This is a genomic window from Micromonospora sp. DT31 (assembly GCF_049841795.1).
GTDB lineage: Bacteria > Actinomycetota > Actinomycetes > Mycobacteriales > Micromonosporaceae > Micromonospora.
Genome location: NZ_JBNCKZ010000011.1, coordinates 114,623 through 169,542 on the forward strand (window position 1 = coordinate 114,623; position 54,920 = coordinate 169,542).

Annotated in this window: 56 protein-coding genes and 1 tRNA gene (2 of these 57 running past the window's edge); 31 read left to right on the forward strand and 26 right to left on the reverse strand. The window is 72.4% G+C overall.

All coding sequences use genetic code 11. From position 1 onward, the window contains the following. The 4 genes from ACLQ2X_RS19450 to ACLQ2X_RS19465 all read left to right on the forward strand — a co-directional run. A protein-coding gene (locus ACLQ2X_RS19450) for an acyl-CoA thioesterase (protein ID WP_425682468.1) crosses the window boundary here: on the forward strand, positions 1–181 show its end. 689 nt of this gene lie to the left of the window's left edge; 181 of the gene's 870 nt are visible here — the last part of the coding sequence; its start codon lies off the left edge, out of view; the stop codon is at positions 179–181. 69 nt (positions 182–250) lie between these two features. After that, a complete protein-coding gene (locus ACLQ2X_RS19455) occupies positions 251–721 on the forward strand; it encodes an RrF2 family transcriptional regulator (protein WP_425682469.1) in 471 nt (156 codons plus the stop codon). A gap of 135 nt (positions 722–856) precedes the next feature. Beyond that, positions 857–1,837, forward strand: coding sequence for a sulfite exporter TauE/SafE family protein (locus ACLQ2X_RS19460; RefSeq protein ID WP_425682529.1), 981 nt, complete (start codon positions 857–859; stop codon positions 1,835–1,837). Between the two features lie 255 nt (positions 1,838–2,092). Then, the gene (locus ACLQ2X_RS19465) at positions 2,093–4,387 is read left to right on the forward strand and encodes a cellulose binding domain-containing protein (protein WP_425682470.1); all 2,295 of its coding nucleotides are present in this window, start codon (positions 2,093–2,095) and stop codon (positions 4,385–4,387) included. 167 nt (positions 4,388–4,554) lie between these two features. Here ACLQ2X_RS19465 and ACLQ2X_RS19470 read toward each other — a convergent pair whose 3' ends face one another. Further along, the gene (locus ACLQ2X_RS19470) at positions 4,555–5,550 is read right to left on the reverse strand and encodes an LLM class flavin-dependent oxidoreductase (RefSeq protein WP_425682471.1); all 996 of its coding nucleotides are present in this window, start codon (positions 5,548–5,550) and stop codon (positions 4,555–4,557) included. A gap of 58 nt (positions 5,551–5,608) precedes the next feature. Then, complete coding sequence (locus ACLQ2X_RS19475; protein WP_425682472.1) at positions 5,609–6,088, reverse strand: Lrp/AsnC family transcriptional regulator; 480 nt, start codon at positions 6,086–6,088, stop codon at positions 5,609–5,611. Between the two features lie 83 nt (positions 6,089–6,171). On the opposite strand from ACLQ2X_RS19475, the gene ACLQ2X_RS19480 reads away from it, so the two are divergent. Further along, on the forward strand, positions 6,172–7,347 hold the full coding sequence (locus tag ACLQ2X_RS19480; RefSeq protein ID WP_425682473.1) for a trans-sulfuration enzyme family protein: 1,176 nt from the start codon (positions 6,172–6,174) through the stop codon (positions 7,345–7,347). Positions 7,348–7,383: 36 nt separating this feature from the next. Here ACLQ2X_RS19480 and ACLQ2X_RS19485 read toward each other — a convergent pair whose 3' ends face one another. Together ACLQ2X_RS19485 and ACLQ2X_RS19490 are read right to left on the reverse strand one after the other, a co-directional pair. After that, on the reverse strand, positions 7,384–8,193 hold the full coding sequence (locus tag ACLQ2X_RS19485) for a terminase gpP N-terminus-related DNA-binding protein (RefSeq protein ID WP_425682474.1): 810 nt from the start codon (positions 8,191–8,193) through the stop codon (positions 7,384–7,386). Next, positions 8,166–8,242, reverse strand: a tRNA-Leu gene (locus ACLQ2X_RS19490). The genes ACLQ2X_RS19485 and ACLQ2X_RS19490 overlap by 28 nt, the downstream gene beginning before the upstream one ends. A 104-nt stretch (positions 8,243–8,346) precedes the next feature. Here ACLQ2X_RS19490 and ACLQ2X_RS19495 point away from each other — a divergent pair. From ACLQ2X_RS19495 to ACLQ2X_RS19525, 7 genes are all read left to right on the forward strand, one after another. Then, on the forward strand, positions 8,347–8,967 hold the full coding sequence (locus ACLQ2X_RS19495; RefSeq protein WP_425682475.1) for an ANTAR domain-containing response regulator: 621 nt from the start codon (positions 8,347–8,349) through the stop codon (positions 8,965–8,967). 57 nt (positions 8,968–9,024) lie between these two features. Beyond that, on the forward strand, positions 9,025–10,200 hold the full coding sequence (locus ACLQ2X_RS19500) for a hypothetical protein (RefSeq protein ID WP_425682476.1): 1,176 nt from the start codon (positions 9,025–9,027) through the stop codon (positions 10,198–10,200). Between the two features lie 225 nt (positions 10,201–10,425). Then, positions 10,426–11,586, forward strand: a complete 1,161-nt coding sequence (locus ACLQ2X_RS19505; protein WP_425682477.1) for a branched-chain amino acid ABC transporter substrate-binding protein — start codon at positions 10,426–10,428, stop codon at positions 11,584–11,586. 70 nt (positions 11,587–11,656) lie between these two features. Then, complete coding sequence (locus ACLQ2X_RS19510) at positions 11,657–12,598, forward strand: branched-chain amino acid ABC transporter permease (RefSeq protein WP_425682478.1); 942 nt, start codon at positions 11,657–11,659, stop codon at positions 12,596–12,598. Positions 12,599–12,648: 50 nt separating this feature from the next. Further along, complete coding sequence (locus tag ACLQ2X_RS19515) at positions 12,649–13,740, forward strand: branched-chain amino acid ABC transporter permease (protein ID WP_425682530.1); 1,092 nt, start codon at positions 12,649–12,651, stop codon at positions 13,738–13,740. An 85-nt stretch (positions 13,741–13,825) separates the two neighbouring features. After that, positions 13,826–14,731: an ABC transporter ATP-binding protein gene (locus ACLQ2X_RS19520; RefSeq protein ID WP_425682531.1), complete on the forward strand. Its 906-nt coding sequence runs from the start codon at positions 13,826–13,828 to the stop codon at positions 14,729–14,731. Further along, complete coding sequence (locus ACLQ2X_RS19525) at positions 14,721–15,431, forward strand: ABC transporter ATP-binding protein (protein ID WP_425682479.1); 711 nt, start codon at positions 14,721–14,723, stop codon at positions 15,429–15,431. The genes ACLQ2X_RS19520 and ACLQ2X_RS19525 overlap by 11 nt, the downstream gene beginning before the upstream one ends. Before the next feature lie 13 nt (positions 15,432–15,444). Here ACLQ2X_RS19525 and ACLQ2X_RS19530 read toward each other — a convergent pair whose 3' ends face one another. The 8 genes from ACLQ2X_RS19530 to ACLQ2X_RS19565 all read right to left on the reverse strand — a co-directional run bounded on the left by ACLQ2X_RS19530 (position 15,445) and on the right by ACLQ2X_RS19565 (position 19,620). Continuing rightward, on the reverse strand, positions 15,445–15,930 hold the full coding sequence (locus tag ACLQ2X_RS19530; protein WP_425682480.1) for a S26 family signal peptidase: 486 nt from the start codon (positions 15,928–15,930) through the stop codon (positions 15,445–15,447). Positions 15,931–16,002: 72 nt separating this feature from the next. Continuing rightward, positions 16,003–16,542, reverse strand: coding sequence for a TlpA disulfide reductase family protein (locus tag ACLQ2X_RS19535; RefSeq protein ID WP_425682481.1), 540 nt, complete (start codon positions 16,540–16,542; stop codon positions 16,003–16,005). Positions 16,543–16,754: 212 nt separating this feature from the next. Further along, positions 16,755–16,955 (reverse strand): hypothetical protein, encoded by a 201-nt coding sequence (locus ACLQ2X_RS19540; protein WP_425682482.1) that lies wholly within the window; start codon positions 16,953–16,955, stop codon positions 16,755–16,757. 92 nt (positions 16,956–17,047) lie between these two features. Further along, entirely contained in the window at positions 17,048–17,242 is a 195-nt protein-coding gene (locus tag ACLQ2X_RS19545; RefSeq protein WP_425682483.1) for a hypothetical protein, read from the reverse strand. An 81-nt stretch (positions 17,243–17,323) separates the two neighbouring features. Next, positions 17,324–17,515, reverse strand: coding sequence for a hypothetical protein (locus ACLQ2X_RS19550; protein ID WP_425682484.1), 192 nt, complete (start codon positions 17,513–17,515; stop codon positions 17,324–17,326). 86 nt (positions 17,516–17,601) lie between these two features. After that, the gene (locus tag ACLQ2X_RS19555; protein WP_425682485.1) at positions 17,602–18,141 is read right to left on the reverse strand and encodes a TlpA disulfide reductase family protein; all 540 of its coding nucleotides are present in this window, start codon (positions 18,139–18,141) and stop codon (positions 17,602–17,604) included. A gap of 434 nt (positions 18,142–18,575) precedes the next feature. Next, positions 18,576–19,331: a MauE/DoxX family redox-associated membrane protein gene (locus ACLQ2X_RS19560; RefSeq protein ID WP_425682532.1), complete on the reverse strand. Its 756-nt coding sequence runs from the start codon at positions 19,329–19,331 to the stop codon at positions 18,576–18,578. Positions 19,332–19,428: 97 nt separating this feature from the next. After that, positions 19,429–19,620 (reverse strand): hypothetical protein, encoded by a 192-nt coding sequence (locus ACLQ2X_RS19565; RefSeq protein WP_425682486.1) that lies wholly within the window; start codon positions 19,618–19,620, stop codon positions 19,429–19,431. Positions 19,621–19,705: 85 nt separating this feature from the next. On the opposite strand from ACLQ2X_RS19565, the gene ACLQ2X_RS19570 reads away from it, so the two are divergent. Continuing rightward, positions 19,706–21,364 carry a BTAD domain-containing putative transcriptional regulator gene (locus ACLQ2X_RS19570; RefSeq protein ID WP_425682487.1) on the forward strand — a complete coding sequence of 553 codons (1,659 nt, stop codon included), beginning with the start codon at positions 19,706–19,708 and terminating at the stop codon, positions 21,362–21,364. A 65-nt stretch (positions 21,365–21,429) separates the two neighbouring features. Further along, a complete protein-coding gene (gene polA / locus ACLQ2X_RS19575) occupies positions 21,430–24,129 on the forward strand; it encodes a DNA polymerase I (RefSeq protein WP_425682488.1) in 2,700 nt (899 codons plus the stop codon). Positions 24,130–24,211: 82 nt separating this feature from the next. On the opposite strand, the gene ACLQ2X_RS19580 is transcribed toward polA, so the two are convergent. Genes ACLQ2X_RS19580 through ACLQ2X_RS19600 form a run of 5 tightly spaced genes read right to left on the reverse strand, consistent with a single transcriptional unit; the run spans position 24,212 to position 26,947 of the window. Continuing rightward, positions 24,212–24,547, reverse strand: a complete 336-nt coding sequence (locus ACLQ2X_RS19580; RefSeq protein WP_425682489.1) for a hypothetical protein — start codon at positions 24,545–24,547, stop codon at positions 24,212–24,214. Positions 24,548–24,594: 47 nt separating this feature from the next. Next, positions 24,595–25,461 (reverse strand): CPBP family intramembrane glutamic endopeptidase, encoded by an 867-nt coding sequence (locus tag ACLQ2X_RS19585; protein ID WP_425682490.1) that lies wholly within the window; start codon positions 25,459–25,461, stop codon positions 24,595–24,597. Between the two features lie 40 nt (positions 25,462–25,501). Beyond that, positions 25,502–25,849 (reverse strand): DUF3140 domain-containing protein, encoded by a 348-nt coding sequence (locus tag ACLQ2X_RS19590; protein ID WP_425682491.1) that lies wholly within the window; start codon positions 25,847–25,849, stop codon positions 25,502–25,504. Then, positions 25,836–26,246: a DUF2945 domain-containing protein gene (locus ACLQ2X_RS19595; protein WP_425682492.1), complete on the reverse strand. Its 411-nt coding sequence runs from the start codon at positions 26,244–26,246 to the stop codon at positions 25,836–25,838. Before ACLQ2X_RS19595 ends, ACLQ2X_RS19590 begins: the two co-directional genes overlap by 14 nt. Beyond that, positions 26,144–26,947 (reverse strand): class I SAM-dependent methyltransferase, encoded by an 804-nt coding sequence (locus tag ACLQ2X_RS19600; RefSeq protein ID WP_425682493.1) that lies wholly within the window; start codon positions 26,945–26,947, stop codon positions 26,144–26,146. Before ACLQ2X_RS19600 ends, ACLQ2X_RS19595 begins: the two co-directional genes overlap by 103 nt. A 360-nt stretch (positions 26,948–27,307) precedes the next feature. Between ACLQ2X_RS19600 and rpsA the strand changes: the two genes are divergently transcribed. The 6 genes from rpsA (at position 27,308) to ACLQ2X_RS19630 (ending at position 34,840) form a co-directional block, all read left to right on the forward strand. Next, complete coding sequence (rpsA, locus tag ACLQ2X_RS19605; protein WP_425682494.1) at positions 27,308–28,801, forward strand: 30S ribosomal protein S1; 1,494 nt, start codon at positions 27,308–27,310, stop codon at positions 28,799–28,801. Between the two features lie 174 nt (positions 28,802–28,975). Beyond that, the gene (gene coaE / locus ACLQ2X_RS19610) at positions 28,976–30,154 is read left to right on the forward strand and encodes a dephospho-CoA kinase (protein WP_425682533.1); all 1,179 of its coding nucleotides are present in this window, start codon (positions 28,976–28,978) and stop codon (positions 30,152–30,154) included. A gap of 343 nt (positions 30,155–30,497) precedes the next feature. Continuing rightward, on the forward strand, positions 30,498–32,609 hold the full coding sequence (uvrB, locus tag ACLQ2X_RS19615) for an excinuclease ABC subunit UvrB (protein ID WP_425682495.1): 2,112 nt from the start codon (positions 30,498–30,500) through the stop codon (positions 32,607–32,609). Between the two features lie 25 nt (positions 32,610–32,634). After that, positions 32,635–33,459: a helix-turn-helix domain-containing protein gene (locus tag ACLQ2X_RS19620; protein ID WP_425682496.1), complete on the forward strand. Its 825-nt coding sequence runs from the start codon at positions 32,635–32,637 to the stop codon at positions 33,457–33,459. Positions 33,460–33,483: 24 nt separating this feature from the next. Continuing rightward, on the forward strand, positions 33,484–33,852 hold the full coding sequence (locus ACLQ2X_RS19625) for a VOC family protein (RefSeq protein ID WP_425682497.1): 369 nt from the start codon (positions 33,484–33,486) through the stop codon (positions 33,850–33,852). An 88-nt stretch (positions 33,853–33,940) separates the two neighbouring features. Further along, positions 33,941–34,840 carry a DUF5753 domain-containing protein gene (locus tag ACLQ2X_RS19630; RefSeq protein ID WP_425682498.1) on the forward strand — a complete coding sequence of 300 codons (900 nt, stop codon included), beginning with the start codon at positions 33,941–33,943 and terminating at the stop codon, positions 34,838–34,840. A gap of 85 nt (positions 34,841–34,925) precedes the next feature. Here ACLQ2X_RS19630 and ACLQ2X_RS19635 read toward each other — a convergent pair whose 3' ends face one another. After that, positions 34,926–35,219 (reverse strand): antibiotic biosynthesis monooxygenase family protein, encoded by a 294-nt coding sequence (locus ACLQ2X_RS19635; RefSeq protein ID WP_425682499.1) that lies wholly within the window; start codon positions 35,217–35,219, stop codon positions 34,926–34,928. A 379-nt stretch (positions 35,220–35,598) separates the two neighbouring features. On the opposite strand from ACLQ2X_RS19635, the gene ACLQ2X_RS19640 reads away from it, so the two are divergent. Next, the gene (locus ACLQ2X_RS19640; RefSeq protein ID WP_425682500.1) at positions 35,599–36,597 is read left to right on the forward strand and encodes a TerC family protein; all 999 of its coding nucleotides are present in this window, start codon (positions 35,599–35,601) and stop codon (positions 36,595–36,597) included. Between the two features lie 53 nt (positions 36,598–36,650). Here the strand turns inward: ACLQ2X_RS19640 and ACLQ2X_RS19645 are convergent, their stop codons facing one another. Both ACLQ2X_RS19645 and ACLQ2X_RS19650 read right to left on the reverse strand, forming a co-directional pair. Next, positions 36,651–37,604: an NlpC/P60 family protein gene (locus ACLQ2X_RS19645; RefSeq protein ID WP_425682501.1), complete on the reverse strand. Its 954-nt coding sequence runs from the start codon at positions 37,602–37,604 to the stop codon at positions 36,651–36,653. A gap of 59 nt (positions 37,605–37,663) precedes the next feature. Then, entirely contained in the window at positions 37,664–38,761 is a 1,098-nt protein-coding gene (locus ACLQ2X_RS19650) for a mandelate racemase/muconate lactonizing enzyme family protein (protein ID WP_425682502.1), read from the reverse strand. Between the two features lie 44 nt (positions 38,762–38,805). Here ACLQ2X_RS19650 and ACLQ2X_RS19655 point away from each other — a divergent pair, with 44 nt between their 5' ends. Next, positions 38,806–39,603, forward strand: coding sequence for a tyrosine-protein phosphatase (locus tag ACLQ2X_RS19655; protein WP_425682503.1), 798 nt, complete (start codon positions 38,806–38,808; stop codon positions 39,601–39,603). 6 nt (positions 39,604–39,609) lie between these two features. Here ACLQ2X_RS19655 and ACLQ2X_RS19660 read toward each other — a convergent pair whose 3' ends face one another. Further along, a complete protein-coding gene (locus tag ACLQ2X_RS19660; protein WP_425682504.1) occupies positions 39,610–40,476 on the reverse strand; it encodes a serine hydrolase in 867 nt (288 codons plus the stop codon). 103 nt (positions 40,477–40,579) lie between these two features. Between ACLQ2X_RS19660 and ACLQ2X_RS19665 the strand changes: the two genes are divergently transcribed. Further along, positions 40,580–41,017, forward strand: coding sequence for a class I SAM-dependent methyltransferase (locus tag ACLQ2X_RS19665; protein ID WP_425682505.1), 438 nt, complete (start codon positions 40,580–40,582; stop codon positions 41,015–41,017). 179 nt (positions 41,018–41,196) lie between these two features. Here ACLQ2X_RS19665 and typA read toward each other — a convergent pair whose 3' ends face one another. Continuing rightward, positions 41,197–43,062, reverse strand: a complete 1,866-nt coding sequence (gene typA / locus ACLQ2X_RS19670; RefSeq protein WP_425682506.1) for a translational GTPase TypA — start codon at positions 43,060–43,062, stop codon at positions 41,197–41,199. 128 nt (positions 43,063–43,190) lie between these two features. Here typA and ACLQ2X_RS19675 point away from each other — a divergent pair, with 128 nt between their 5' ends. Together ACLQ2X_RS19675 and ACLQ2X_RS19680 are read left to right on the forward strand one after the other, a co-directional pair. Then, positions 43,191–44,636, forward strand: coding sequence for a DedA family protein (locus ACLQ2X_RS19675; RefSeq protein ID WP_425682507.1), 1,446 nt, complete (start codon positions 43,191–43,193; stop codon positions 44,634–44,636). Between the two features lie 31 nt (positions 44,637–44,667). Then, complete coding sequence (locus tag ACLQ2X_RS19680; protein ID WP_425682508.1) at positions 44,668–45,540, forward strand: transglycosylase SLT domain-containing protein; 873 nt, start codon at positions 44,668–44,670, stop codon at positions 45,538–45,540. 54 nt (positions 45,541–45,594) lie between these two features. On the opposite strand, the gene ACLQ2X_RS19685 is transcribed toward ACLQ2X_RS19680, so the two are convergent. Beyond that, positions 45,595–47,712, reverse strand: coding sequence for an MMPL family transporter (locus ACLQ2X_RS19685; RefSeq protein ID WP_425682509.1), 2,118 nt, complete (start codon positions 47,710–47,712; stop codon positions 45,595–45,597). A gap of 134 nt (positions 47,713–47,846) precedes the next feature. Between ACLQ2X_RS19685 and ACLQ2X_RS19690 the strand changes: the two genes are divergently transcribed. The 4 genes from ACLQ2X_RS19690 (at position 47,847) to ACLQ2X_RS19705 (ending at position 51,973) form a co-directional block, all read left to right on the forward strand. Beyond that, positions 47,847–48,371 (forward strand): MarR family winged helix-turn-helix transcriptional regulator, encoded by a 525-nt coding sequence (locus ACLQ2X_RS19690; RefSeq protein WP_425682534.1) that lies wholly within the window; start codon positions 47,847–47,849, stop codon positions 48,369–48,371. Positions 48,372–48,373: 2 nt separating this feature from the next. Beyond that, entirely contained in the window at positions 48,374–50,026 is a 1,653-nt protein-coding gene (locus tag ACLQ2X_RS19695; protein ID WP_425682510.1) for a CocE/NonD family hydrolase, read from the forward strand. Positions 50,027–50,126: 100 nt separating this feature from the next. Next, positions 50,127–50,702, forward strand: a complete 576-nt coding sequence (locus ACLQ2X_RS19700) for an ArsR/SmtB family transcription factor (protein WP_425682511.1) — start codon at positions 50,127–50,129, stop codon at positions 50,700–50,702. After that, positions 50,699–51,973 (forward strand): MFS transporter, encoded by a 1,275-nt coding sequence (locus ACLQ2X_RS19705; RefSeq protein ID WP_425682512.1) that lies wholly within the window; start codon positions 50,699–50,701, stop codon positions 51,971–51,973. Before ACLQ2X_RS19700 ends, ACLQ2X_RS19705 begins: the two co-directional genes overlap by 4 nt. A 75-nt stretch (positions 51,974–52,048) precedes the next feature. Here the strand turns inward: ACLQ2X_RS19705 and ACLQ2X_RS19710 are convergent, their stop codons facing one another. Then, the gene (locus tag ACLQ2X_RS19710; RefSeq protein ID WP_091059998.1) at positions 52,049–52,252 is read right to left on the reverse strand and encodes a cold-shock protein; all 204 of its coding nucleotides are present in this window, start codon (positions 52,250–52,252) and stop codon (positions 52,049–52,051) included. Between the two features lie 182 nt (positions 52,253–52,434). On the opposite strand from ACLQ2X_RS19710, the gene ACLQ2X_RS19715 reads away from it, so the two are divergent. After that, positions 52,435–53,109 (forward strand): class I SAM-dependent methyltransferase, encoded by a 675-nt coding sequence (locus tag ACLQ2X_RS19715; protein WP_425682513.1) that lies wholly within the window; start codon positions 52,435–52,437, stop codon positions 53,107–53,109. 86 nt (positions 53,110–53,195) lie between these two features. Beyond that, on the forward strand, positions 53,196–53,807 hold the full coding sequence (locus ACLQ2X_RS19720; protein ID WP_425682514.1) for a DedA family protein: 612 nt from the start codon (positions 53,196–53,198) through the stop codon (positions 53,805–53,807). A gap of 46 nt (positions 53,808–53,853) precedes the next feature. On the opposite strand, the gene ACLQ2X_RS19725 is transcribed toward ACLQ2X_RS19720, so the two are convergent. Further along, positions 53,854–54,507 (reverse strand): MBL fold metallo-hydrolase, encoded by a 654-nt coding sequence (locus ACLQ2X_RS19725; protein WP_425682515.1) that lies wholly within the window; start codon positions 54,505–54,507, stop codon positions 53,854–53,856. An 8-nt stretch (positions 54,508–54,515) separates the two neighbouring features. Beyond that, positions 54,516–54,920: the 3' portion of a maleylpyruvate isomerase family mycothiol-dependent enzyme gene (locus tag ACLQ2X_RS19730; RefSeq protein ID WP_425682516.1), read on the reverse strand. The gene runs 312 nt beyond the window's last position; 405 of the gene's 717 nt are visible here — the last part of the coding sequence; its start codon lies off the right edge, out of view; its stop codon occupies positions 54,516–54,518.

The following is a 54,920-nucleotide window of genomic DNA, read 5'->3' on the forward strand; positions in this document are numbered from 1 at the left end:
CCTGGACCACGCGTTGTGGTTCCACAGGTCGTTCCGCGCCGACGAGTGGTTCCTCTACGACTGCTGGAGCCCGTCGGCGTCGGGCGCCCGGGGCCTGGCCACCGGCCGGATGTTCACCACCGACGGCCGGCACATCGCCAGCGCCGTGCAGGAAGGGCTGCTGCGCCGGGTCGGCGACTGACCGGGCAACCGGGACCGTACCGCCGAGGGGCGGGGGTCGCTGGGGCGGCCCGACGACTAACCTGACCGCATGCGTCTTTCCGCCCGGGTCGACTATGCCCTCCGCGCGGCTGCCGAGCTGGCCTCGGTCGGCGACGGGGGGAAGTCCGGGCGGAGCCGACCGGTCACCGCCGAGCAGATCGCCCGTGCCCAGGACATCCCACCGAAATTCCTGGAGAGCATCCTGCTGCAACTGCGCCGGGGTGGCATCGTGCACGCCCAGCGTGGCCCGGAGGGCGGCTACTGGCTGGCCCGCCCGGCCACGGAGATCTCCCTGGCCGAGGTGATCCGGGTGATCGACGGGCCGTTGGCCCACATCCGTGGCCACCGCCCGGAACAGCTCGGCTACCAGGGCGCGGCGCGCGCCCTGCAGGATGTCTGGATCGCGTTGCGGGCCAGTGAGCGGGAGATCCTCGATCTGGTCACCATCGCCGACGTGGCCACCGGTGTCCTGCCCGGACGGGTCACCGAGTTGGCCGCCGACCCGCGCGCCTGGAGCTGACCGCCGCCGTCGCGGCCCTGCCGCGCGCGCCGTCCGGCGTGTCCCGCCAACCGGATGGAGGACTTGACCCGGAGCGCCTCCGTACCGCATTGTCGACCAAGTTGATAGGAGATGCCGAAAAGTCAGGGGGCGCTTGTGCGCAAGCTGCTGGTCCTCGCCCTCGTCGGGCTCGTCGCGCAACTTGTCGACGGCGCGCTCGGCATGGCGTACGGGTTGACCTCCTCGACGCTGCTCCTGTTCGCCGGGGTCGCCCCGGCCGCCGCCTCCGCCTCGGTGCACCTGTCCGAGATCGGCACCACGCTCGCCTCCGGCGTCTCGCACTGGCGCTTCGGCAACGTCGACTGGCGGGTCGTCGGCCGGATCGCACTGCCCGGGGCTATCGGCGCGTTCGCCGGCGCGACGTTCCTCAGCGCCATCTCCACCGAGGCGGCGGCACCCTGGATGGCCGCCATCCTGTTCACCCTCGGCGCGTACCTGCTGGTGCGGTTCTCCCGCCCGCTGCGGACCAACCGCGCCGCCGGAAACCTGCGCAGTCGCTTCCTCGCCCCGCTCGGCCTGGTCGCCGGGTTCGTCGACGCCACCGGCGGCGGTGGCTGGGGTCCGGTGGCCACCCCGGCGCTGCTGGTCTCCGGCCGGATGGAACCGCGCAAGGTGATCGGCTCGGTGGACACCTCCGAGTTCGTGGTCGCCAGCGCGGCCAGCATCGGCTTCCTCATCGGTCTGGGCTCCGAGGGCTTCCTGCTGCCCACCGTGGCCGCGCTCCTGGTCGGTGGCCTGATCGCCGCCCCGATCGCCGCCTGGCTGGTCCGCATCGTCCCGGCCCAGTTGCTCGGCGCCGTGATCGGCGGGGTGATCGTGCTGACCAACGCCCGCACCCTGCTGCGCGCCGGTGAGCTGGGCGGCCCGGTGCCGGGCCTGGTCTACGCGCTGCTCGGCGTGGCCTGGGTGGTCGCCGTGGCGTTCGCGGTACGCGCGCTGCGCCGCACCCGCCGCGCCCGGGCGACCGTCGCCGCGGCCCTCGCCTCGGACCCGTCCGCCGGTTCCCCGGAGCCCGCGGACTCCGGCGAGGCGGGGGAGTCCGGGGAGTCCCGGCGGCTCGCCGCCATCGACGGCTGAGCCGCTCCGCCGACCACTGCTGCACCGCCCCGCCCCGCGCCGTCCGGCCCGGGCGGGCCGCGGTCGAGGTTCTGCTCCGCCCGACGGCGTCGACGCTTGTGGCGGTGCGCGTGCGCTGGCTAGGCTGTCCGAGCGCGGAGCCAAATCACCGACGTCGATGTCTGGCGTCGCCCCTCGCGTCAGCGCACGTGCCTTTCCCGCCGGCCCGGGCAGGCCGGTGCCGCCGCGTGCCTGACCTCCGCGAAAGGCATCCCTGTGCACCCCACCACCTCCCGCCGCCGCATCGCGCTGCTCGCCGCCGCCTCGGCGGCCACGCTCGCCGCCGGCGTACTCACCACGGTGACCGCCTCGGCGGCGGCCGCCGCCTGCCGGGTCGACTACCGGATCACCAACCAGTGGGGCGACGGCTTCGGCGCCGACGTCACCGTCACCAACCTGGGCGACCCGGTCAACGGCTGGACGCTGGGCTGGAGCTTCACCGCCGGCCAGCAGGTCGCCCAGGCCTGGAACGCGACGGTCAGCCAGTCCGGCGTCCAGGTGACCGCCCGCGACGCCGGCTACAACGCGGTTATCGGCACCGGCGGCACCGCGAACTTCGGGTTCAACGGCTCGTGGAACAACGCAAGCAACCCGGCGCCCAGCGCGTTCACCCTCAACGGCACGACCTGCACCGGCGCGCCGCCCGCCACCACAGCGCCACCCACGACCCCGCCGCCGACCACAGCCCCGCCGCCGACCACAGCGCCACCGCCGACCACGCCGCCGCCGACCACAGCGCCGCCGCCGACCACGCCGCCGGCCGGCGCGAAGCAGATGGAGGACCTCGACCGAGGGCTGGTCAGCGTGCGCTCCGGCAGCGGCAACCTCGTCTCCTGGCGACTGCTCGGCACCGAGACCACGGGCGTGGCGTTCAACCTCTACCGCGGCGGCACCAAGGTCAACGCCAGTCCGATCACCGGCGCCACCAACTACCTCGACGGCGGCGCGGCGGCCGGGTCCGCGTACACCGTGCGGGCCGTGGTGAACGGCGCCGAGCAGGCGGCCTCGGCCCCGGCGCTACAGTTCGCCAACGGCTACCTGGACGTGCCGATCCAGCCGCCACCGGGCGGCAGCACCCCCTCCGGCGAGGCGTACAGCTACGTGGCGAACGACGCGAGCGTGGGCGACCTCGACGGCGACGGGCGCTACGAGTTCGTGCTCAGGTGGGACCCGTCCAACGCCAAGGACAACTCGCAGTCCGGCTACACAGGCAACGTCTACGTCGACGCGTACACCCTCAGCGGCACCCGGCTGTGGCGCATCGACCTCGGCCGTAACATCCGCGCCGGCGCCCACTACACCCAGTTCCAGGTGTACGACTACGACGGCGACGGGGATGCCGAGGTGGCCATGAAGACCGCCGACGGCACCCGCTCCGGCACCGGCCAGGTGATCGGATCCGGCTCGGCGGACCACCGCAACTCCAGCGGCTACGTGCTGGCCGGCCCGGAGTACCTGACCATGTTCGACGGTCGCACCGGCGCGGCGCTGTCCACAGTCGACTACGACCCGCCCCGCGGTACCGTCTCGTCCTGGGGTGACTCGTACGGCAACCGGGTGGACCGGTTCCTCGCCGGCACCGCGTACCTGGACGGGCAGCGCCCCTCGCTGATCATGGCGCGCGGCTACTACACGCGGGCGGTCGTCGCGGCCTGGGACTTCCGCGACGGCACGCTGCGCAGGCGGTGGACGTTCGACTCGAACGCCTCCGGCAACGGCGCCGCCGCCGGCCAGGGCAACCACCAACTCTCGGTGGCCGACGTGGACAACGACGGCCGTCAGGAGATCGTGTACGGCGCGGCCACCATCGACGACAACGGCCGGCTGCTGTACTCCACCGGCAACGGACACGGCGACGCCCTGCACGTGGGCGACCTCGACCCGGCCCGCGCCGGCCTGGAGGTCTTCAAGGTCGACGAGGACGGCAGCAAGCCCAGCTCGTGGATGGCCGACGCGCGGACCGGGCAGATCATCTGGCAGACCGCGCCCAGCGGCGACAACGGCCGGGGTGTCTCCGCCGACGTGTGGGCCGGCAGCCCCGGCGCGGAGTCCTGGTCCTCGGCGGTCGACGGGCTGCTCAACACCCGGGGTCAGAACGTCGGCCGCAAGCCGTCGTCGGCGAACTTCCTGATCTGGTGGGACGGTGACCCGGTCCGGGAGCTGCTCGACGCCACGAAGATCGACAAGTACGGCACCGGCGGTGAGACCCGGCTGCTCACCGGCAGCGGTGTGGCGTCCAACAACGGCACCAAGTCCACCCCGGCGCTCTCCGGGGACATCCTCGGCGACTGGCGGGAGGAGGTGGTCTGGCGCACCGCCGACAGCACCGCGCTGCGGATCTACAGCACGCCCGTGGCGACCGGCCTGCGCCTGCCGACGCTGATGCACGACCCGCAGTACCGGGTGGCCGTGGCCTGGCAGAACACGGCCTACAACCAGCCGCCGCACCCCGGGTTCTTCCTCGGCGACGGCATGAGCACCCCGCCCGCGCCGAACATCTACCTGCGCTGAAACGGCAGGCACCGGGTCGCCGGCCGCGGAATCCGCTCGGCCGGCGACCCGGTGCACCACACCGCAGCATTCCCAACCCGTCCCGATCGGGAATGCCGTACCACCACCGGGGACAAAGCTATGCGTCCCGCGCGACGGTGCGGTGACGTGGCTATGAAGAGCGTGTTTCAGGCGTCCCGGCGCAGGCCCCCGGCCACCTTCTCGGCGATCAGCTCGAACGAGCGGACCCGGTCGGCCACGTCGTAGACCATCGAGGTCAGCATCAGCTCGTCCGCCCCGGTGCGCTCCAGCAGCGTGCCGAGCTGGCGGGCCACCGTCTCCGGCGAGCCGGTGGCCTGGCCGTCGCGGCGCTGGGCCACGAACTCCCGCTCGAACTCCGAGTACGGGTAGGCGGCCGCCTCCTCCGGCGTGACGAGCGGCTCCGGCCGCCCCGAGCGCAGCTTCAGGAACGACAGCCCGGCCGGCCCGGCCAGCCACTCGGCCCGCTCGTCGCTCTCCGCGCAGACCGCGTTGACCGCCACCATCGCGTACGGCCGCTCCAGCCACTGCGACGGCCGGAAGTTCTGCCGGTAGAGCTGCAACGCCGGGATGGTGTTCTGCGCGCTGAAGTGGTGCGCGAACGAGAACGGCAACCCGAGCAGGCCGGCGAGCTGCGCGCTGAACCCGCTGGACCCGAGCAGCCACACCTGCGGCGACTGTCCCCGGCCCGGGGTGGCGGTGATCGGGCCCGGCTCAGCGCCGGTGAAGTAGTTCATCAGGTCGGCCAGCTCGCGCGGGAAGTGCTCGGCGGACAGGCCCTCCATGGTGCGGCGCAGCGCCAGCGCGGTCACCTGATCCGTGCCCGGCGCCCGACCGATGCCCAGGTCGATCCGGCCCGGGTGCAGCGCCTCCAGGGTGCCGAACTGCTCGGCCACCACAAGCGGCGCGTGGTTGGGCAGCATCACCCCGCCGGAGCCCAGCCGGATCGTGCTGGTGTGCGCGGCCAGGTGTGCCAGCAGCACCGCCGGGGCGGAGCTGGCGATGGCCGGCATGTTGTGGTGCTCGGCCACCCAGAACCGGCGGTAGCCCAGCTCCTCGGTGCGGCGGGCCAGCTCGGTGGTGTGCCGCAGCGCTTCACCGGCACTGCCGGTCGCGGCCACCGGGGCAAGGTCAAGAACAGACATCGGTACGTCGATCACAGCGTGGTTCAACCCGCCACGTGCCGGAATTGTTCCTGCGGTGCTAGCCCATGCCCCGGGCCTGCTCGAAGATCAGGCTGGTCTGGGTGTGCTGCACCGCCGGATCGACAGCCAGATGATCGAGCACGAAGTCCCGCAACGCGTCGCCGGAGGCGGCCCGCACATGCATCACGTAGTCCTCCGCGCCGGCCACGTGGAACACCGACACCACCCCGGGCAGCCGCACCGACCGGGCCCGGAACGCGTCCACCGCGGCCCGTTCGTGTGCGGTCAACCGCACCGACACCAGCGCCTGCAACGGCAGGCCCACCGCCGCCGGGTCCACCTCGGCGTGGAACCCGCGGATCGCCCCGGACTCGCGTAACGCGCGGGTGCGCGTCAGGCACGTCGACGGCGCCACCCCGACCCGCTCGGCCAGCGCGTTGTTCGGCAGGCGGCCGTCGGCGGCCAGCTCGGTGAGGATCGCGCGGTCCACGTCGTCCAGGCCGGCGAACCGCCGTAGATCATTCGATGCGACAGGCATGCGACCATCCTCTACCGAATCCTGTTTGAACAAAAGCGCGATTCGCAGAATCTTCTTCGTTCGTGTTGCCTTACGCTGCCGTCATGTTCGACGCTTCCGCCATGACTTCCGTGGACACCGCAGCCGTACACGCCGGACGCGACGACCTCGCCGGGCTCGGCGTCCACGTCCCGCCCATCGACCTGTCCACCACCAACCCGCTGCCCTCGGTGGCCGGCGGCGGTGACGACTACGAGACGCTCGCCACCGGCGGCACCCTCCCGGCCGGTGGCAGCGCCGTCTACCAGCGTCTCTGGAACCCCACGGTGGCCCGGTTCGAGAGCGCGCTGGCCCAGCTCGAAGGCACCGCCGAGGCCGTCGCGTTCGCCAGCGGCATGGCCGCGCTCACCGCGGCCCTGCTCGCCGCCACCCGGGACGGCAAACGCCACGTCGTCGCGGTGCGCCCCCTCTACGGCGGCACGGACCACATCCTCGCCACCGGCCTGCTCGGCACCGAGGTCACCTGGGCCGCGCCCGGCGAGGTCGCCGCCGCGATCCGGCCCGACACGGCACTGGTCCTCGTCGAGACCCCCGCCAACCCGAGCCTCGACCTGGTCGACATCGCGGCGCTCGCCGAGGCCGCCGGAGACGTCCCGCTGCTGGTCGACAACACCGTCGCCACCCCGGTGCTCCAGCAGCCCGCCCGGCACGGCGCCGCGCTCGTGCTGCACAGCGCCACCAAGAGCATCGGCGGCCACGGCGACGTCCTCGCGGGGGTCATCGCCTGCGCCGGCGACTGGGCCGCCCGACTGCGGCAGGTCCGTGCCGTCACCGGCGCCGTCCTGCACCCGCTCGGCGCGTACCTGCTGCACCGCGGCCTGCAGACCCTCCCGCTGCGGGTCCGCGCCCAGCAGGCCGGCGCCGAGAAGCTCGCCGCCTGGCTCACCGGCCACCCCGCCGTCGAGCGGGTCCACCACCCGTCCCGGCACGACCCCGCCGGGCTGGTCGGCCGCCAGATGTCCGGCACCGGCAGCCTGCTCGCCTTCGAGGTACGCGGCGGTGCTCCCGCCGCCGCCGAGGTCGCCGGGGCCTGCGAGCTGATCACCCACGCGGTGTCGCTCGGCGGTGTGGACACGCTGATCCAGCACCCGGCCTCGCTCACCCACCGGCCGGTCGAGGGCGACGCGAAGCCCCGCGGCGGGCTGCTGCGGGTCTCGGTCGGCCTGGAGGACCCGGAGGACCTGCGCGCGGATCTCGCGCGGGCGCTGGCGCGCATCTGAGGCTCGCCGGCAGCGGGCGTCCCCGGCGTCGTCCGGTCAGGACTTCGGGCCGACGTGGCCGTCCAGGACGGCGACCGCTTCCCGGCGGGCCACCGACAGGGAGTTGCGGCGGTTCATCCGCCAGGCGACGCCGAGCAGGTCGAGGGCCCACTGGCACAGGCCCATGATGTCGGTCGACTCGTTGTTGAACATGTAACGGGGATAGACGTACTCCTTTCCGCGCACAACGACCCGGTTGGCGAAGCGGCAGCCGTCGGAGTGGAAGAGGCCACGCAGAAAGTCGCCCGGTCGAGCCTCGACGATCACCCGCTGCCAGTCGGCCAGAATGACCCGGCGCTCGTGCTTCCTGCCGGGCCCGTGCTGGGGAAGCAGGCACGGCCAGTGCTTGCCGTAGCTCTGCACATTGACGCAGCCTCGTCGCCGCACGCGTTGGACCTTCTCCGCCAGCATCGCCCGCATGGCGTCGTCGCATGCCTCGATCAGACCCGGCCAACTGTTGCTGCAGGAGATCCGGAGCACCGGCACCCGTGCCCTGGTCACGAGATGGCCATCGCCGAGGTAGAGGCCGAGAAGGTAGGCGTAGGCGGCCGGATCTGCCGGAACGCGGACATCTTCTCGGCAGCGGAAACACCGAAGTGCGGTGCCCTGGACCGCCGGGGTCGGCCGGTCCCGGCACCAGTGCCACACGGTGCGGTAGTGGAGGCCCACGGTGCGGGCCGCCTCCGCCACACTGGCCCCGGACAGATAGGCCTGACGGGCTCGGGCGCGGATCTCGGGTGGATGCACGAGGGCATCTTCGAACACCCGTGCGACAGTTTTGGTGTCCCCGGTGGGATTCGAACCCACACTGTCGGAGGTTTGAGCTCCGTTTCTCTACCGGTTGGAATACGGGGACAAGCTCGCGCGACGCTCTCGCGTCGAGCCATAGGTTACCCACTACGCTAGGGGCGGCGACACCCGGTATGGCGGGTGTCAGGTTCGAATCGGTGGGAGTGGCTCGTGGGCGAGATGCAGACGGATGCCGAGCGCAAGCGCGTTCTGATCGCCGAGGACGAGGCGCTCATCCGGCTGGACCTGGCCGAGATGCTTGTCGAAGAGGGCTACGAGGTGGTCGGCGAGGCCGGTGACGGCGAGACCGCCGTCAAGCTCGCCGAGGAGCTCGAGCCGGATCTGGTCATCCTCGACATCAAGATGCCGATCATGGACGGGCTGGCCGCCGCCGAACGGATCGCCGGCGCGCGCATCGCCCCGGTCATCATCCTGACCGCGTTCAGCCAGCGTGACCTGGTGGAGCGGGCGCGCGCGGCCGGCGCGATGGCATACCTGGTCAAGCCGTTCCAGAAGAGCGACCTGGTGCCCGCGGTGGAGATCGCGCTGTCCCGCTACTCGGAGATCTCCGCCCTTGAGGAGGAGGTGGCCGGCCTCACCGACCGGCTGGAGATCCGCAAGACCGTCGAGCGGGCCAAGGGCGCGCTGATGACGACGTACGGGATGACCGAGCCGCAGGCGTTCAAGTGGATCCAGCGCACCGCGATGGACCACCGGATGACCATGAAGGAGGTCGCCGAGCGGATCCTCACCGAGACCGCCGGCGGCGAGGTCGGGCAGCCGACCGCCTGACCCGCACGATCGGCCCGGCGATCCCCGCTGACCGACGCCTGTCGATACCATTCGGGGGTGTCCCCTCGCCGTTCACTCGCGCTGCTGGGCGTTCTCGCCCTGCTGGTCGCCGGCTGCGATGCCGTCCGGGGCGAGGACGAGGGCTCGCCCGAGCCGGTCCGGCCAGCCTGGCGCGAGTCCACCCTGCCCGTGCCGCCCGGGCCGGCGGGCCGGTTGCTGGTGCGCGACGCGGCGGCCTGCGGTGGTCGCTGGTACGTGGCCGGCGGGGTCGGTGACGCCACCGGCGAGACCCGTCCGGCCGCCTGGTCCAGTGTCGACGGCGCGACGTGGACGCCACTGTCGCTGCACCCGCGGACGTACTACGGCCAGCGGCACGTGTTCTATTCCGCGGCGTGCCGCGACGGCCGGGTGGCGTTGCTCGGCGCGAAGCGCGGCGGCGCGCACGCGAACCCGCGGACGAGCAGTTGGCGGCAGCTGCCGGACGGCTCGCTGGACGAGGTGATCGCGCCGTTCGACCTGTTCGGCGGCCCGTACGCGGTGGACGTGGCGCGGATGGCCGCCGGTGGGCGGGGCTGGCTGATCACCGGCAACCGCACGAGCGGCGCGGCGGTCTGGGTCTCGCCGGACTCGTCCCGGTTCACCCTCGTCGAGCGCGGGCCGGGGCTTGCCTCGGACGCCGTGGGCGAGACGTGGAACTTCGACGCGGTGGAGACCGGCGCGGGCTGGCTGTCGGTGGGCGGGATCGTGCCCGCCGGCCGGGTGGATCGGGACCCGCTGGCGTGGGTCTCGCGGGACGGGGTGGCCTGGCGTCGGGTGCCCGTGCCGGGCGGGCCGGAGTACGACGAGTTGCAGCGGGTGGTGGTGCTGGACGGCCGACCCGTGGCGGTGGGGTTGCGGGGTCGCGCGTTCGGGACCTGGCGGGCCGACGGCGACCCGGGAGGGGCGTGGCGGGCGACTGGTGGGTTCGGTCGGCCGCGGGTCGACGGGATCCCGGGGGTACGCGGGTTGACGGTGGCCGGCGCGACCCTGTGGGCGGCCACCGTAGACGGTTTCGCGCACGCGGTGTGGCGGTCGGTGGACGGCGGTGGATCCTGGCAGGCGGTGGCGCTGCCCGGGCCGGCGCCGGCCGGGGCGCAGCAGGCGGTGGCGCTCGCCGGCGCCGGCGACGATCTGCTGCTGCTCGTCGACACGGGCCAGGGGAGCAAGGTGTTCCTGGCGCATTTGACCGATTGATGGTCCTGGGTGTGACGGGCCGGAACCTGTCGGCGCTTCTCTTCGTAACGTTTTGGCAAGCCTCGCCCGGAGGCCTTCCGGAGTTATTTGCGGCTCCAGTACGCTCCGCCATCACGAGCCGTAACGCGGGTGTGCCGATACTCACCGGGCGTCGGCAGTGTGACGAGCACGACCGACCGCTCACCGGCTCCGGCGTGCCCGCGATCTGGAGGAGGTCAAGAAGCCGTGAGGCGTAATTACGTACGGGCGCTCGGCGCCGTGGGCTTGGCCGCGGTGATGGTCGCCGCGGCTGGGTGCCAGGACTCGGGCGACAGTGGCGGCGGGAACGCCGCGGGTGGCGACAAGTGCGCTGGCAAGGTCGCCATCTTCGGCGCCTTCACCGGTCCCAACTCCGGCCTCGTGCTGCCGTCGTTGAACGGCGCGAAGTTGGCGTTCAAGCAGTTCAAGGAGAAGAACAAGGACTGCAATGTCGAGCTGAAGGAGTTCGACACCACCGGTGACGCGACGCAGGCCACCCCGGTGGCGAACCAGGTCGCCCAGGACACGTCCTTCGTCGCGGTGATCGGTGGTCACTTCTCGGGTGAGTCCAAGGCGACCATGCCGATCTACGAGGCCGCCGGGTTGGTGATGGTGAGCCCCTCGGCCACCGCCGCCGAGCTGACCACGGCCGGCAACAAGGCGTTCCACCGGGTCGTCGGCAATGACGCCACCCAGGGCGCGGCCGCCGTGACGTACCTGAACAACGTGCTCAAGCCGAACAAGGTCTTCGTGATCGACGACGGCCAGCCGTACGGCCAGGGCATCATCAGCGAGGTCAAGAAGGGCCTCGGCCCCAAGGTCGTGGGCAGCGACAAGGTGCAGACCGACCAGACCAACTTCGACGCCACCATCTCGAAGATCAAGTCGTCGGGCGCGGACGCCATCGCCTACGGCGGTTACACCAACGAGGCGGCGCCGTTGCTCAAGCAGGCCCGCGCGGCCGGCGTGACGGCCAAGTTCCTCGGCTTCGACGGCCTCTACGACCCGGGCTTCCCGGCCGGTGCCGGCGCGGGCGCCGAGGGCGCGATCGTGACCTGCCCGTGCCTGCCGGCCACTGAGGCCGGTGGCACCTTCTCCGCCGACTACGAGAAGGAGTTCGGCCAGCCCCCGGGCTCCTACGGTGCCGAGGGTTTCGACGGCGCGAACGTGCTGCTCGACGGCTTCAAGGAGGGCAAGTCCAGCCGTAAGGACATGATGGACTGGGTGAACTCCTACGACAAGCAGGGCGTGTCCAAGTACGTCAAGTTCGACGACGCCGGCGACGTGGAGAAGTCCAAGGTCGTGATCTGGGCCTACGAGATCAAGGGCGGCAAGATCGAGCCTCAGCAGGAGATCAAGCTCAGCTGAGCCGGATCCGTGACAGCGGCCGGGGGGCCAGGTGGTCCCCCGGCCGTACGCGGGTAAAAGAGGAGATTTCGTGAACTTCGATGAACTCTTCGGGCATCTGGGTCAGCACACGGTGGACGGTTTGGCGAAGGGCTCGATCTATGCCCTCGTCGCGCTGGGCTACACGCTGGTCTACGGTGTGCTGAGGCTGATCAACTTCGCCCACGCCGAGGTCTTCATGGTGGGTACCTTCACCATCGTCGGGGTGTGGGGCTTGATGGGGGCGACCGACTCGCCGCCCCTGGGTACGTTGATCTTGCTGCTCGTGGTGGGCCTGCTGGCGGCCACCGCGGCCTCCGGCCTCACCGCGGTGGCGGTGGAACGGATCGCCTACCGCCGGCTGCGGCGGATGAACGCACCACCGCTGATCTTCCTGATCACCGCGATCGGCCTGTCCCTGGTCATGTCCGAGGCGTTCGGCCTCTGGCAGGGGCGGCTGGTGGTCGGCATGCCGACCGTGCTGGAGCGGGAGGTGGTCTTCACCGTCGCCGGCACGGAGGTGACCAACACCCAGCTGCTCACCGTCGTCGCTGCGCTGGTCATGATGGCCGGCCTCGACATGTTCATCAACCGCACCCGGTACGGCCGGGGCGTGCGGGCGGTGGCGCAGAACCCCGACACCGCAGCGCTCATGGGCGTCAACAAGGACCGGGTCATCGCGCTGATCTTCCTGCTGGGTGGTCTGCTGGCCGGCGCGGCAGCGCTGCTGTGGGCGGTCCGCTACGGCAACACCAAGTTCAACGTCGGCTTCATCCTGGGCCTGAAGGCGTTCACCGCGGCCGTGCTCGGCGGCATCGGCAACCTGCGCGGCGCACTGCTGGGCGGCCTGCTGCTCGGCGTGGTCGAGGTGTACGCCGCGACACTGACCTCGTCCAACTGGGAGGATGTGGCGGCGTTCGTCGTGCTGGTCGTCGTCCTGCTGTTCCGCCCGACGGGGCTGCTGGGTGAGTCTCTGGGGAGGGCACGGGCATGACCACGACTCAGAAGCGACCGCTGGACGGCGCACGCGACGCCACCGCGAAGATCGGCGAACGGTTCCGGGCGCTGCCGAAGTGGCAGCGCGGGCTGGCCTTCCTCGCCTTCGTGGGGTTCCTCTACTACCTGCCCCTGCTGGGCATCCCCGGCCTGACGTGGCTGCGGACCGACTCCATCGAGGGCGGCAACAACTGGGCGGGTGTGCTGTTCATCTGCGCGGTGTACGTGCTCATCGCCATCGGCCTGAACGTCGTGATCGGTCTGGCCGGCCTGCTCGACCTGGGCTACGTCGGCTTCTTCGCGGTCGGCGCGTACAGCGTCGCCCTGTTCGGCTCGCCGCAGTCGCCTGTGGTCGAGGCCCTGCGCAACCGGTTCGACCTGCCGCAGGGATGGGCGGTGACGTGGGCGATCTGCATCCCCATCGCCATCGCGTTGACGCTGATCTCGGGTGTCCTGCTCGGCTGGCCCACGCTGCGGCTGCGCGGCGACTACCTGGCCATCGTCACGCTCGGCTTCGGTGAGATCATCCGCATCGTGGTCCGCAACGTGGAGTGGTCCGGCGGCCCCGCGGGTATCGCGGCGATTCCCGGTCCGGAGGGCCCGCAGTCGGCGGACAACACCGTCTTCGGCCTGCTGGACGCCAAGCCGTGGTACTGGCTGGTGTTGACGGTGGTGCTGGTGCTCGTGCTCGCCGTGCGGCGGTTGGAGAACAGCCGGGTCGGTCGGGCCTGGCTGGCGGTCCGCGAGGACGAGGACGCCGCCGCGGTGATGGGTGTGTACCCGTTCAAGTTCAAGCTGTGGGCGTTCGCCATCGGTGCGGCGCTCGGTGGGATCTCCGGTGCGCTGTTCGCCAGCCGGCAGGGCTTCATCGAGCCGAACCAGTTCAACGCCCAGCTGTCCATCCTGTTCGTGGCGATGGTGGTGGTCGGCGGCGCGGGCAACATGGCCGGCGTGGCGCTGGGTGCATTCCTGCTGGCGTACCTGCCGGAGCGGTTCCGGGACTTCTCCGAGTGGCGGTTCTTCGTCTTCGGCCTGGCGCTGGTGCTGGTGATGCTGCTGCGTCCGCAGGGCCTGATCCCGAGCCGCAGGCGAGCCCGTGAGCTCAAGGACCGTGCCGAGGAGGTGCCGGCCAGTGTCTGACCAGAAGCCCGACGGGACGCCCGCCAAGCAGGCGGACCCGGTGGAGATCCAGAGCGGTGACCAGCCGGATCTCGACGAGATCAAGCTGAGCGGCCCCGTCCCGCGGCAGCGGGAGGTGTTGCTCGACGTCGACCAGGTCACCCTGCGGTTCGGCGGTGTGACCGCGCTGGACAATGTCAGCTTCAGCCTCTACCAGGGTGAGATCCTCGGCCTGATCGGCCCGAACGGTGCCGGCAAGACCACCTGCTTCAACGTGATGACAGGCGTCTACCGGCCGACCTCCGGGGCGGTCCGGTTCGCCGGTCAGCAGGTGACCGGCCGCAAGCCGCACCAGATCAACCGGATGGGCATCGCCCGGACGTTCCAGAACATTCGTCTCTTCCCGGAGATGACGGCGCTGGAGAACGTCATGGTGGGCACCGACTCCCAGCACCACACCAGTGTGGTGGGTGCGCTGTTCCGGCTGTACCGCAAGCGGGTCAAGCCGCACGAGCTGCCGGTGGTCGACTCGACCAACGGTGTGGTGCGGGCCTGGCAGCAGGTGCGCCGGGTCAGCGCGAAGGTGTTCGGCATCTCCCGGCACACGCTCGAGGAGCGGGCCGGCGAGCGTAAGGCGTTGGAGCTGCTGAAGTTCGTGGGCATCGTGGGCCGGGCCAACGAGTTGGCCCGCAACCTGCCCTACGGTGACCAGCGGCGGCTGGAGATCGCCCGCGCGTTGGCCACGGAGCCGAAGCTGCTCTGCCTGGACGAGCCGGCCGCCGGCTTCAACCCGGCGGAGAAGGAGGAACTGCTCCAGCTCATCCGGCGGATCCGCGATCTCGGCTTCACGGTCCTGCTCATCGAGCACGACATGCGGCTGGTCATGGGCGTCACCGACCGGATCGTGGTGCTGGAGTTCGGCAAGAAGATCGCCGACGGGTCTCCGGCGGACGTCCGGGACGACCCGAAGGTGATCGCCGCGTACCTGGGGGAGTCCGCAGATGCTGCTTGAGATCGAGAACCTGACCCTGGCGTACGGGCGGATCGAAGCGTTGCACTCGGTCAGCCTGCACGTCGACGAGGGCGAGATCGTGGCTCTGATCGGCGCGAACGGCGCCGGCAAGACCACCACGATGCGCGGCATCTCCGGGCTGCTGGCGGCCCAGACCGGGTCGATCCGGTTCAACGGTGAGGACATCACCAAGCTGCGTGCCGACCTGCGGGTGGTCCGGGGCATCTGCCAGGCGCCGGAGGGCCGGGGCATCTTCCCCGGTATGACGGTGCTGGAGAACCTCGACATGGGGGCGTACACCCGGCGGGACCACGCCGGCATCGCCGCCGACCTGGAGCGGGTGCTGACCCTGTTCCCGCGGTTGCGGGAGCGGCGTAAGCAGGCCGGCGGCACGCTCTCCGGCGGTGAGCAGCAGATGCTCGCGGTCGGGCGGGCGTTGATGAGCAGGCCGAAGCTGCTGCTGCTGGACGAGCCGTCGATGGGCCTGGCACCCATGGTGATCCGGCAGATCTTCGACATCATCACCGAGATCAACCAGCAGGGCACCACGATCCTCCTGGTGGAGCAGAACGCCCAGCAGGCGCTCTCCCGGGCCCACCGTGGCTACGTGCTGGAGACCGGTCGGATCGTCAAGGAGGGCGCCGGCCAGGACCTGCTGCACGACCCTTCCATCAAGGAGGCGTACCTCGGCGTGGCGTGAGCCATGGGCGGTGTCACGGGCGGTCCGCCGCCCGTGGCACCGCCGTTCCGTTCGTCGCGCCGCGCAGCCGCCGGGGATCGACCACCGCCACCAGCCGCTCGGCCGGCAGGTAGCCGAACATCCGCGAGTCGACGCTGTCGGCCCGGTTGTCACCGAGGAGCACCACCGTCGCCGGAGGCACCAACCGGCCGGGTACGAGCACCGAATCGAGGCCGAGATCAGGGGTGCGGTCACCGGATACCGCCGCGACCCGCTTGATGAGGTACGGCCCCGGGTGCCCGACCGGGTCGCCCGGGCGCGATGGCCGGCGAAACACCACGACGTCGCCCACCTCCACGTGCCAGGTGCCCACCCGGCGGGCCAGCACCCGGTCGCCCGGCAGCAGGGTGGGGCTCATCGACGGGCCGTCCACCGTGACCAGCAGCCACCGACGCCGCCCTCGTCGGACGGCGAGCAGGCCGGCCCCGGCGAGCCCGAGCACAGACCACAACCACCACATCCCGGCCACCCTAGGTCCGGTCCCGGACGGTGACCAGCCCGTCGGCGTCGTCGCGGTGGCTCCCGACCTCGTTCACGCGGCGATCGTCCGGGGCAACCGGTCCAGCCCGACTCCGCTGTCCCGGACGGCGCCGTCGGTGTCGAGCAGGACCCAGGAGGGGAACGCGCCGATGCGGAAGGCGGTGCTGACCGGGCTGGACCCGCTCTCCAGCACCACCCGGGCCACCGGCGTCAGTTCCCGGAGGAAACTGTCGGCCTGCGTCTCGTCGCCCTGGACGACGGCGACGGTGCGGGCCCGGCCACCCGGGCTGTCGGCGGCGTGCCGTACGAAGGTGGGCAGCTGTTCCACACACGCCTCGCAGCTGGTGGAGAAGAACCCGATGAGTGTGGCCGGGTTCGCCCCGTCGTCGAGGACCGCGCCGTCGAGGTCGTGGGCGACGAAGGTGTCCGGCCGCTCGCCGGCGGCGGGAACCGCTCCGGTGAAGTCCGAGCCGGACCCGGACGCCGTGGCGGCGGCGTTTGCCCGTAGCCGGCGGATGACCGCGAAGGTCAGCAGCAGATTGAGCACAGCGATGGCGCCGACCAGGATCAGACCGGCCACGACGTAGATCATTTTGGCTCCTCAGGGTGTCGTCGGCCGCCCGGTTGGCGGCGTCAGCAGGCGACGGTGTCGTCCGTTCGGGACACAAGCAGGCCGAGCGGAGCGCCGGCCGGCACCGCCACCGCGACGGCGGCGACGGCGGGCGTGACCGGGGCGACGCCCAGGGTGCCGGCGGTGAGTCCGTCGGCGACGTGTCCCGGATCAGGTGTCGGTCCGCGCCCAGCTCATCGCCCGGCCCGAAGCACGCGTCCCGGCAGGGCGACCGCCACTGCGGCGCGTGAACGGGCCGGCAGGAAGGCGTACCCGTCCAGGGAGCGCCGGAAGTCGCGGCGGTGCCGGCGGCTGTGCAGCTTGCCGAGGGCGGCGAGCAGGGACACGGTGGCCGGCAGTGATCGGATGCTGAGCAGAAGGGGGATGCGCGGCATCTGCGGGTGATGTGGGGCGCGGGCGGTGTGGGCGGCCCGGCGGCCGGCAGGATCACCGACCGCCGGGGTGCGGCAGGACGCCGCTCGTCCTGTCAGCAGTTGTTGGCGGTAAGACGACACACGGTGCAGGAACCGCTGTTGACGCAGCACTGCTTGGTGTAGCGGCTTCGGCCGTTGCAGTAGCAGGTGTACGTCCGCAGCGTTCCGCACGGCTCAGCCTTCGCGCTGACCGTCGGGGCCACCATGCCGAGCAGGCGGTCCCCCAGCGCGTTGAGTGTCTTTCTCATCCAATCCTCCTCTCAGATGTTGATGCCGATCGTCAGGTAGCGCTCTGGACGGCCACTGGAAAACGAATGGACGACCAGGTGTCATTTCAGATCCTCGGGCCGCTGCGCGTGCGACGCGGGGGCGAGGAACTCGCCGCCGGGCCGCCGCAACGCCGGGCGGTGCTGGCTCTGCTGGCGCTCGCCGCCGGGCAGCCGATGAAACGCGACGAACTCTGCACGGCGCTCTGGCCGGTCCAGCCGCCGACGGCGGCGTCGCACGTCCTCCATACTCATGCCGCGAGGCCGGGGGGCGGCGCCCACCGGCCAGCCGGAGCGCGGCGATCGCCGTACTGAGGCTCGTCCGTGGCTCCCGACGTCGTTCACGCGGCGATGGTCCGGGGCAGCCGGTCCAATCCGACTCCGCTGTCCCGGACGGCGCCGTCGGTGTCGAGCAGGACCCAGGAGGGGAACGCGCCGATGCGGAAGGCGGTGCTGACCGGGCTGGACCCGCTCTCCAGCACCACCCGGGCCACCGGCGTCAGTTCCCGGAGGAAACTGTCGGCCTGCGTCTCGTCGCCCTGGACGACGGCGACGGTGCGGGCCCGGCCACCCGGGCTGTCGGCGGCGTGCCGTACGAAGGTGGGCAGCTGTTCCACACACGCCTCGCAGCCGGTGGAGAAGAAACCGACGAGTGTCGCCGGGTTCGCCTCGTCGTCGAGGACCGCGCCGTCGAGGTCGCGGGCGACGAAGGTGTCCGGCCGCTCGCCGGCGGCGGGAACCGCTCCGGTGAAGTCCGAGCCGGACCCGGACGCCGTGGCGGCGGCGTTCGCCCGGAGCCGGCGGATGACCGCGAAAGTCAGCAGCAGATTGAGCACAGTGATGGTGCCGACCAGGATCAGACCGGCCACGACGTAGATCATTTTGGCTCCTCAGGGTGTCGTCGGCCGCCCGGAAGTCGCGGTGGTGCCGGAAGTCGCGGTGGTGCCGGAAGTCGCGGTGGTGCCGGAAGTCGCGGTGGTGCCGGCGGGTGCGTAGCTTGCCGAGGTCGGCGGGTAGGAACACGGTGACCAGCAGTGATCGGATGCCGAGCAGGAGTGGGGATGCGCGGCATCTACGGGTGGCGGGGGCCTGGGCGGTGTGGGGCACCCCGGCGGCCGGCAGGATCACCGACCGCCGGGGTGCGGCAGGACGCCGCTCGTCCCATCAACCGGCCGACGTGCCCACCGCCGGCTACACGGTGCAGTGGCCGACGGAGCGGCACGGGTAGCAGGCGCCGCTGGACTGGCAGCACTGCTTCGTGTAGCGGATTCCGCGCAGGCAGTAGCAGTGCTTCGCCACCAGCGGTCCGCACGGCTCAGCCTTCGCGCTGACCGTCGGGGCCATCATGCCGAGCAGGCGGTCCCCCAGCGCGTTGAGTGTCCTTCTCATCTAATCCTCCTCTCAGATGTTGATGCCGATCCTCAGGTAGCGCTCTGGACGGCCGGTGGAAAACGAATGGACGACTATCGTGGTCACCGATGCGATGCTCGCGCCGAGCGGGGAACGGATGAGCGTGCAACCGGTCGCGGAAGTCGGGGTTCTCCAACTCCCGCAGGCCGGTCATCCGGTTGAGCGCGGTGTGGAGCCTGGACTGGGCCGCCACCGCCGCCTCGCGGTCCCGGTTCTCCTCCACGTACCGGGTGAGGCGGGGCAGGGTCGCGATGCCGACCCCGGCGGTGGCCAGGCCGAGGGCGAGGCCGACGAGCGGCCCCCCGGCGACGTGGTCACTCGCCAGCCGGCCCAGTACCAGCGGGCCGAAGCAGGCGCACCGGACCGCCTGGCCGTGGGTCACCGCCCAGGCGGTACCGGCGGTGAGGCAGGTCAGCAGGACGGTGGCGGCGAGCAGCCCGGGCCGGGCCGATCGGGGTACGACGAGCAGCCCGGCCACGACCAGCTCGGCCACCGGCAGGGCGACCGCCACCGCGGCGCGGGAACGGGCCGGCAGGAAGGCGTACCCGTCCAGGGCTCGCCGGAAGTCGCGGTGGTGCCGGCGGCTGCGCAGCTTGCCGACGGCGGCGAGCAGGAACACGGTGGCCAGCAGGGACCGGATGCCGAGCAGAGGTAGGGACAGGCGGCACCTCCGGGTGACGTGGGGGGCGGGCGGCGGAGGGCGGCCCGACGGCCGGCGGGATCACCGGCCGTCGGGTGCGGCGACGCCGCTCGCTACGTCAGCACTCGCTGACGACACGACACGGGTAGCAGGAACCGCTGTACATGCAGCAGTTCTTCGCGTAGCGCTTGCCGCCGGCGCAGTAGCAGAGCTTCGACACCAGCGGACCGCACGGCTCAGCCTTCGCGCTGACCGTCGGGGCCACCATGTCGAGCAGGCGGTCCCCCAGCGCATTGAGCGTCTTCCTCATCCAATCCTCCTCTCAGATGTTGATGTCGATCATCACGGAGCGCTCTGGACGATCACTGGAGAGTGGCTGGACGGCTATCATGGTCATGGATGCGATGCTGCCGCCGATCGGGGGACGGATGAGCGTGCAACAGGTCGTGTGTGCCTCGGGCGAGGTCTCACTCCAGCTCCTGGGGCCGTTGCGCCTGCGAAGAGGGAGCGAGGAACTCGCCGCCGGGCCGCCGCAACGCCGGGCGGTGCTCGCCCTGTTGGCGCTCGCCGGCGGGCAGCCGATGACGCGTGACGAACTCTGCGCGGCGCTCTGGCCGGATCGGCCGCCGACGGCGGCGGCGAACGTCCTGCAGACACACGTCAAACACCTGCGGCGGGTGCTGGAGCCGTGGCGGCCCCGCCGGGCCCGCAGCGCCCTGCTGCCGAGCGTCGGGTCGGGGTATGCGTTGCGGGTGCCGCGGACGGCGGTGGACGCGCTGCGGTTCCGCGACCTGGTGGCCGGGGCCCGCGCCGCACGGCTGGCGGGCGACCGGGAGCGGCTGCGACGGGAGGCCGGGGCGGCGTTGCGGCTGTGGCGACGACCGTTGCCCGACGTCCCTGCCCTGGCCGGGCACGTTCGGGTCGCCGTGCTGGTCGCCGAGTGGCGACAGGTGCTCGGCTGGTACTCCGACGAGGTGATCCGGGCCGACCGTGGCGAGGAGGTCCTGACCGCGGTGGAGCAGGACGCCGGCCGGCATCCACTCGACGAGGGGGCCCAGGCCCGACTGGTGCGCCTGTACGGCGCGGTGGGGCGGCGGGCGGACGCGGTGGCCAGCTACCACGTGGCCCGCCGCCGCCTCGGTGAGGAACTCGGGATCGACCCGGGGCCGGAGCTGTCCGACGCGTACCGGGACGTGCTGCGATGTCGCGACTCGGTGACCCGGGTGGCGGCACCGGTTCCGGCGGCCGTGCCGGCGCAACTGCCCCCGCGTCCGGCGGACTTCGTCGGCCGGGCCGCCGAACTGCGCCGACTCGACCTCGCGGTCGCGCCGGTGACCGGCCTCGCCGAGCCGGTTCTGCTGGTGGTCGAAGGGCCGGCCGGAGTGGGCAAGAGCGCACTGGTGCTGCACTGGGCGCAGCGGTCGGTCGACCGCTTCCCGGACGGGCAGCTCTACGCCAACCTCGCCGCCTCCGGTTCCGGGCCGGTCGAGGTGCTGCGCAACTTCCTCCGCGCGCTGGGGCTGCCGGAGGCGGCCGAGCAGACCACCTGCCTGGACGGACTGTCGGCGGCGTACCGGTCGGCGATCGCCGGGCGGCGGCTGCTGATCGTCCTCGACGACGTCTGCGACCCGGCCCAGGTGGCGCCGTTGCTGCCCGGCGGCGGGCCGAGTGTGGTCGCGGTGACCACCCGCGAGCCGATCGGCGGTCCGTTGGTCGTGCACCGGGGAGAGCGGGTGCCGGTGGGCCCGTTGTCGCCGGCCGAGGCCGTCGACCTGGTGGGCAGGCTGAACGCCCGGCAGCGGTGGACGGCGGCGGATCCGGCCCCCGAGGCCGAACCGGTGGTGGGGGAGCCGACGCCCGGCACGGCGGCGGTCATGGCGTATGCCTGGTCGATGCGGGCGCTGCTCAGCCATCACCCGGAACCCGCGTCGGCGCTGGTCGCCGTCGCGGTGGCCGGTGGCCTGCCCCGGGAACGGGCGGCCGGCTGGATCCGTCGGTCGGCCACCGGCCGCGGCGCGGCGCTGCCGTCGCCGAGGCCGTCGCCGCAAGGCTGACCGGTCCGGGCCGGCGGCTGTGGCGCGGGACCGGCCTGTCGGGGGTACGGACTAGAGTCGCTGCCGTGACAGCTACGACGCCACGCCTGCTCCTCGTCGACGGACACTCCCTGGCATACCGGGCGTTCTTCGCCCTGCCGGTGGAGAACTTCTCCACCACCACGGGGCAGCCGACCAACGCCGTCTACGGCTTCACCTCCATGCTGATCAACGTGCTGCGCGACGAGCAGCCGACGCACATCGTGGTCGCGTTCGACGTCTCCCGTCGCTCCTTCCGCACCGAGAGATACTCCGAGTACAAGGCCGGCCGCAGCGAGACCCCGACCGACTTCAAGGGTCAGGTCAGCCTGGTCAAGGAGGTCCTCGCCGCGCTTCGGGTGCCGGTGGTGGAGATGCCGGGCTACGAGGCCGACGACGTGATCGCCACGCTCGCCTGCCAGGCCCGCGACCAGGGCATGGACGTGTTGATCAGCACCGGCGACCGGGACGCGTTCCAGCTCGTCGGCGAGCGGGTCACCGTGCTCTACCCGCGCAAGGGCGTGTCCGACCTGGCCCGGATGGATCCGGCCGCGATCGAGGCGAAGTACGGCGTCACCCCGGACCGCTACCGCGACCTGGCCGCGCTCGTCGGCGAGACCAGCGACAACCTGCCCGGCGTGCCCGGCGTCGGCCCGAAGACCGCCGCCAAGTGGATCAACCTGTACGGCGGCGTCGAGGGCGTGGTGGCCCGGGCCGACGAGATCAAGGGCAAGGCCGGCGACAGCCTGCGCGAGCGGCTGGCCGACGTGATCCGCAACTACGAGATCAACTGCCTGGTCTCCGACCTGGAGCTGCCGGTGCGCCCGGAGGACGCCCGCTGGCAGGGCTGGGACCGCGAGGCCGTGCACCAGGTCTTCGACACGCTCCAGTTCCGCATCCTGCGCGACCGGCTCTACCAATACCTGGAGGCCGTCGAGCCGGAGGCCGAGGCCGGCTTCGACCTGGCCGGCGAGGTGCTCAGCGAGCCGGGCGCGGTCGCCGGCTGGCTGGGCACGTACGCCCCGGCGGGCACCACGGTCGGCCTGGCGGCCGCCCTGGACACCGGCCCGAACCGCCGGCACACCGCCACCGTGACCGGGATGGCGCTGGCCACCGCCGACGGCGCGGCGGCCTGGTTCGACCCGAGCCTGCTGGGCGCCGACGACGAGGCCGCGCTGGCCGGCTGGCTGGCCGACGCCGGCCGCCCGAAGGTGCTGCACGACAGCAAGCCGGCGGTGCTGGCGTTCGCCGCGCACGGCTGGGAGCTGCACGGCATCGTCCGTGACACCCAGATCGCCGCCTACCTGGCCCGCCCCGACCAGCGTTCCTACGACCTCACCGACCTGGCCCTGCGTTACCTGCACCGGGAGTTGCGCGTCGACGCGCCGGAGACCGGCCAGCTCACCCTGGACGGCTTCGGCGACGACCGCGCGGTCGAGCAGAACCTCATGCTCCAGGCCCGGGCCACCCTCGACCTGGCCGAGGCGATCGACGCCGAGCTGTCCCGCGACGGTGAGCAGTCCGCCCGGCTGATGGCCGACGTGGAGCTGCCGCTGATGCGGGTGCTCGCCGCCATGGAACGCACCGGCATCGCCGCCGACACCGACTACCTCTCCGAGTTGGAGGCGCACTTCGCCGCCGAGGTGAAGGCCGCCGCGCAGGGTGCGTACGCGGTGGTCGGGCGGGAGTTCAACCTGGGCTCGCCGAAGCAGTTGCAGGAGATCCTGTTCACCGAGCTGGAACTGCCCAAGACCAAGAAGATCAAGACCGGTTACACCACCGACGCGGACGCGTTGCAGTGGCTCTACGCGCAGACCGAGCACCCGCTGCTGCACCACCTGCTGCGCCACCGCGACGTGGCCAAGCTCAAGTCGACGGTCGACGGACTGCTCAAGTCGGTCTCCGACGACGCCCGGATCCACACCACGTTCAACCAGACGGTGGCGGCGACCGGGCGGCTCTCGTCGACCGAGCCGAACCTGCAGAACATCCCGATCCGCACCGAGGAGGGGCGGCGGATCCGGCGGGCGTTCGTCGTCGGCGAGGGCTACGAGTGCCTGCTCACCGCCGACTACAGCCAGATCGAGATGCGGATCATGGCGCACCTGTCCGGTGACGAGGCGCTGATCGAGGCGTTCAACTCCGGGCACGACTTCCACGCCGCGACCGCCTCCTCGGTCTTCACCGTCGAGGTCGGTGAGGTCACCGCCGACCAGCGCCGCAAGATCAAGGCGATGAACTACGGCCTGGCGTACGGGCTGAGCGCGTTCGGCCTCTCCCAGCAGCTCGGCATCACCGCCGAGGAGGCGCGCGGGCTGATGGAGAACTACTTCGCCGGGTTCGGCGGGGTCCGCGACTACCTCCAGGAGGTGGTGGCCCGGGCCCGGCAGGACGGCTACACCTCCACCATCCTGGGTCGCCGCCGCTACCTGCCCGACCTGGTCAGCGACAACCGGCAGCGCCGGGAGATGGCCGAGCGGATGGCGCTCAACGCCCCGATCCAGGGCTCGGCCGCCGACATCATCAAGGTCGCCATGCTGCACGTCGACAGTGCGCTGCGCGCGGCCGGGCTGCGTTCCCGGATGCTGTTGCAGGTGCACGACGAGCTGGTCTTCGAGGTCGCCCCGGGGGAGCGGGAGGCCCTTGAGGCGTTGGTGCGTAAGGAGATGGGCGAGGCGTACCCGCTGTCGGTGCCGCTGGAGGTGTCGGTGGGCGAGGGCCGCGACTGGAACAGCGCCGACCACTAGTCGTTCTTGCCCGCGCCCATCGCCATACTTATAGTGGTCGATATTGATCGACTCCTGAAGGGTGGACGGCGATGGGTGTACCTCAGATGGTGAACCGGGTGGCGGCGGCCGGTTTGTTGGCCGCCGTGGCGACCCTCGCTCCCGCCACGGCGGCGCAGGCGGCCCCGACCGGGTGCAGCGCCTGGTCCTCGGCCGGCGTCGGGTACGCGTCCTGCACGGGCGGCACCGGCACCGTCTGGGTGACAGTCCACTGCATGACCAACTGGGGAGACGAGTGGACCCGCTCGGGCCCCAGAGTGGCGGTCGGCCAGGTGTCCACGGCGGTCTGCTCGTTGCCGAAGTGGTCGTTGCAGGAGGCGTGGTACTCGACGGCTGGCTGAGCCGTGGCGGCTCCGGGCGGCGGCCGCCGCCCGGTCACCGCTGAGGGGATGGTGGCCCGGCTGATGCCGGGGTCGAGCGGGCCGGTCAGAGACCGAGCAGCGTGGGCATCGCGTTGAGCGCGCCGTGCACCACCAGCAGCGGCCACATCCGGCGGTACCGGGACCACAGGTAGCCGAGGAAGAGCCCGAGCACCCCGTGGTTGACCAGCACCGTGGCCAGGTCGACGCCGGGCCGTCCGGTGCCCTGGATGGCCACGTGCCAGACCGCCCACACCAGCGACGCGAGCACGATCGCAGGCCAGCGTCCCAGCAGCGACTCCCACCGGGTCTGCAGCCACCGCCGGTAGAAGACCTCCTCGAGCAGCGCGTTCACCGCGAAGGCCACCAGCAGCGTGACCACCAGCTCGACCGGCGTGACGGTCCGCCCCCAGTCGCTGGCCGGCACGGCCAGCGGCGTCGCGTAGCTGAGCGCCAGCCACACCGCCACCGGCAGCGCCGGACCCCACCGGTGGGCGGCGTCCGCCGGGGCCGGCGCCGGTCGCCACCGCGGCGGCCGGCGGCGCGCGGCCAGGAACACCACAAGGGGAACGCCGAGCAGCAGCGCGAGCTTCAGCAGCGTGTACGCGGGTTCGCCGCCCAGCAGCGGCATGACGGCGGCGAACGCGATCCCGGCCAGCAGCAGCGGGACCGCCTCGCGGTGCGGTGCCACCGGGTCGGGCCACCTCGGGTCGGGCGCGGGTGGGATCAGGCGGATCAGCACGATCCCGGCCAGCGCCGGGATCCAGCGGCTCCACATCGGTACGGTGCCGTCGTGGTCGGCGCTGTACCGGACACCTGTGTTCCCGGTCGCCACCAGGACGGTCGCCGCGACGGCGATGAGCCCGAGGCCCGCCAGGAGGACCACCCGTCCGGTGCGGGGATGACGGCCGGCGGTCGAGAAGTCTGTCGTCATCGCCCGCACGGTACCAACGTGGGGCGAACGACCGGCCGGCTCAGCTCTTGAGCGGGTCGTGACCCCAGTTCATCAGCGACCAGCGCCACCTCGTGTCGCGGACGTCCCCCGAGGGGCGTTGAGCCAGGTGGCGGTGGACGTATCCGATCACCTTGCGCATGTGCTTGTAGTCGGCGGCGGTGAGGTCGGCGCGCTTGTGGCGCAGCAGGCCGACGATCCGGCGGCCGGAGTCGTGCCCGACCGACTCGCCGCCCTGGGTGCCCTTCTTGTGCCAGCCGACGTGCTTGGACTCGTCGGTCTCCAGCCAGCGGGACAGCTCGCCGGGCTTCATGTTCACCGCGTCGGTGAACTCCCGGTACGTCTGCTGCGGGTCCTCAGCGCGACCCATGGCGCAGTACCTCCGGTCGGTGGGCGACGTCGCGGCCCGAGTCGTCGTTGGTGATCCGGTACTGGGGCTGCTCCGGGGAGGCGTTCACGGTGTGCCCGCGGACGTGGGCGCGCTCGGTCAGCTTCTCCTTGACGCCCCGTACGCCCGGCCGCTGTGGCTGGCCCAGGAGACGTGGTCGCCGGCGCGGAACTCCTTCTCGGCCATGCCGCCCGGTTACCCGCGGCCGATACCGAGTAACGGCGTCGTCAGGGCCGGATCTTTGCGATCGGCAGCTTGACCGCGAAGGGGAACCGGTCAGTTCGTCGGCTTCTCGGCCACGAAGATCGCGGTGCCGGGGAACAGCCGGCCGCGCAGCGGGCTCCACTGGCCCCAGATCCCCTCGTGCCCGGCCGGCCACTCCGGCTCGACCAGGTCGAGCAGGCGGAAGCCGGCGCCGACCAGCTCCCGGATCCGGTCGCCGAGCGTGCGGTGCTGCTCGACGTACGTGGCCACACCCCGCTCGTCCTGCTCGACGTAGGGGGAGCGGTCGAAGTACGAGTGCACCGCGGTCAGCCCACCCTCGCCCGGGTCGTCGAGGAAGATCCAGCGCATCGGGTGGGTGACGGAGAAGACCCACCGGCCGCCGGGGCGCAGCACCCGGGCCACCTCGCGCATCGCCGCCGCCGAGTCGTCCACGAACGGGATCGCCCCGAACGCGGTGCAGACGGTGTCGAAGGCGGCGTCGGCGAACGGCAGCGCGAGCGCGTCGGCCTGCACCAGCGGTACGCGTACCCCGGTGCGCCCGGCGGCCTCGGCGGCGTGGCGCAACATGCCGGCGGACAGGTCGAGCGCGACCGGGCGGGCGCCCCGGGTGGCGAGCCAGCGGGCGGCGGCGGCCGCGCCGGCGCCGAGTTCGAGGATCCGCGCGCCGGTCGGGTCGCCGAGCAGTCGGGCGTCTGCCTCGCGCAGTCCTTCCGGGCACCAGACGAAGTCGACCTCGCCGAGGAAGGCGCCGTGCTCGGCCTGGTACGCGTCGGCGTCGGTGTCCCACCAGCCCTGGTTGGCGCGGCGGATGTCACCGGCGTCGACCCGTCGCCGGGTCACCCTGTCGTCGTCCACGGCGTCCACGCTAGGCCCGGGCGGGCCCGGGGGCGTGGTCCGGTGGGCGTGTCGCTGTGGGACGCATGTGACGGACGAGACAGCTGTGGCACCTTACCGCGCGAAATCTCCGCTTTCGCAGCCGGTGAGATCGCGTCGACCCGGGAGGGCTTGCACGCTGTGGTAATGCAGCGGGTAGGCTAGACGATGCGCTCGCGGATCGTGTGCCTCGGCAGGGAGCAGGTGCGCGGTCACCGGAGCCACTAATGATCTTCTCGCGTCGATCGTTCGGTGTGCCCGGCGACGGATCCGTTGGCGCGGAAGAGTCACCGCGACACCCATGCCCGCTGTGACACCCATCCGACCGGAGCAACCGCCCACATGACGAGCAGCATCGAGGCCACCTCGAGCGCCAACAAGGTCACCCACGACGACCTCGGCTCTGAGGAAGCTTTCCTCGCCGCGATCGACGAGACCATCAAGTACTTCAACGACGGCGACATTGTCGAAGGCACCGTCGTCAAGGTCGATCGGGACGAGGTCCTGCTCGACATCGGCTACAAGACCGAGGGCGTGATCCCCTCTCGGGAGCTGTCGATCAAGCACGACGTGGACCCGGCCGAGGTGGTTTCGGTCGGCGACCACATCGAGGCCCTCGTCCTCCAGAAGGAGGACAAGGAGGGTCGGCTGATCCTCTCCAAGAAGCGGGCGCAGTACGAGCGGGCCTGGGGCACGATCGAGAAGATCAAGGACGAGGACGGCGTCGTCCGCGGCTCGGTCATCGAGGTCGTCAAGGGTGGTCTCATCCTCGACATCGGCCTGCGCGGCTTCCTGCCCGCGTCGCTTGTCGAGATGCGGCGGGTGCGTGACCTGCAGCCGTACGTCGGCCGCGAGCTGGAAGCCAAGATCATCGAGCTGGACAAGAACCGCAACAACGTGGTTCTGTCCCGCCGGGCCTGGCTGGAGCAGACGCAGTCCGAGGTGCGCACCGAGTTCCTCAACAAGCTGCAGAAGGGACAGGTCCGCAAGGGCGTCGTCTCCTCGATCGTCAACTTCGGCGCGTTCGTCGACCTGGGTGGCGTGGACGGCCTCGTGCACGTCTCCGAGCTGTCCTGGAAGCACATCGACCACCCGTCCGAGGTCGTCGAGGTGGGCCAGGAGGTCGAGGTCGAGGTCCTGGACGTCGACCTGGACCGCGAGCGGGTCTCGCTGTCGCTGAAGGCGACCCAGGAGGACCCGTGGCGTCAGTTCGCCCGCACCCACGCGATCCAGCAGATCGTGCCGGGTAAGGTCACCAAGCTCGTGCCGTTCGGCGCGTTCGTCCGCGTCGACGACGGCATCGAGGGCCTGGTCCACATCTCCGAGCTGGCCGAGCGCCACGTGGAGATCCCGGAGCAGGTCGTCCAGGTCGGCTCCGAGGTCATGGTCAAGGTCATCGACATCGACCTGGAGCGTCGCCGGATCTCGCTGTCGCTCAAGCAGGCCAACGAGGGCTTCGTCGAGGGCGAGGAGCACTTCGACCCGACCCTCTACGGCATGGCCGCGACCTACGACGAGCAGGGCAACTACATCTACCCGGAGGGCTTCGACCCGGAGACGGGCGAGTGGCTCGAGGGCTACGACAAGCAGCGCGAGACCTGGGAGACGCAGTACGCCGAGGCGCGTCAGCGTTGGGAGGCCCACACCAAGCAGGTGCAGACCTCCCGCGCCGCCGACGCCGAGGCCGCGGCCAACCCGACTCCGGCCCCCACCAGCGGGACCACCACCTCGACCTCGACCTCGGCCCCGAGCCGTCAGGCCGAGGAGCCGGCCGGCACGCTGGCCACCGACGAGGCGCTCGCCGCGCTGCGGGAGAAGCTCGCCGGCGGCAAGTGACCGCTTGACGCCGGCCCGTCCACCCGGACGGACCAGCACTGCCAACGACGACGGGCCCCGTCCCCGCGTTCCGCCTCCGCGGACCGCCGGGGGCGGGGCCCGCCGCCGTTCCCGAGACCCGGCCCGCCGCGGGGCGGGTTTGGCATGCGGATCGGGATCCGGTTGACTGTCCGGGTGCTGAAGGTGGGGCTGACCGGCGGAATCGGATCGGGTAAGAGCGCGGTGGCGAACCGGCTCGCCGCGCTCGGCGCGGTCGTCGTCGACTCCGACCGCATCGCCCGCGAGGTCGTCGCCCCCGGCACCGAAGGGCTGGCCGAGGTGGTTGCCGCCTTCTCCGACAGGGTCCTCGACGCCGACGGGGCGCTGGACCGGGCCGCCCTGGGCGCGTTGGTCTTCGCCGACCCGGCCGCCCGCCGCACGCTGGAAGGGATCACCCACCCCCGGGTGCGGGCGCGCAGCGCCGAGCTTGTCGCCGCCGCCGCGCCCGACGCGGTGGTGGTCAACGACGTGCCGCTGCTTGTCGAGGTGGGGCTGGCCCCCACGTACCACCTTGTGGTGGTGGTGCAGACCGCGGTGGCGACCCGGCTGGACCGGCTCACCCGGGACCGGGGCATGGACCGGGCCGAGGCGGAACGCCGGATCGCCGCGCAGGCCGACGACGCCCGCCGGCGCGCGGTCGCGGATGTGCTGCTCACCAACGACGGAACGCTGCCCGAACTGCACGTCGCGGTGGACCGCCTCTGGCGGCGGCGTCTGCTGCCGTACGAGGGCAATGTCCGCGACCGGCGGGTGGCCCGGCCCGACCCGACGATCCGCACCGGACCCGATCCGACCTGGCCGGAGCAGTACGCCCGGCTGGCGGCCCGGATCCGGCACGCCGTCGGCGGCGACGTCCGGCTCGACCATGTCGGCTCCACCGCCGTTCCGGGGCTGGCCGCCCCGGACGTGATCGACATCCAGCTCACGGTGTCCTCGCTCGCCGAGGCGGACGGGCCGCTCGCCGACCGGCTCGCCGAGGCGGGCTTCCCCCGACTGCCCGGCGACTGGTGGGACGCCCCGCGCCGGCCGGATCCGGTGCGCTGGGCGAAGCGGCTGCACGGCGCCGCCGACCCGGCGCGTCCGGTCCGGCTGCACCTGCGGGTGGCCGACTCGGCCGGCTGGCGGTACGCGCTGCTGGTCCGCGACCACCTGCGCGCCGACCCGGCACGTCGGGCGGACTACCTCCAGGTCAAGCGGGATCTGGCGGCCACGGCGCCGGAGAGGTCGGGGGCGGGCACGCTCCACGACCCGTGGTTCGACGAGGAGCACCTGCGCGCCGAGGAGTGGGCGGCGCGGACCGGCTGGCGGCCCTGAACAATCAGGGGCCCTGCGGCGGTCGGCGGCCCTGAGCTGAGTGGCGGCCCTGAGCAAGTCGGCGCGGCCAGCAGAGGCAGCAGGGGCGCTCGCGGCGGCCGGTCAGCGCCTGCGCGCGACCACCGTCGGCGCGCACGCCGGTCGTCCCGGGTGCTGCGGCCATGGCGCCGGGGGCGGCCGGGCCCCGCGAGGGGGCGGCCACCGGCCCGAGCGGCCGCCGCGAGCGGCCTACGGTACGAGGGTAAACCGGTGAGATGGCCCACACAATGCGAATATCGAAGCCGATCAGGGACGGTCCGTGGTCGGCGGCAAAGTGTCGGACCGCGGGCGTACGGTTGATGTCATGGCGCTCGACATTCCCCGGCTCGACGGCCGCTTTGAGGTCATCAGCGATTTCAAGCCGGCCGGCGACCAGCCGGCAGCCATCGACGACCTTGAGCGTCGCGTGCGACGTGGCGACCGCAACACGGTGCTGCTCGGCGCGACCGGCACCGGCAAGAGCGCCACCACGGCGTGGCTGGTCGAGCGGCTGCAACGGCCGACGCTGGTGCTCGCCCCGAACAAGACGCTCGCCGCCCAGCTGGCGAAGGAGTTCGGCGAGCTGCTGCCCCGCAACGCGGTGGAATACTTCGTCTCCTACTACGACTACTACCAGCCCGAGGCCTACATCCCGCAGACCGACACCTATATCGAGAAGGACTCCTCGGTCAACGAGGAGGTGGAGCGGCTGCGGCACTCGGCGACGATGTCGTTGCTCACCCGGCGCGACGTCATCGTGGTGGCCACCGTGTCGGCGATCTACGGCCTGGGCACGCCGGAGGAATACCTTGACCGCGCCGTGCGGGTGAAGGTGGGGCAGGAGCTCGACCGCGACCAGTTGCTGCGTCGCCTGGTCGACATCCAGTACACCCGCAACGACATGGCCTTCCAGCGCGGCACCTTCCGGGTCCGGGGCGACACTCTGGAGATCATTCCGGCCTACGAGGAACTTGCGGTCCGGATCGAGCTGTTCGGCGACGAGATCGAGAAGCTCTACTACCTGAACCCGCTGACCGGTGACGTGGTCCGCGAGGTGGACAGCTTGATGATCTTTCCGGCGACGCACTACGCCGCCGGCCCGGAGCGGATGGAACGGGCGATCCGCGACATCGAGGTCGAGCTGGCCGAGCGGCTGGCCGAGCTGGACCGGCAGGGCAAGCTGTTGGAGGCCCAGCGACTGCGCATGCGCACCACCTACGACATCGAGATGATGCGCCAGGTCGGTTTCTGCTCCGGCATCGAGAACTACTCCATGCACATTGACGGCCGGCTGCCGGGCAGCCCGCCGCACTGCCTGCTCGACTACTTCCCGGACGACTTCCTCACTGTTGTCGACGAGTCGCACGTGACGATCCCGCAGATCGGCGGGATGTACGAGGGTGACGCCTCCCGCAAGCGGATGCTCGTCGACCACGGCTTCCGGTTGCCCAGCGCCGCCGACAACCGGCCGTTGCGGTTCGACGAGTTCCTGGAGCGGGTGGGCCAGACGGTCTACCTGTCCGCGACGCCGGGCCCGTGGGAGCTGGAGCAGGCCCAGGGCGAGTTCGTCGAGCAGGTGATCCGGCCGACCGGCCTGATCGACCCCGAGGTGGTGGTCAAGCCGACCAAGGGGCAGATCGACGACCTGATGCACGAGATCAAGCTGCGCACCGAGCGGGACGAGCGCGTGCTGGTCACCACGCTGACCAAGAAGATGGCCGAGGACCTCTCCGACTATCTGCTGGAGAACGGCATCCGGGTGCGCTATCTGCACTCGGAGGTGGACACGCTGCGTCGGGTCGAGTTGCTGCGCGAGCTGCGCAAGGGCGACTACGACGTGCTGGTCGGCATCAACCTGCTGCGTGAGGGTCTCGACCTGCCCGAGGTGTCCCTGGTGGCGATCCTCGACGCGGACAAGGAGGGCTTCCTGCGCAGCGGCCGGTCGCTGATCCAGACCATCGGCCGCGCGGCCCGTAACGTCTCCGGCCAGGTCCACATGTACGCCGACAAGATCACTCCGTCGATGGCCAGCGCGATCGACGAGACCAACAGGCGTCGGGCCAAGCAGATCGCCCACAACGAGGCGCACGGCATCAGTCCCGAGCCGCTGCGCAAGAAGATCCACGACATCCTGGACGACATCTACCGCGAGGCCGAGGACACCGAGGCCACGAACGTCGGCGGTGCGGTGCGCCAGCTCTCCCGGGGCAAGGCGCCGGTCAAGGAGACCCGCAGCCGGGGCGGCCGGGGCGGCGCGGCGACCCCGTCGCGGGAGGGGATGGCCCGGGCCGACCTGGCCAACCTCATCCAGGAACTCAACGACCAGATGCTCGCCGCGGCCCGCGAGTTGCAGTTCGAGCTGGCCGCGCGGATTCGCGACGAGGTCGCCGACCTGAAGAAGGAGTTGCGGGGGATGGACGCCGCCGGGGTCCGATGACCGGCGTGCCGGCCGGCGCGGCGCCATGTTGACCGAGGCCGTGCACGGGCGCCCCGACCCCCGGCTGCGGCCATGGGTGGGCGGCTACCTCGGCTACCGGGAGGAGGCTCCGACGCCCCTGGTCCGCCGGGAGGTGGCCGGCGCGTTCGTGGTGCTGATCCTCGGCTGGGGCGATCCGCTGGACGTGACCGACCCGCGTGCCACCGGCTCGGGCACCTGCGCCGCCAACGCCTTCCTGGCCGGCCCGTTCGACGGCTGGTGCGCCACCCGCACCGCGGGCACGGGCGTCGGGGTGCAGATGCTGTTGACCGCGCCCGCGGCCCGTCGGCTGCTCGGACTGCCGTTGGGTGAGCTGGCCAACCAGGCTGTCCCGGTGGGCGCGGTGGCCGACTGGCTGGTAGGCCTGCGGGACGGACTGGCCGGTGACCCGGGCTGGCGGCGGCGCTTCGACCGGCTGGACGCCGCACTCCTGGCCCGGCTGGCGACGACCGCGCCGGTGGACCGTCGTCTGCTGGAGGCGTGGCGGCGACTCGACCACAGCGGGGGAGGCCTCGGCGTGGCCAGGCTCGCCGAGGAGGTGGGCTGGTCCCGCCGGCACCTGGCGGTGCGCTTCCGCCAGGAGTTCGGCCTGCCGCCGAAGACCGTGGCCCGCCTGCTGCGCTTCGAGCGGGCGTACGCGAGCATCGGCCGCGACCCGGCCGCGGAGTCGGAGCCGGCCGGTTGGGCGCAGCGCGCGGCCCGGTGGGGCTACTACGACCAGTCGCATCTGATCCGGGACTTCCGGGAGTTCGCCGGCGTCACCCCGACCGCCGTGGCCGGGGCCGGATCGCATTCGTCCAATCCCGGCTGACCGGCCGCCGGGCAGACTACGGCCATGCGAAGCATCTATCCCGTCCTGCGGTATCCCGATGTCCGAGCCGCCGTGGACTTCCTCCGGTCGGCGTTCGGCTTCACCGTGCACGCGCTGCACGAGCGGCCCGACGGCACGATCGGCCATGCCGAGCTGGCCTACGGCGAGGGTCTGGTGATGCTCGGCCCGGGTCCGGTGCCGGCGTCCCGCCCGGCCGACGACGACTACCGCGTCTACGTGGCCGTGGACGACGTCGACGCGCACCACGAGCGGGCCCGGGCCGTCGGCGCGGAGGTCGTCCGCGCCCCGTTCGACACCGACTACGGTTCGCGGGACTACGCCGCCCGGGACGCGGCCGGGCTGGTCTGGTCGTTCGGCACCTACCGGCCCTGACCGCCGACTCCACCCCCGATCGCACTGCGTGCGTGAGGTATTGCCCTGAGTGATTGCGGTGCGTACGCTGCCTCCCTGGGAGGCGCGCATGCCGTTGTCAGCAAGTCCTGTCGTCCGGAGGGCGCGTCTGGGCGTGGAGCTGCGCCGGCTGCGTCGCCGCGAGTCGCTCACCCTGGAGCAGGTCTGCCTTCGGCTCGGCTGGGCGTCCACGTCGAAGCTGTCCCGCATCGAGCTCGGGCAGAGCCGCCCCGACCTGGCCGACGTGCTCGACCTGTTGGACGTCTACGGCGTGCCGTCGCCGCAGCGGGACGAACTGATCGTGATCGCCCGGGACGCCGCCACCGGGCGTGGCTGGTCCAGGGCGCTCGGCGAGATGGGGGAGCGCCAGCGGGCGTACGCCGAGTTGGAGGCGGGCGCGGAGCGCATCGTGGAATACCAGGGTGTGCTCGTGCCGGGGCTGCTGCAGACCCCGGCGTACACCCGGCTGCGGGTCTCGGCGGGTGCTCTGCTGACCGCGGACGTGGACGTCGAGGCGGATGTCCGCGCCCGCGCGGTGCGCCAGGAGTTGCTGGCGCGTGCGGATCCGCCGCACTACACGGCGCTCGTCGAGGAGCGGGTGTGCGACCCGGACGGCCTGCCGGTCGACGTGTGGCGCGAGCAGTTGCGTCGGCTGCTCGCCCTGGCCGAACGCTCGCACGTGGACATCCGGGTGTTGCCGGCCGGCGCGTCGTCAGGTGACGCGCCGCATCCGCTGGCGCCGTTCTCGTACTACGCCTATCCCGACCCGGCGGATCCGCGCACCGTGCTTGTGGAGACGCTCACCACCGATCTGCGGCTGACCGCCGAGGCGGACGTGGCGCACTACGAGGGGATCGTGGAGCGGCTGCTCGCGACCGCGTTGCCGGCGGAGGCGACGGTCGAGTTGCTGGCCCGCCGGCTGGGTTCGGCGCCGGTGCCCCGGCCGCGTGAGCCGCGCGGGACGGGTTGAGGCGCGGCCGCCGGGCCCGGCGCCCCCGATGCCCGTCGGGATCGACGGCCGCGCGGGGCGCAGGCTATCCGCGGGGTACGACAGTTCAAGCGGGTACGTCGATGAAGTGCTCGACGAGTGGCGGGCCGGCGAAGAATGGGCCGATCAGTTCGCGCCACTGTGCGAACCGGTCGGTCTGGCGGAAGTTGACGTCGTGCGCTTCGACCGAGTCCCACTCGACGAGCAGCACGAACCGGGTGGGTGACTCCACGCCGCGGGTCATCCGCACGGAGCGGCACCCCTGCGCACCGGCGAGGATCGGCCGGGCCTGCGCGTACGCGGCGGCGAACTCGTCCTCGTGTCCGGGTGTCACATCGATCAACGCGACCTCAAGCACCATGCCCGAAGCCTGCCATGCGCGGTCCACGCCGGCGCGCGCCGGGGTGACGATCCGCCCCGGCATTCCGGCTAGCCTCCTAGGAAGGGTAGGGATGGAGTGAGCCCTCACACCCTGATCGCACCATTCGCCCGCCCGAGATGCGCCGCAGGGCGTCGATGGTGAACAATGGCCCCCGAGGAGGGGAGTATTCCCTCGCGGCGGAGTCGTCAGCACGGAAGGGCACCGGCATCCCCGGTGATCCGACCCGGCGCCGTCGGTCGAGACCCAGCCGGGTCCCGGCGGAAGAGACCTCCGTCAGTCACCAGAGTCAGCGTCGACGCACCCCGGCCAGGCCCGGCGTACGGTGTGCCCGACGCTTCGTGTCTGCCGGAGGATGGATTTGAACGTGTCCGCATTGGTGTGGGCGGTAACCCTGACCGCGATGGTCGCGGTCCTGCTCGTCGACCTGCTCATCATCGGCCGGCGCCCGCACGAGCCGAGCGTCCGCGAGTCGAGCCTCTGGGTCGGCTTCTACGTCAGTCTGGCGCTGCTGTTCGGCGCGGTGCTCTGGTGGACCTCCGGCGCCGCCGTGGCGGGGGAGTTCTACACCGGCTGGCTCACCGAGTACAGCCTGTCGGTGGACAACCTCTTCGTCTTCGTGATCATCATGGCCCGCTTCGGCGTGCCCCGGCAGTACCAGCAGAAGGTCCTGCTCATCGGCATCATCCTCGCGCTGGTCATGCGGGGCGGGTTCATCGCGGCCGGCGCCGCGCTGATCTCCCAGTTCTCCTGGGTGTTCTACATCTTCGGCGCGTTCCTCATCTACACCGCGGTGAACCTGGTCCGGCAGGGCGAGCCGGACGGTGACGAGTTCAGCGAGAACCTGCTGATCCGCTGGAGCCGCAAGGCCCTGCCGTTGTCGCGTGATTACAACGGGGCGCGGTTGACCACCCACGAGCACGGGCGGCGGCTGTTCACCCCGATGCTGATCGTGATGATCGCCATCGGCACCACCGACCTGATCTTCGCGCTGGACTCGATCCCGGCGATCTTCGGAATCACCCAGGAGCCGTACCTGGTGTTCACCGCGAACGTTTTCGCGCTGATGGGGCTGCGGCAGCTCTACTTCCTGCTCGGCGGCCTGCTGGACCGGCTGATCTACCTCAGCTACGGGCTGGCCGTGGTGCTCGGCTTCATCGGCGTGAAGCTGGTTCTGGAGGCGCTGGCCGAGAACAACCTGCCGTTCATCAACGGCGGCGAGCACGTGGGCTGGGCGCCGCACATCCCGATCTGGCTCTCCCTCGTGGTCATCCTCGGCACCCTGGCCCTGGCCACCGCCGCCAGCCTGCTCAAGTCGACCTACGACAGGCGTCGGGAGTTGAGCCAGGCCCGCCGCTGACCGGCCGACCGGCCCGGGGCGTCCGCCGAGGACGCCCCGCGCCGGGTCGGGGGTCAGACCCGGCGGGCGCCGACCAGGGTGGCCACCCGGTCCGGCGGCAACTCCTCCTCGACCACCCGGCGGGTGAGGTAGCAGGCGTGCAGCATCCGGCGCCGCCCCTCGCGCGGCTCGGCCGAGACGATGCCGACGTGGTGGATGTGCCGCCCGGGACGGGCGAAGAAATACAGGTCGCCGGGGCGTTCGGCGTCCAGCGTCACCGAGGTCGTGGCGCGGGCCTGGTCGTCGGCGTCGCGCGGAAGCGTGACCCCGTAGCGTCGCCAGGCCAGGTGTACCAGGCCGGAGCAGTCGATGCCGTCGGTGGACAGGCCGCCCCAGATGTAGACGAGGTCGCGCAGCCGCTCGGCGACCGCGAGCGTCTCGGTGGCCGCCGGGCGCTGCGCCGGCAGCGGGGCCACGTCGCCGCGCCGGGCCCAGAGCGGCCCGGTGCGGCCCGGCACGTGGACCGGTCGCCAGTCGCCCTCCGGCGGCCCGGCGGCGGTGAGGCGGGTGCCCAGGACGACACCGGCGAGCGCGGCCGGGCCGTCGGGCGCGGCGCGCAGGGTGGTCCGCACCACGTCGACCGTCAGCGTTTCGGTGGGCGGCCCGGCCGCACCGGCGGTGGCCCCACGATCCGCGGCGGCGGGACCGGTGGGCGTGGCGAGGTGGGCGCCGCGCAGCCAGCCGGGGTAGCCGCGGCCGTCGAGCCTCCCGGCCGGCTGTCCGAGGGCGACCACCCGCACCCAGTCGTCCGGTCGGGTCTCGGTCACCAGCACCCGCTCGCCGAGCAGCAACTGGGTCAGGACGCAGTCGCCGACGCGCTGGTCGCGGTCCATGCCGGCGATCCAGGCGGCGACGTCGGGACAGTCGGTGAGGGCGGGGCCGTCGGTGGGGCGTACCGCCTCGGGGGTGGCCCACAGGGTGGCCACCGGGACCTGTACCACGGCCTCGCAGCCGGGCTGCGCTGTCATGTGCGCCCCCTCTCTCCGGCGATCCGTCCGGCCGACTGTATGAAAGAAGTCGCCGTCGCTCAACCGCCTCTTTGAACTTTACCTTCACCCACCCCGCTGATGCCCAGGCCCGGCGCGTCCGGCAGCAGCACGTCCGCCCCCTCGTACCGGATGCCGCCGGTGACCGGCGACCAGGCCAGCCACCAGGCGGCGTCGAGGTCCGACACCGCCGTGGTGCCGTAGGCGGCGACCAGGCTGGCGGCGGCGCCCACCCCGACCGGACCCTCCATCATCGAACCGACGATGGTGCCCATGCCGTGCTCGGCGGCCAGGTCCAGCAGGGTGCGGGCCGGTTGCAGGCCACCGCACTTGGCCAGCTTCACGTTGACCATGTCGGCCGCCCGCCGCCGGATCACCTCCACCAGGTCACGCACGTCGAAGACGGACTCGTCGGCCAGGATCGGCACCTGCACCCGCTCGCTGACCCAGGCCAGCCCGTCCAGGTCACGGCGGTGCACCGGCTGCTCGACCAACTCCACGTCCAGCCCGGCATCCTCGATGGAGCGGATCACCCGGACCGCCTCCCGTGGGGTCCAGCCCTGGTTGGCGTCCAACCGGATCCGCACCTGCGGACCGACCGCGGACCGGACCGCACGGACCCGGTCCAGGTCGCCGCGGGCGTCGGTGCCGACCTTGAGCTTGAGCACCTGGAAACCCTCGGCCCCGCGCCGGCCCGCCGCCGCGGCCAGGTCCACCGCGTTCCCGGCGGCAAGCGTCACGTCCGTCGGCACGCGCAGCGCCGTGCCGCCCAGCAGGCGCACCAGGGGTACGCCGAGTCGCCGCGCTGCCAGGTCGTGGAGCGCCACGTCCACCGCCGCCTTCGCCGACTGGTTGCCCACCACCACGCGGCGCACCTCGGCGCAGGTCGCCCGCAGGTCGTCGGCGTCCCGCCCGATGAGCAGCGGGGCGAGCATCTCGCGGACGCACGCCTCGGCGCCGACCACCGACGTGCCGGTGACCTGCCACACCTGCGGCGCCTCACCGAAACCGGACCGGCCGTCGCTGTCGATCACTTCCACGATCAGGGTTTCCACGGTGGTGGTACGGCGCAGCGCGGTGACGAACGGGGTGTGCAGGGGAGCCGAGAGCCGGTGGGTGCGTACCGCGGCGATCGTCATGTGGGGCACCCTATAGCCAACTGGCGGCGAGCAGGGGAGGGCCGATGGCCGCACGGAACTGGGAGCTGGTGGGCGCGCCGAACGCGCGGGACCTGGGCGGGTTGCCGACGGCCGACGGGCGGCGGGTCCGCGCCGGGCAGTTGATCCGCACGCCCGCGCTGGGTCGGCTCACCGACGAGGACCTGCCGGTGCTGGGCAAGCTCGGCGTGGCCTGCGTGGTGGACCTGCGCGACATCCACGAGCAGGCGGTCGCCCCGCCGGACCGGCTGGCCGGCGACCCCCGCCGGGTGCACCTGCCGGTCTACGACGCGGCGCACCCGGTGTTCACGTACGTCTCGGCGGTGTTGCAGGGCCACGACCTGGACGCGTACGAGGAGCTGGCCCGCGAGGGCATGCCGGGGGCGATGACGGCGATCTACCGCTGGTTCGTCACCGGGGAGCCGGCGCGGGCCGGGTTCGGGTCGGCGGTGCGGCTGGCCGCCGACGGGACGAACCTGCCGCTGCTGTTCCACTGCTCGGCCGGCAAGGACCGCACCGGCTGGCTGTCGGTGGTGCTGCTGACGGCGCTGGGGGTGGACGAGAAGGCGATCCGCGCCGACTACCTGCGGCACAACGAGCTGACCGAGAGCCTGCGCGAGGTGCTGCTGACGGCGATGACCCGCCGCCGGCCGGACCTGGACCCGGAGGTCGCCCGCCCGCTGCTGGAGGTGCGCCCGGAATACCTGGACGCCGCGTACGACGAGGTGCGCCGCGCGCACGGCTCGTTCGACGCGTACCTGCGCGACGGTCTGGGGGTGACCGACGCGGACCGCGCGGCGCTGCGCGAACGGCTGCTGGAGTAGGGCCGGTCAGCCGGCCAGCTCGCGCCGGGCGGCCCAGACCCGCGCGGACACGTTCGCGATCAGCCGGCAGGCATCGTCCTCGACCTGCTCGCCGTCCGCCCCGCCGTCGGCCAGGTCGGTGGTGGTGCAGACGACGATCGTGTACGGCGGCGCGTCGTCCGGGAACACCACACCGGCGCCGTGCCGCACGCCGCGTACCCAGCCGTTCTTGTGCGCGATGCGGGTGCCGGCGGGCAGCCCGGCGGCGAGGTCCTCGCGGTGTTCCTGGGCGACCAGCACGTCCAGCATGGCGGCGCAGGCGGCCGGTGAGGCGAGCGGTCCGGGCCGGGTCGCGCCCAGCGCCACCTCGCCGAGCAGCGCGGCCAGGTCGGCCGCGGTGACCAGATTGTCGATGCCGGCGTCGCGGGCGGCGAAGTCCTCGATGCCCCGTCCGGTGACGCTGTGGCGCGCGCCGGCCAGCGCCCACGCCTGCGCCACGGCGGGCAGCCCGACCTGCCCGAGGCAGACGTTGGTGGCCAGGTTGCTGGACCGCACGATCATCCGCTCGGCCAGCCAGCGCAGCGGCGCGTCCCCGCCGACCCGGGCCCAGACCGCCTCGTCGTTGTCCTGGTCGCGGGCATTGCCGAACCGGGGCGTGCCGGGCTGGGCGGAGGCGAAGGAGTTGTCCACCGGCACCGGCGCGTCCAGGTCGAGCCGGCCGGCTTCGGCGGCCCGGTGCAGCGCCACCAGCACGGCCAGTTTCATGGTGCTGGCCGCGTAGTGGGTGGCGTCGGCGAACCGCGTCCAGGTGGCGTCGGCGCCGGGGCGACCCACGTACGCGGACACGGTGCCGGGCACCCGGTCCAGGTGCGCGTCGAGCTCCTCCCAGATCATGGGGGCACGGTAGCGGATCGGCGGGGCGGGCGCGGGGCTGCGACGGGTGGGGGTGCGGGTGCGGGACTAGCGTGCCTGAGGTGACGACCGCTCGCTATGACAGTTGCGCCACGCCCGGGCGCGGCTGCCGGTGGCCCGGGCCGACGCGACCGCGCTGCCGCTGGCCACGGGCTCGATGCCGGCGGCGGCCTGCGTGCTCGCCCACACCGACATGCCGGACTATCCCGCCGCGATCGCCGAGGCGGCGCGGGTGCTCGCCCCGGGCGGCCGGCTGGTGCACGTCGGGGTGCACCCGTGTTTCGTCGGCGCGTTCGCCGACCGGACCGAGCCGGAACGGATCGTGATCGACGGCGGGTACGCCGAGTGGGAACTCACCACGCGTTCGTGGAACGCGGCAGGTGTCCGGGCCCGGGTCGGTGCCTGGCACCTGTCCCTGGCCGACCTGCTGACCGCCGCCGGCCTGCGGCTGAACCGGGTGGTCGAGTCCGGCTCCGGTCGCGTCCCCGACGTCCTCGCCTTCGAGGCCACCCGGCCCCGCTGACGCTGACCCCGCCGCCGTCTCGCCTCTGCGCCCGTCCGGCGCGGAAGTCTCGCCCACCCCCGCACCCTCCCGGAACTCGGGACGCCGCATCCGCTTACCAAGATCTCGCGGGCGGGGCGGGGGAGCCCGGTCCGCCGGGTGGGGCGGGCCGGGCTCCGGGTGGGCTGGTGAGGGGCTGGTCAGCCGGCGTGCTTGCGGCGGGCCGCCATCCGGCCGCGCTGCGTCTGGTCCAGCACCACCTTGCGGATGCGCACCGAGCTCGGGGTGACCTCGACGCACTCGTCCTCGCGGCAGAATTCGAGCGCCTGCTCCAGGGACAGCTTGCGCGGCGGGATCAGCTTCTCGGTCTCGTCGGAGGTCGACGCCCGCATGTTGGTGAGCTTCTTCTCCTTGGTGATGTTGACGTCCATGTCGTCGGAGCGGGAGTTCTCCCCGACAATCATGCCCTCGTACACCTCGGTGCCCGGATCGACGAAGAGCTGACCGCGCTCCTGAAGGTTGATCATGGCGAACGCGGTGACCGCACCGGCCCGGTCGGCGACGAGCGAGCCGTTGTTGCGGGTGCGCAGCTCGCCGAACCACGGCTCGTAGGACTCGAAGACGTGGTGCAGGATGCCGGTGCCCCGGGTGTCGGTGAGGAACTCGGTGCGGAACCCGATCAGGCCGCGCGCCGGGACCAGCCACTCCATCCGGATCCAACCGGTGCCGTGGTTGACCAGCTGCTCCATCCGCCCCTTGCGGGTGGCCAGCAGCTGGGTGATGGCGCCCAGATAATCCTCCGGGGCGTCGATGGTGAGCCGCTCGACCGGCTCGCAGATCTTCCCGTCGATCTCGCGGGTGACGACCTGCGGCTTGCCGACGGTCAGCTCGTAGGACTCGCGGCGCATCTGCTCGACCAGGATCGCCAGCGCCAGCTCGCCGCGGCCCTGCACCTCCCAGGCGTCGGGCCGCTCGGTCGGCAGGATCCGCAGCGAGACGTTGCCGACCAGCTCCTTGTCCAGCCGGTCCTTGACCATCCGCGCGGTGACCTTGGCGCCCTTGACCCGGCCGACCAGCGGCGAGTTGTTGGTGCCGATGGTCATCGAGATGGCCGGCTCGTCCACGGTGATCAGCGGCAGCGGTACGGGGTTCTCCGCGTCAGCGAGCGTCTCCCCGATCATGATCTCGGGGATGCCGGCGACCGCGATGATGTCACCCGGACCGGCGGAGTCGGCCGACTTGCGCTCCAGGCCCTCGGTCATCAGCAGCTCGGAGATGCGGACCCGCTGGGTGCTGCCGTCGGTGCGGCACCAGGCCACGGTCTGACCCTTGCTGATGGTGCCCTGGCGGACCCGGCACAGCGCGAGCCGGCCGAGGAACGGCGAGGCGTCGAGGTTGGTGACGTGCGCCTGCAACGGCGCGTCCTGGTCGTACGAGGGCGCCGGGATGGTGTCCAGCAGGGTGCGGAACAGCGGCTCCAGGCTCTGGCTGTCCTCGGGGATCGCGCCGTCGGCGGGCTGGGTCAGCGAGGCGATGCCGTCGCGGGCGCAGGCGTAGATGATCGGGAAGTCGATCTGCTCCTCGTCGGCGTCCAGGTCGAGGAACAGCTCGTAGGTGTCGTCCACGACCTCCTTGATCCGGGCGTCCGGCCGGTCCACCTTGTTGATCACCAGGATGATCGGCAGTCGGGCGTGCAGCGCCTTGCGGAGCACGAAACGGGTCTGCGGCAGGGGGCCCTCACTGGCGTCGACCAGCAGCACCACACCGTCGACCATGGTGAGGCCGCGCTCGACCTCGCCGCCGAAGTCGGCGTGGCCGGGAGTGTCGATGATGTTGATGGTGACCGGGTCGCCGTCCGCCGGCAGGTATCGCACGCCGGTGTTCTTGGCGAGGATGGTGATGCCCTTTTCCCGCTCGAGGTCCATCGAGTCCATGACCCGCTCGGTGTTCTCACCACGGGCGCCGTAGGCGCCGGCCTGCCGCAACATGGCGTCGACCAGGGTCGTCTTGCCGTGGTCTACGTGGGCGATGATGGCGACGTTGCGGAGGTCGGTGCGAAGCTGCATACCCTCCATACTCCTGTCTACGGTTGCCGGGGCACGCCTCGGGGTCACCCGAGATCGCCCGGATCGGTGTCGAAAGTGCTGTGCCGACCGTGCCGCGCCTGGCATGCTGGCTCCCGTGCGGGTGCCCGATGCCTGACCTGCTGAGCTGGTTGCAGGAGCTGCCGCCCCTGCTGATCTACCTGGCCGCCGCGACGATCGTCGCGGCGGAGACCGCGGTGATCGTCGGATTGTTGATGCCCGGCGAGGCGACCTTGCTTCTGGTCGGCTTCCTAGCCTACGCGGGGACGCTGCGACTCGCGCCCGTGCTGGTGGTCATGACCGCCGCTGCCGTGATCGGAGACACACTCGCGTGGCGGTCCGGGCGGCGGCACGGCCCCCGGTTGCGTGCTTCCGGCTGGGGCGCGCGGATCGGGGCGCACCGGTGGCAGCGCGCCGACTCGCTGCTGCAGCGGCTGGGTGGGCGGGGTGTGCTGGCCGCCCGGTGGGTGGCGTTCGCCCGCACGTTGGCGCCCCGGCTGGCCGGTGCGGCGGGACTGCCGTACCGGCGGTTCGCCCCGTGGAACCTGGCCGGGGTGGCGAGTTGGGTCGGCGCGTCGGTGCTGGCCGGCTACCTGGCCGGGGAGTCGTACGAGCAGGTGTCGCGGTTGCTCGGCCGGGCCACCGGGGCGGTGCTGGCGCTGCTGCTGTGCCTGCTCGGCGTGGTGCTGGCCGGTCGTTGGCTGGGCCGCAATCCGGATCCGGTCCGCGCGTTGACGGCCCGGGCCGCCGCGTTGCCGCCGCTGCGCTGGCTGCGGTCCCGTTACGGCGTGCTGTTCTTCCTGGTCGCCATGCGCGTCGGCCGGGCCTGGACGCTTGTGGTCAACCTGCTGCTGGGGCTGGCGCTGCTGTTCGTCGCCGGGTTGGCCGTGGCGGTCGCCCTGGAGGCGGTGGTCGGGCACAGCGGGCTGGGTGTCCTGGACGGGCTGGTCGCGGAGTGGTTCGCCGCCCGGCGTACCCCGGGGGTGGCCGACGCGGCGTCCACGGCGGTGTCGGTGCTGCGTGGCTGGGTGCTCATCACGGCGGTCGCGGTGGTGGCCGCGGTGGTGGCCCGGCGGCACCGGCCGTGGCGGGCGGATCCGCTGTCGGTGGTGGGCACGGTCGGGGCGGCGGTGCCGCTGGTGCTGCTGGTGGTGGTCGCGGACGTCACCGACCCGGGCGGCCCGGACAGCGCCGGTGGCCTGTTTCCGACCCAGAACGCGGTGGTGACGGCGAGCTTCGGCACGCTGGCCTGGCTGCTGTCGCGCGGCGCGCGCTGGCCGGTGGGCGCGGCGGTCTGGACGGCCGCGTCGGCGGGCGTGGTCACGGTCACCGGCGCGCGGCTGTACCTGGGCTGGAGCACGGCCAGCGGCACCGTCACGGCGGTCCTGCTCGGTGCCGCGTGGACCACCGTTTTCGTGGTCGCCTGGGCGACCCGGGAGCGGGCGGCGGACGGCGAGGACCAGCCGGCCGGGACGGTGGCCCGTAGGCGGCCGCCCCGGCCGAGGGGACGCCGGTCGACGTCGCGGGTACCGCGGGGCCCCGTCGATCCCTGTTAGGGTGCGCCGACGGGGACCACGGGGAGGTTCGATGCGACGAGGAGTCGGCCGGTGGGCCGCGGCGGCGCTGGCGGCGCTGCTGGCGGCGGGCACGCTGACCGCGTGCGGTGACGAGGAACGGCCGGCCCGCGAGGTCGCTGTGGAACTGCCCACGGCGGCGCCTGTCGACGAGCCGCAGGAGGCACCCGCCGACGCGCCGAGCGGGCAGCCGCCGGCGGTCGAGGCGATGGGCGGGCGGTCCAGCCCGAAGGCGTCGGCGAGTGTGAAGCCACGGCCGAAGCCGTCCCGCACGTCGACGGCGCCGTTGGCCCGGCCGAAGCCGCCGACGGAGACGCGGGTGCCGCCGGCCCCGCCGAAGCCTGTGGACGATGGCTGCAAGGCCAGTTACCGGGGCACCAAGGCCAGCCAGAGCCAGGTGAAGGCGGCGCTCGCCGACGCCGCGGCGCGCACCTACTGGCCCTCTTCGGCGCCGGACATCCGCATCCCGTCGGCGCTGCTCAAGGCCACCGCCTGGCAGGAGAGCGGGTGGCAGTCGAACATCGTGGCCTGTGACGGCGGGATCGGGCTGATGCAGGTCATGCCGGCCACCGCGGACTGGATGAACCAGCGGTTCGAGCAGTCGTACGACATCGACGCCTACCGGGACAACGCCCTTCTGGGCGGCACGTACCTGGCCTGGCTGACGAAGTACATCGGCGACATGTACTTCGAGTCCGACTACCGGCTGGACGCCTCGCTGTGCACGAGCACGTTGAATTCCTGCCTGCTCAACGCGGTGATCGCGGCGTACAACTACGGCCACGCCGCGGTGGCGCGGGAGGGCCAGCCGCTGACGATCCCCAACCCGCGGTACGTGGGCAACGTGCGCGCGTTGATGACCGAGTGCGAGTGCCTGAACTTCTGAGCGTACGGACGAACGGGCGGGGGTCGGCGATCGTGCCGGCCCCCGCCCGTCGGTTCAGCCCTGCGCGGCCGGCGCGTCGGCGACCGCGGTGGCGTCGTCGCGCCTGATCCGACCGGGCCACCAGAACCGGTCGCCGAGCAGGAACGCCAACGCCGGCACCAGCACGGTGCGGACCAGCAGCGTGTCCAGCAGCACGCCGATGCAGACGATGATGCCGATCTGGGTGAGCGTGATCAACGGCAGCACACCGAGCACCGCGAAGACCGCGGCCAGCAGGATCCCGGCGCTGGTGATGACGCCGCCGGTGACCCGCAGCGCCGAGAGCATCCCGTCGCGGGTGCCGGTCCGGCGGGCGTCCTCCCGGGCCCGGGTGACCAGGAAGATGTTGTAGTCCACACCGAGCGCCACCAGGAACACGAAGGCGAGCAGCAACACCCCGCTGTCCAGTGCCGGGAAGTCCAGCACGTGGTCGAAGAGCAGCCAGGCCGCGCCGAGGCTGGCGAAGAACGACGCGATCACGGTCAGCACCAGCAGCACCGGTGCGAGGAGACCGCGCAACAGCAGCACCAGCACCGAGGCGACCAGCAGCAGGATGAGCGGCAGGATCAGCTGGAGGTCCTTGGTGTTGGCATCGTTGGAGTCGTAGGTGGCGGCCACCGATCCGCCGACCAGGGCACCGTCGGGGGCATCCGCACCGTCCACGGCGGGTGGGGCGGATTCCGGTACGGCGGAGACGGCGTCGCGCAGCGCCTTCACCGTCCGGTCGGAGTCGTCGCTGCCGGGCTCGGCGGTCAGCACCACGTCGATCTGGGCGACGCGGTCTCCGGCCGGGCCGGGGCGGGCTGAGGCGACCCCGTCGACGTTGCCGGCGGCGGCGAGCACCGCCTGGACGGCCTGCGGGGTGGTGATGACGGCCACCGGCTGGGTGCTGCCGGCCGGGAACGCCCGTGCGAGGGTCTCCGCCCCGGCGACCGCTTCGGGCTTCTCGCTGAACTGCTCGGTCTCGGACAGCCCGGTGCGGATGCCCAGGCCGCCGAGGGCGAGGCCGCCGAGGAGCAGGACGGCCAGCGCGGCAACCGGCAGCGGCCGGCGGACGACCAGCTCGCCGAGGCGGCCCCAGACCCGGCCTTCCCGGGCGGCGCTGCCGACGCGGGGGACGAACGGCCAGAACAGGCCCCGGCCGAACAGCAGCAGTGCGGCGGGGAGCACGAACAGGGCGCAGGCCATGGCGAGGATCACGCCGGTGGCGCAGGCCAGGGCGAGGGCCCGGTTGGTCTCCTGCTCGGACAGCAGCAGCGTGAGCACACCGAGCACGACGGTGCTGCCGCTGGCCAGGATCGGCTCGGCGGTGCGGCGCAGCGCGGCGCGCATGGCGGCGAACCGGTCCTCCTCCCGGCGTAGTTCCTCCCGATAGCGGGCGATCAGCAGCAGGGCGTAGTTCGTCGCGGCGCCGAAGACCAGCACGCTCGCGATGCCGGTCACCTGCCCGCTGGGCAGATAGATGCCGAACGCGGGCACCAGGGACTCCACCACGCGCAGCGTGATCTGCTCGGTGGCGCCGACCACCAGCAGCGGCACCAGCCACAGGAACGGGCTGCGGTAGGTGACCAGCAGCAGCACCGCCACCACGGCGGCGGTGACCAGCAGCAGCGTCGTGTCCGCGCCCTCGAACACCTTGCCCAGGTCGGCGGTGAACGCCGGCCCGCCGGTGACCTCGACGGTCAGCCCACCGGGCGGTTCACCGATCGCCTCGCGGAGCTTCTCCACCTCGTCGACCACGGCCCCCGGGCCACCTTCGGTGGACAGCGGCACCGCGACCAGTGCGACGCTGCCGTCGGGGGAGACCTGCGGCGGGGAGACCCGCCCGCCCACCGCGATCGGGCTCAGCCGGTTCGAGATGGACTCGAGCGTGCCCCGGTCGGCGTCGTTGAGGGGGGACCCGTCGGTGCGGCTGACCACCACCAGTGCGGTCTGGGCTTCCGTGGAGGGCAACTGGTCCTGCAGGCGTTCGACCTGGGTCGACTGCCACTTCTCGGACAGCCCGGTGTCGGAGATGGGCGCGGGATTGTCCGGCTTGGGTAGCGCGAAGACGACCACACCGACGATGAGCGCGGCGGCCAGGGTGAGCCAGGCGGACAGCCGGCCCCGGACGACGCGGGTGAACAGTGACATTCGGGTGCCTCACATGCTGGTCGCGGAGGATTCTCTTCAAACTAGTATCTTGATTAGCGAGATTATCGGGGGTGGTTCTATGCTGCAACCGGACCGGTCAGGAACAGGGGGTGGCGAGCGTGGCGGCCCAGAGCATGTACCGGCGGCGGGACGACCCGCGCGGGCGGATGATCGCCGAGATCGCCAACGACCTGCGCCGCTACTCGGTCGACGCGCAGCACATCGGGCACGCCTTCGCCGGGCTGCACGGGCTCAACGCCACCGACCTGCACGCCCTGATCGCGGTCATGGAAGCCGAGCTGGTCGGTGATCCGATCACTCCCGGCCGGCTGGGCGAGGCACTCAACATCTCCTCCGGGTCGGTGACCGCACTCGTCGACCGCCTGGAGCGCGCCGGGCACATCCGACGCGACCGCGACACCACCGACCGCCGCAAGATCCTCCTGCACTACGCCGACCGCGGGGCCACGCTGGCGCAGAGCTTCTTCGGGCCGCTGGGCCGGCGCACCGACGAGGTGATGGATCGCTTCAGCGACGAGGAGCTTGCCGTGGTGGGCCGGTTCATGTCCGAACTGGTGAACTCCATGCGGACACACCGCGACCAGATCCGCGCCGCACCCCGCCGTGGTGGCGCGCCCGGGCCGGCCGGGGACGACTGACCGTGCGGCTGGTCACCCGGGCCGCCGCCGTGGCGCTGCGCCTGCCCGCCGCCCGCACCGCCCGGGTCGCCGTCACCCGGGACATCGCGGTCCGGGTCCGCGACGGGGTGGCGTTGCGCACCGACCACTACGCGCCCGACCTGCCCGGCGGGCACTGCGTGCTGATCCGCACCCCGTACGGCCGGGGCGGCCCGGTCCGGCTGCTCGGTCGGCTGATCGCCGAGCGGGGTTTCCACGTGGTGATCCAGTCCTGCCGCGGCACGTACGGCTCCGGGGGCGAGTTCGCCCCGCTTGTACACGAACGCGACGACGGCCTGGACACCCTGGACTGGCTGCGCCGCCAGCCCTGGTGGACCGGTGCGTTCGGCATGTTCGGCGCGAGCTACCAGGGGTTCGTGCAGTGGGCGGTCGCCGCCGACGCCGGCGAGGAGCTGCGCGCGATGGTCGCGGTGGTCACCGCCTCGGCCACCCGCGACTCCACGTACGCCGGGGAGTCGTTCGCGTTGGACACGGTGCTCACCTGGGCGGAGCTGCTCCAGGCGCAGACCGTGCCCTGGTTGGCCCGGCAGTGGGAGCTCAAACGTGGCCAGCCCCGGCTGGTCCGTGCCCTGGCCCACCTGCCGCTGGTCGAGGCGGACCGGGTCGCCACCGGCGTGACCGTGCCGTTCTTCCAGGAGTGGTTGCGTCACCACACCCCGGGCGCCGACTACTGGCGGGACCGGGTCTTCGGCGACCGGATCACCGAGGTCGGCGCGCCGGTCGTCATGGTCGGCGGCTGGCAGGACATCTTCCTTCCCGCCCAGCTCGACGACTACGCCCGGCTGCGGGCCGCGGGCGCCCGCCCGCGCCTGGTCGTCGGGCCGTGGACGCACGGCAGCCCGGGGCTGCTGCTGGCGTCGCTGCGGGAAGGGTTGGACTGGCTCGACACCCACCTGGCCGGGCGCCCGTCGCCCGGGCGCGCGCCGGTGCGGGTGCACGTCGGCGGCGTCGGTGGCGGCTGGCGTGACCTGGCCGACTGGCCGCCGCCGGCGACCCGCGAGCGCTGGTATCTGCAACCGGCCGGCGCGTTGGCCCCGTCACCGCCGGAGGATGGCCCGCCGGACCGCATCCGGTACGACCCGGCCGACCCGACCCCGTCGCTGGGTGGCCCGCTGCTGGTGGCCCAGCGGGCGGGCGCGGTGGACAACCGGCCGGTGGAGTCTCGGCCGGACGTGTTGACCTACACCAGCGGACCGTTGCCGGAGCCGGTGGCGGTGGCGGGTGCGGTACGCGCCGAGATCCACCTGCGCAGCGAGCTGGCCCATCTGGACGTGTTCGTCCGGCTGTGCGACGTGGACCGGCGCGGCCGGTCGTGGAACGTGTGCGACGGCCTGGTCCGGGTCGAGCCGGGCCGGTTCCGGCGCGACGCGTCGGGTGTGGTGGCGGTGCCGGTGACGCTCTGGCCGACCGCGTACCGCTTCGCGCCGGGGCACCGCCTGCGGGTGCAGGTCTCCGGCGGCGCCCATCCGCGTTACGCGCGCAATCTGGGCACCGGTGAGCCGCTCGGTGCGGCGGTGACCCTTCGTGCCGGGTGGCGGGAGGTCCTCCACGAGCGGGGGCACCTGTCGTTCGTGGAGCTGCCGTTGTGGCGGACGACACATCTTCCGGCCGCCTGACGGGTGAGGAACGCCCCCGCGCGTCCGACCGCACCGATTGACAATAGGCATTGCGCAACGCCTCTTGCGCAATGCCTATTGCGGGTGCCAGGCTCCCGCTGTGGAGAAGCCAACCGTCCGGCAGGTCACCGATTCGCGGGTGCTCGCCGCCCTCACTCATCCGCTGCGCCGCCGGCTCATGGACGTGCTCAAGGTCTACGGTCCGAGCACCGTCGGCATGCTCGCCGAGCACACCGACCAGGCGCCGGCCAACGTCAGCCACCACCTCAAGGTGCTCGCCGCCGCCGACCTGCTGGTCGAGGCCCCCGAGCTCGCCCGCGACCGCCGGGAACGCTGGTGGCGGCTGCGCGACCCGGGAGTGCGCTGGTCCAGCCGCGACTTCGACGACGAGCCCGCCACCCGGGTGATGGTCGACGCGGCCGGCTCGCTGAACCTGGAGCGGCACGCCGAACTGGTACGGGCCTGGCATGCGGCCCCCGACCAGGCCCACGCCGCGTGGGGTGAGGGGCCGTTCAGCACCGACAAGTGGCTGCACCTGACCCCGGACGAGCTGGCCGAACTCAGCCGCGAGGTGATCGCGCTGTTCGCACGGTGGGCCGACCGGCCGACGCCGGACGACGGGCAGCGCCGCGAGCCGGTCTTCATCTTCGCCCACGGCGTCCCAGGTCGGCCGTGACCGCCGCGCCGGCCCGCGGGTCCGCGCCGGCCACGCGCGGCGGGCTGTTCCGGCACCGTGACTTCCGACTGCTCTGGACCGGCCACACGGTCAGCGCCGTGGGCAGCAACATGACCACGGTGGCGCTGCCCCTGGTCGCGGTGGCGGTGCTCGACGCGACGACCTTCCAGGTCGCGGTGCTCACCGCCGCCGCGTGGCTGCCCTGGCTGCTGGCAGGCCTGCCGGTCGGGGCGTGGGTCGACCGGGTCCGCCGCCGCCCTGTGATGATCGCCGCAGATCTCGTCGCCGCGGCCCTGTTCGTCAGCGTGCCGCTGGCCGCGCTGCTCGGGCTGCTCACCGTCGGACACCTTCTCGTGGTGGCGCTCGGCGGCGGCCTGGCCCGGGTCTTCTTCGAGACCGCCGACCAGGTCTACCTACCCACGTTGCTGCGACCCGACCAGGTGCCGGAGGCCAACGCCCGGCTGCACGCCACGCAGACCGCGAGCTACCTTGTCGGGCCCGGCCTGGCCGGCGTGGTCGCCCAGCTTCTCGGCGCGGTGACCGCGGTGGCGTTGGACGCGCTGACTTTCCTGCTCTCCGCGCTGTGCCTGGGGCGCATCCGCGCCGTCGAGGGTCGGCCGCACCGGCCCGCCGGGACGACGTCGCTGCGCCGGGAGATCGCCGCCGGGCTGCGGTTCGTCGCACGCGACCCGTACCTGCGGGTGCTGACGGTGTTCGGGGCGGCCAGCAACATCGGGCTCATCGGCTACCAGGCGGTGCTTGTGGTCTTCCTGGTCCGCTCGGCCGGGCTGCCGGCCGGTCTCGTCGGCCTGCTGATCGGCCTGGCCAGCATGGGTGGCGTGGTCGGCGCCGCGCTGGCCGCGCGACTGGCCCGCCGGCTCGGCACCGCACGTGCGGTGCTGCTCGCCGGCGCGCTCACCGGCCCGCCCGCACTGCTGATCCCGCTCACCGGCCCCGGCGCGCGGGCGGCCTGGCTGGTGGGCGGCGGGGTGCTGGTGAGCATGGGCGTCGCGGTGGGCAACGTCGTCAAGGGCAGCTTCCGGCAGACGTACACCCCGCACCGGCTGCTCGGGCGGGTGACCGTGAGCATGCACCTGCTCAACTACGGAACCATCCCGCTTGCCGCACTGCTCGCCGGGGCGCTCGGCGCGGCCTGGGGGCCGGGCGGCGCGATCCGGGTGATGACCGCCTGGCTGGCGCTGACCCCGCTGATCCTGCTGGCGGGGCCGCTGCGAAGGCGGCGCGACCTGCCGGCTGCGCCGGCGGTCTGAGTATGCGCTGCGCCGGCGGTCTGAGTATGCGCTGCGGCGGCGGTCGGAGTCCCCACCCCCGCCCCCCGCCCCTTGCTACATCGGACGGACGTTGTCCGCCTGCGGGCCCTTCTGGCCCTGCGTCACCTCGAACTCGACCTTCTGTCCCTCGTTCAGCTCGCGGTAGCCGCCGCTCTGGATGGCCGAGTAGTGGACGAACACGTCCGGGCCTCCGCCGTCCTGCTCGATGAAGCCGAAGCCCTTTTCCGAGTTGAACCACTTGACCGTGCCGGTTGCCATACGTCTCTCCCTGTTCAATGCGGGCGAACACCCGACCCCTCGGCCGTTGATCGCCCCCTACCACCCTGACAGTAACCGCCCGGAACGAAATCCGCTGCCGGAAGTGCCCGGCGCGCCACGCGAACACACGTCGAAAGGGAAAATGACCCCGGCGGCCGGCGGGGCGGGGCATGCTTGCCCGGATGAGCACCCAGACCGCCCTGGACGACCTTCAGCAGGAGATCTCGGTGCCCGGACCGGGTCCGGACCGGCTGCACCTGGTCGACGCGCCGTTCGTACCCGAGGTGCGGTTGTACCTCGCCGAGGACGCGATCCTGTGGTGGGCGCGGATGGAGGCGGCGGCAGGTCGGTCGCTGCCGCCGCCGTACTGGGCGTCGGTGTGGGCCGGTGGGCAGGCGCTGGCCCGGCACCTGCTCGACCATCCCGAGATCGCCGCCGGGCGGCGGGTGCTGGACCTGGGCGCCGGGTCGGGCCTGGTCGCCATCGCCGCCGCGCTGGCCGGCGCGGACCGGGTGGTCGCCAACGACATCGATCCGTACGCGGTGGCGGCCATCACAGTCAATGCGCGGGCCAACCGGGTTCGCGTGGTCCCCGACGGCGCGGACCTGCTCGACGGGGTGGCAGAGGCCGACCTGGTGGTGGCCGGGGACGCCCTGTACGACGCGGGGCTGGCCGCGCGGGTGTTGCCCTACCTGCGGCGGTGCGCCGCCCGGGGCGTCGAGGTGCTGGTCGGCGACCCGGACCGGGGCCACCTGCCACCCGACGGCCTGGAACCGGTCACCGCCTACTCGGTGCCCACCACCGAGCCCGCGGTGGACTCGCCGGTGCGCCGGGTGCAGGTGCTGCGCCAACGCTGACCCTCAGGGACGCCCGGACCGGTGTCCGGGACCACTGGGGGTGATACCCGATACGCCGGCACACCCGCCCGGGCTAGCGTGCCGACATGACGACGGATCTGCTGGCCGTGGCCGGCGAGTTGCCCACCGCCCTGTTGATGGGGCTGCTGGGCGTGGTGATGCTCGCCGACGCCGTGCCCCTGCTCGGGGTGCTGGTGCCCGGTGACGCCGCGGTCCTGGCGGCGGTGGGCGCGGGTGGCGCGGCCGGCGGGGTCCCGACAGTGGCCGTCGTGGTGGCCGGCTGCCTCGGCGGCTGGTCGCTGAGTTTCCTCGCCGGGCGGCGGTGGGGTGGTCGGTTGCGCGACAGCCGGGTGGGCGGCTGGATCGGCGAGTCCCGCTGGACCGCTGCCGAGGCGCTGCTGCACCGCGGCGGGGGCCGGATCGTGCTGGTGGCGCCGTTCCTGCCGGTCTTCAACGCCCTGCTGCCGCTGGCCGCCGGCGGGCTGCGCATGTCGTACCGGCGGTTCCTGGCCTGCGCGGCGCTCGGCGCGACCGCGTGGGCCGGGCTCTACGTGGCGCTCGGGCTCACCGCGCGGGTACTGACCGGTCTGCTGCCCGGGGCGTTGGACCCGATGGCGTTGACCATGGTGGTGGGGTTGCTGCTGGCCGGTCCGGTGCTGGTGGGCACCCGGCGCCGGCTGAAGGTGGCCACCGGCTGACCGCGCCCGGCCCGGCCGCCACGGGGGGAGGCCGGACCGGGCGTGTTCACCAGCCGCGGGCGCGCCACTGCGGCAGCGCGGGCCGCTCGGCGCCGAGCGTGCTGTCCTTGCCGTGCCCGGGATAGAACCAGGTGTCGTCCGGCAGCCGGTCGAACAGCTTGGCCTCGACGTCGTCGACGAGCCGGCCGAACCGTTCCGCGTCCTGTTCGGTGTTGCCCACCCCGCCCGGGAAGAGCGAGTCGCCGGTGAACAGGTGCGGGCCGCCGTCCGGGTCGCGGTAGAGCAGGGCGATCGACCCCGGTGTGTGCCCGCGCAGGTGGATCACCTCCAGCGCGCAGTCGCCGACCGGCACGGTGTCGCCCTCGCGCAGCCGTTCGGCCTCGATCGGCAGGCCCTCGGCGTCGTCGGCGTGCACCAGCGCCCGGGCCCCGGTCTTGGCGACGACCTCCTCCAGCGCGACCCAGTGGTCCATGTGCCGGTGGGTGGTGACCACCGCGGCCAGCCCGCCGTCGCCGACCAGTTCCAGCAGGCGCGGCGCCTCGTTCGCGGCGTCGATCAGCACCTGTTCGCCGGTGGCCCGGCAGCGCAGCAGGTAGGCGTTGTTGTCCATCGGGCCGACCGACAGCTTGCTGACGGTGAGCCGGTCCAGCTCGCGCACGGCCGGCGGGCCGCCGGGCGTCACGTCTCCGGTGTAGGTCATGACGATGTTCAGATCCATTCCGGTGGGTTGGGCAGAGGGCCGTCGGGGTGGACGGTGAGCAGTTCGCCCGCACCCCGGCCGGTCAGCCAGGCGGCGAGTTCCGGCGCGGGGCCGGTGACCGTGGGCGCCCCCTCGGGGTCACCCACGACGAGTTCGGTCGGTGCGCCGTCGACGCGCAGCACCATGGCCGGTGCGGTCGGATTGCCGGTCAGCCCGCCCACCACCTCGTGCAGCAGCCGCTGGGCGAACGCCAGCGGCCAGTCCGCCGGCCGGTAGCCGGCCGCCAGGTCGACGTGATGCACCTCGACCTCGCGCAACCGGCCCCAGACCAGCGTCGCCGCCGGCCAGGGGCCGCGCCGGGTCTGCACGGTGGCGCCCCACGCCTGCACCGGCATCGCCGCGACGGCGGTGTC

Excerpts from the sequence above, each read along its gene's own strand:
- uvrB (WP_425682495.1), top strand. The coding sequence starts at position 30,498 with ATGGCGCTCGACATTCCCCGGCTCGACGGCCGCTTTGAGGTCATCAGC.
- ACLQ2X_RS19550 (WP_425682484.1), bottom strand. The coding sequence starts at position 17,515 with ATGAGTATGGAGGACGTGCGACGCCGCCGTCGGCGGCTGGACCGGCCA.
- ACLQ2X_RS19545 (WP_425682483.1), bottom strand. The coding sequence starts at position 17,242 with ATGAGAAAGACACTCAACGCGCTGGGGGACCGCCTGCTCGGCATGGTG.
- ACLQ2X_RS19570 (WP_425682487.1), top strand. The coding sequence starts at position 19,706 with ATGGATGCGATGCTGCCGCCGATCGGGGGACGGATGAGCGTGCAACAG.
- ACLQ2X_RS19540 (WP_425682482.1), bottom strand. The coding sequence starts at position 16,955 with ATGCCGCGCATCCCCCTTCTGCTCAGCATCCGATCACTGCCGGCCACC.
- ACLQ2X_RS19725 (WP_425682515.1), bottom strand. The coding sequence starts at position 54,507 with ATGACCTACACCGGAGACGTGACGCCCGGCGGCCCGCCGGCCGTGCGC.
- ACLQ2X_RS19660 (WP_425682504.1), bottom strand. The coding sequence starts at position 40,476 with ATGATCTGGGAGGAGCTCGACGCGCACCTGGACCGGGTGCCCGGCACC.
- ACLQ2X_RS19645 (WP_425682501.1), bottom strand. The coding sequence starts at position 37,604 with ATGACAGCGCAGCCCGGCTGCGAGGCCGTGGTACAGGTCCCGGTGGCC.
- ACLQ2X_RS19475 (WP_425682472.1), bottom strand. The coding sequence starts at position 6,088 with ATGCCTGTCGCATCGAATGATCTACGGCGGTTCGCCGGCCTGGACGAC.
- ACLQ2X_RS19655 (WP_425682503.1), top strand. The coding sequence starts at position 38,806 with ATGGCCGCACGGAACTGGGAGCTGGTGGGCGCGCCGAACGCGCGGGAC.
- ACLQ2X_RS19650 (WP_425682502.1), bottom strand. The coding sequence starts at position 38,761 with ATGACGATCGCCGCGGTACGCACCCACCGGCTCTCGGCTCCCCTGCAC.
- ACLQ2X_RS19715 (WP_425682513.1), top strand. The coding sequence starts at position 52,435 with ATGAGCACCCAGACCGCCCTGGACGACCTTCAGCAGGAGATCTCGGTG.
- ACLQ2X_RS19535 (WP_425682481.1), bottom strand. The coding sequence starts at position 16,542 with ATGATCTACGTCGTGGCCGGTCTGATCCTGGTCGGCGCCATCGCTGTG.
- ACLQ2X_RS19620 (WP_425682496.1), top strand. The coding sequence starts at position 32,635 with ATGTTGACCGAGGCCGTGCACGGGCGCCCCGACCCCCGGCTGCGGCCA.
- rpsA (WP_425682494.1), top strand. The coding sequence starts at position 27,308 with ATGACGAGCAGCATCGAGGCCACCTCGAGCGCCAACAAGGTCACCCAC.
- ACLQ2X_RS19590 (WP_425682491.1), bottom strand. The coding sequence starts at position 25,849 with ATGGGTCGCGCTGAGGACCCGCAGCAGACGTACCGGGAGTTCACCGAC.
- ACLQ2X_RS19470 (WP_425682471.1), bottom strand. The coding sequence starts at position 5,550 with ATGTCTGTTCTTGACCTTGCCCCGGTGGCCGCGACCGGCAGTGCCGGT.
- ACLQ2X_RS19525 (WP_425682479.1), top strand. The coding sequence starts at position 14,721 with ATGCTGCTTGAGATCGAGAACCTGACCCTGGCGTACGGGCGGATCGAA.
- ACLQ2X_RS19710 (WP_091059998.1), bottom strand. The coding sequence starts at position 52,252 with ATGGCAACCGGCACGGTCAAGTGGTTCAACTCGGAAAAGGGCTTCGGC.
- ACLQ2X_RS19635 (WP_425682499.1), bottom strand. The coding sequence starts at position 35,219 with ATGGTGCTTGAGGTCGCGTTGATCGATGTGACACCCGGACACGAGGAC.
- ACLQ2X_RS19680 (WP_425682508.1), top strand. The coding sequence starts at position 44,668 with ATGCGACGAGGAGTCGGCCGGTGGGCCGCGGCGGCGCTGGCGGCGCTG.
- ACLQ2X_RS19585 (WP_425682490.1), bottom strand. The coding sequence starts at position 25,461 with ATGACGACAGACTTCTCGACCGCCGGCCGTCATCCCCGCACCGGACGG.
- ACLQ2X_RS19675 (WP_425682507.1), top strand. The coding sequence starts at position 43,191 with ATGCCTGACCTGCTGAGCTGGTTGCAGGAGCTGCCGCCCCTGCTGATC.
- ACLQ2X_RS19455 (WP_425682469.1), top strand. The coding sequence starts at position 251 with ATGCGTCTTTCCGCCCGGGTCGACTATGCCCTCCGCGCGGCTGCCGAG.
- ACLQ2X_RS19685 (WP_425682509.1), bottom strand. The coding sequence starts at position 47,712 with ATGTCACTGTTCACCCGCGTCGTCCGGGGCCGGCTGTCCGCCTGGCTC.
- ACLQ2X_RS19690 (WP_425682534.1), top strand. The coding sequence starts at position 47,847 with ATGTACCGGCGGCGGGACGACCCGCGCGGGCGGATGATCGCCGAGATC.
- ACLQ2X_RS19555 (WP_425682485.1), bottom strand. The coding sequence starts at position 18,141 with ATGATCTACGTCGTGGCCGGTCTGATCCTGGTCGGCACCATCACTGTG.
- ACLQ2X_RS19630 (WP_425682498.1), top strand. The coding sequence starts at position 33,941 with ATGCCGTTGTCAGCAAGTCCTGTCGTCCGGAGGGCGCGTCTGGGCGTG.
- ACLQ2X_RS19530 (WP_425682480.1), bottom strand. The coding sequence starts at position 15,930 with ATGTGGTGGTTGTGGTCTGTGCTCGGGCTCGCCGGGGCCGGCCTGCTC.
- ACLQ2X_RS19625 (WP_425682497.1), top strand. The coding sequence starts at position 33,484 with ATGCGAAGCATCTATCCCGTCCTGCGGTATCCCGATGTCCGAGCCGCC.
- ACLQ2X_RS19480 (WP_425682473.1), top strand. The coding sequence starts at position 6,172 with ATGTTCGACGCTTCCGCCATGACTTCCGTGGACACCGCAGCCGTACAC.
- ACLQ2X_RS19720 (WP_425682514.1), top strand. The coding sequence starts at position 53,196 with ATGACGACGGATCTGCTGGCCGTGGCCGGCGAGTTGCCCACCGCCCTG.
- typA (WP_425682506.1), bottom strand. The coding sequence starts at position 43,062 with ATGCAGCTTCGCACCGACCTCCGCAACGTCGCCATCATCGCCCACGTA.
- ACLQ2X_RS19565 (WP_425682486.1), bottom strand. The coding sequence starts at position 19,620 with ATGAGGAAGACGCTCAATGCGCTGGGGGACCGCCTGCTCGACATGGTG.